Consider the following 57,198-nt stretch of genomic DNA (forward strand, 5'->3'; position numbering starts at 1 on the left):
CCAACTCGGCGACGACCGGGGCGAGTTCTGGGTCACGTACGGGGCCGAGGCGATGGATGTGGCCGCATGTCTCCAGGTGGTCGGCAAGCACGCGGCCGCCCGGGGCCGTGAGCTCACCGTCCCGCCGATCGTGGATCCCGCGTCGCTGGACCCGGCCGAGCTGGAGCGGATGCCGCCGATGACCCGCTCCTACCTCTCCGTGCTGCGCGATGTCAGCGAGGTCACCGTGTGCAGCGGCGGGGTACTGCCCACCTCCATGCCCGAACTCCGCGAGCGCTACGGCGTCCCGCACGTGTCCGACACCACGGCGTACCTCCGCAGCCTGGAGTACGCCACGGCGCACCTGAGCTGAGACGCGCCCCCCAACGGAAGGACTGCAACGGTGAATGACGGCTGGAACCCACCGGACCTCAGCACGGCAGTGGCGGTGGTCACCGGCGCCAGCCGGGGCGTGGGCCGTGGTATCGCCGCCGCGCTCGGCGCGGCGGGGGCGACCGTGTACGTCACGGGCCGCAGTGTGCGTGACGGAAGCCGGACCGAGGATCTGCCGGGCACGGTGCACGAGACGGCCGAGGAGGTCACCCGGCGCGGTGGCACGGGCATCGCCGTACGGTGCGACCACCGCGATCCGACGGACAACGAGGCGCTGTTCGAGCGGATCAGGACCGGCCACGGGCGGCTCGATCTGCTGGTCAACAACGCCTGGGGTGGCTACGAGCGGTCCTCCGAGGTGCGCTTCGACGCCCCGTACTGGGATCAGCCCATGTGGCGCTACGACCTGTTCGAGGGGTCGCTGCGGGCTCAGTACGACGTGACCCGCCGTCTCACCCGGCTGATGCTCCCGGAGAAGCGCGGGCTGATCGTGGGCATCAGCTTCTCCGACGGGGACATCTATCTGGGGCAGGTGGGCTACGACGTGTTCAAGTCGGCCTCGGACCGTATGTGCCGGGGGTTCGCCGCCGATCTGCGCAGGACCGACATCACGGCCGTCTCCCTGCACCCCGGCTTCGTCCGCACCGAACGGGTGGAGGCGGCCTGGGACGCCCTCGGCAGCGGCCCCGCCGCGGTGGTGCACACACCGGAGTACGTCGGCCGCGCGGTGGTCTCGCTGCTGGCGGACCCCGAGGTCAAGGAGTACACCGGACAGGTGCTGGCCACCGGTGACCTGGCCGAGCGGTACGGCTTCGACGACGTGGACGGCAACCGGCCCCCGGCCTTCCGGCTGGAGGGGCGGATGACGCTGGCCACGCGCATGGATCGGCTGAACCGGGTGGTCACGCAGCGCGCGGAACAGCAGCAATCCGGATACGAGGGCTCGAGCCGCTAGGAGGCTCAGCCGGGCACTGCGGATCCGGACCGCCGGTAGTGGAGCAGGGCCACACCATTGCCGAAGGCCCGGGTCCCGGCCAGTTCCAGCGCGGTGGTGGTGTCCGAGGGCCGGAAGAGGGGTCTGCCCTGTCCGAGCAGCACCGGATGGACATAGATCTGGTACTCGTCGATCAGGTCGTGCCGTCGGAATGTCTCGGCCAGGTCGGCTCCGCTGAGCACCAGATCGCCACCCGGCTGTGCCTTCAGCGCCATGATGGTGTCCACCTCGACCTCATTGAGGACAGTGGTGTTCCAGTCGGCGCTGGTGAGGGTCCGGGAGAACACGATCTTGGGCATCTCCCGCCAGATCGCGGCGAACTCGGCCATGGTCTCGGTACACGACGGGTCGGCGTCGGCCGTCGGCCAGAAGTCGGCCATCAGCTCGTGGGTGACACGTCCACTGAGGAAAGCACCCATGGCAGCGAGGTGTTCATTGAAGTAGCGATGCAGCTCGTCGTCGACCTGGTGCCAGTCGATTTCGCGGTTCGGCCCCTCGAAGTAGCCGTCGAGGGACACCGACATCGACAGGATGATCTTTCTCAGTGCGGTCATGTCCGTGACGATACGCCTGCGGGGCGTAGCGGAACCGGCGTGACTCCGTGTCCGGGTCGGCCGGTTCCGCTTCCGATTCGCCTTACGGGAGGATCGGAGGGGCGGAGGGTCAGACCTCCAGATCCGCTTCGATCTTGCGCAGCTGGTGGCGGGCCATGGCGAGATTGGCGCGGTTCTTGTCCAGCGCCAGGTAGAGGAAGAGCCCCTGGCTGTCACGCCCCTTCAGCAGCCGGATCAGGTGGTACTGGGTGCCGAGGGTGATGAGGATGTCCTCGATGCCGTCCTTGAGGCCGAGCTGTTCCATGGTGCGCACCTTGGCGCGCACGACATCGGTATTGCCCGCGGCGGCCACCGTCAGGTCGAGATCCTTCCCGCCGCCCACGGTGCCCAGGGCCATACCGCTGGAGTAGTCGACCAGCGCGGCGCCGAGGCTGCCCTCGATGGTCGTCATCGCCTCTTTGAGCGCGGTTTGGGTGTTCGCCATGACGAAGGTTCCTTTCGATCGGGTGATGTCCGGGTGGGTCCGGATGGTGGTGATGCGGTCGTGGGTTCACGCCGGGGTCGTGGCGTGAACGGGCCGTGGCGGGGCCGTGGGGACGGGGTGGAAAGGAGGCGGGCTAGGTATGGTGCTCGGCCCGTGAGAGGGCGCCGCCGACCAGGTCGGCGATCCGGGCGCCCGACCGACGGGCCTCCATATGGAGCCGCCCGACGTTGGTGCGCTGTCCCGCCAGAACGGTCAACACCGCCGCGGGCCCGGCCGCGTAGGTGGCGACATAGCCGTCCTCGCCGCGTACCAGCAGTTCGCGGAAGGCGCCCCGGCTGGTGGCGTCCGCGAGGGACTGCGAAACTCCGAGGGCCGCGGCGGTCAGCGCGGCGACACCCTCGGGTTCGACGGTGGCCGTGTCATGCGCCAGGACCAGCCCGTCGCTGGTGGCGGCCAGGGCGCCGGTGACATCGACGACCCGGGCCCGTAACCGCCGGAGTTCCTCCAGCACATCGGGTTCGGCGGCCATCAGTTGTTTCCTCTCCGTGCGCTGCCGCAAGGTGCGTCTCATGACGGTGCGCAAGAAGCGGCCGGGGCGGTCGGTGGAATCACAGGGTTGCCTCCAAGGCGTCACGGAGCCGGCGCAGCAGATCGACACAGGGATCGGCGAAGACGGTGCCGGGGACGGTGTCGGGCCAGACCACCGCGCCGGGCCCGGGGGAGCGGGCCGGCGCGGTGGCCTGGGGCCGGGGGGTTTCGACATGACCGGTGGCCGCCAGCCGCCGTATGTCGATCAGGGTGTGGAACGCGGGGCGGCCCAGAGCCCGTGCGATCTCGGCGGGGGTCCGGACGCCGTCGGCCAGCTCCAGCACCGCGCGCTGACGGCGGGTGACGGCCGGGCACCGCGGATCCGGACGCCGGAGCACCACCGGGACGGTGTCGACTTGGGGACAAGGCCACAAGTCGTCAAGGAGTCGGGCGCGGCGTCGGGTCTCCCGCTCGACGGCATCGGCGTCCACCGGGCGGACCGGGCCCAGCCAGTGGGCGGCGCCGCGCTGGAAACCGCGTGGCCCGCTGCCGGTGCCCAGGGCGAAGTAGGCCGCGTCGAACAGCGCTCCCAGATGGCAGATCTCCAGCTCCGCGTCGGACAGCCGACCGCTGTCGACCAGGAACCGGCCGACGCCGCCGGGGCCGTCCGTATGGCCGACCGCCTCCCGCCAGGTGTCGGCGGTCAGCCGCCCGCCGGTGGTGAGCAGCACATCGATGCCGGGGGCCACCGGGCTCTCGGCGTGCACCACCCGGCCTTCCGACAGATAGACGATGCCCGCGTCGCACAGCAGGGCGCCACTGGCCCGTTCCCCGGCGAGTTCGGTGAGGCTGGGGCCGTATCCACGGTCTCCCGTCCGGCTGTTGGGTCTCGAATCAGGGTTCATATGAGGGCCAGCCGCTCGGACAGATCGCGCAGCCGCATCCGGGCGAGCGCCAGATTCCCTTCCCGGCGGTCGAGCCATAAGTAGAAGAACACGCCGCTGTCGAAGGCCGTGTCGACGAAGCGCAGCAGGTGATAGCAGGTGCCCGTGGTGACGATGACGTCCTCCACGGACGACGCCCCGTCCACGCCGCCGCCCTTCTCCGCGTCCTCCGCCCCGACCGCCGCGAACGCCCGCTGCTCGGCGGCCATCCGGGCCAGCTCTGCCGTCTCCGCCGCGGTGGCCTCGGGGTTGTCATCGCGTACCTCCCCGACCATCCCGAGCGCGAGTCCGCTGGTCCACTCGATCACGGCGGCTCCGCGGGCGCCGTTCACGGTCATGGCTTCGAGCAGACATTCGTCGATGCCGGGCATGCGGTCTCCCCTCCCTGCGGTACCCGTTGCGCGCACCGATGGCGCTTCATCAGTAACCGCGAGGTTACGCACCGTTCGATAGGAGGGGTTGAAATCCGGTAATGCTATGAAAAGGCCGATGCGTTGTAGTAGGGTCCGCGACCCCATCCGCCCCACAGGGCCCAGCGACCCCACCGGCCACAGAGGTTCGGCGAATCCCCTGGGCACGGCGCCCCCGCCCCCGTCGACCGCTCCCGCCCCGCGGCCGCACCGGCGAACTCCCCCGCACCGCCGGTCGCTTCGCCCTGTGGTCAACTCATAGCGCGGAGTGGTCCGTGCGGCCAAGGGCCTGGAGGAGCATATTCCGTAGTCCTATGTGCGCGCAGCAGACTAGACCAGCCTCCGGCCACCTCGGCGACATGACCTGAATCAGACATGCGGAATACGCCGCTTCTGCGTCCGGCGGCCGACGCCGTACGACAACGACCGGTGACGCCGTACGTACGTCACCCCGCTGGCCCGCCTCAGCCGCTGGTCAGTCCCTCTTCCGCGCGGGTGAGGGCCTGGGGGTGGCCGAAGAGGCCGGGGAGGCCGCCTGAGTGGAGGAGGACCGCGCGCCGGCCGGGGGTGATGTCGGCGTCCTGGACGGCGGCGGCCAGGCCCGCCAGGGCGCGGCCGGTGTAGATGGGGTCGAGGACGAGGCCCTCGGTGCGGGCGGCGAGGGTGAGGGCGGACATGACGGGTTCGGTGAGGGTGCCGTAGCCCGCGCCGACCTGGTCGAGGCGGATCCTGAGCGCATCGGGCGGGCAGGGGGTGTCGGTGAGGGCGGAGGCCAGTGCCGAGACGGTGGCCGCGGGGGTGGGGACGGCGCCGCAGTGGACGCCGAGCACCCGGTCGGGGCCGAGTCCGGCGACCAGACCGGCCATGGTGCCACCGGAGCCGAGTGCGGTGACCACGGTGGTCAGTTCGGGGGCCTGGGCGAGGAGTTCGCGGGCGCAGTCGACGTAGCCGCGGGCGCCCAGCGGGCTGGAGCCGCCGAAGGGGATGAGCGCCGGAACGGCGCCCTCCTGGCGCAGCCGTTGGGCCACCTGCTCGGCGGTGGTCGCGAGTGTTCCGGCGTCGCCCTCGCCCGCCCACACCACCCGGGCGCCGAAGAGGCCGTCCAGCGCGAGATTGCCGGACGACGAGCACCCGGGGGAGCCCGCGAGGACGAGCACGACCTCCAGGCCGAGGCGGGCGCCGGCGGCGGCGGTGAGCCGCGCGTGGTTGCTCTGCGGGGCGCCGGTGGTCACCAGGACGGTGGCTCCGTCGTCCAGTGCCGCGCCGCAGAGCCACTCCAGTTTGCGCACCTTGTTGCCGCCACCGCCGAGGCCGATGAGGTCGTCGCGTTTGATCCACAGGTCGCCCTCGCCGAGTCCGAGCGCACGGGCCAGCCGTGGCGCGGGTTCGAGGGGAGTGGGCCAGGTGGCGAGGGCTGCCTGCGGGGGAGTGTGGTGGCCGGAGGTCATGGCCACCACCTTGGCATAGCGTCGTGCCCGCGCTCCGTTTCAGTGCTGGGTGGCGGCGGGTGCCGGGTCGGGGAGGCCCGGACCGGCGCAGTGCGTGTCCCGTGCCGGGACGGTTCCGTCGACGAGGTACGCGGCGGCCGTGTTGTCGACACACACATTGCCCCGGCTGGCGAACACCCCGTGCGAGTAGTCCTGATCCAAGGTCACCAGCCGTGCCCCGGGAAGCCGTCGTTGCAGCCCATGGGCGCCCGCGATCGGGGTGACGGGGTCGTGTGCGGAGGCGATCAGCAGTACGGGCGGGACACCGGGGCCGCCCAGCGGGGTCCGGTGCGCCGGGCGGTGGGGCCAGTAGGCGCAGGTGGACGCCTCGATGCCGGTGAGGATCGGGTGCGGGTCCAGCCGCCGCAGCCGGCGGATGTCGGCCACCACTCGGCGCGGTGTGGGGGCGCGGCCGTCGGCGCACTTCACGATGCGGTTGGCGGCCTCGTAGTTGCGGGACTCCGCGCTGTCGAAGGCGGTGGCGGGGCGCAGCCGCGCGGTGTCCCCGTCGCGCAGATACGCGCGGAGGCCGTCGGCGAGCCCCGTCCAGCGTTCGGTGCGGCCGAGCGCGCGGTACACGGCGCGGTCGAACTCGGCCGCCCCGAAGCCGTCCACCGGGTGCGCCGCGAGACCCGCTCTCACCCGCAGATACGCGGTGCGCACCGCGGTGGCGCCGGTGCCGAGGCGGAAGCGGTCCGCGTGCCGCGCGGCCCAGCCGAAGAACACCTCACGCTGGCGCAACAGGGCACGGGCCTGTCGCAGATCGAAGTCGTACCACTCCTCGGGCCCGACGACGCTGTCGAGCACCATCCGGCCCACCCGCTGCGGAAATTGGGCGGCGTACGCGGCGCCGAGCCAACTGCCGTACGACACCCCGAGATAGCTGGTCCGTCGCTCGCCGAGGGCCGCGCGGATGGCGTCCATGTCCCGCGCCGTCTGCTCGGTGGAGAGATACGGCAAGGTGTCCGCCGAGCCCGCCGCGCAGTCGTCCGCCAGCCGCCGCAGCCCGTCGAGATGCGCTGACTCGGCGGCGCGTCCGACCGGTACGGGATCCGGGCCGGGAGTGTGGAACAGACCGCCCATGGCACCGCAGTCGGCGGGCGCGCTGTGGCCGACACCCCGCGGATCGAAGCCGATGACGTCGTACGCGCGGCGTACCCGCTCGGGCAGCTTGGCGCGTTTGGTGACGGCGTAGGACAGCCCGGAGCCACCGGGTCCGCCCGGGTTGACCAGGAGGATGCCACGCCGTTCGGCGGGCGTTCCGGAGGCGCGCACCCGGGAGACGGCGATGCGGAGGTGTGCGCCCCGCGGGTGGTCCCAGTCCAGCGGAACGCTCAGCCGGCCGCAGCTGACCTGGTCGGGCGCGGGCGGGCGGAGGATCGAGTCGGGGCAGGCGGCGAAGTGCGGCGGCTGGGTGGCGGGGCCGGAGGTACGGGGTGCGGAGGCGGTACCGGTGTCCGCGGGGAGCAGCGCGGTGGCGCTCGCCACGAGCGCGCACAGCAGGGAGAGGCGTGGGGCAGCGGGGGTCATGGTCTCGCAATCGGAAGGGCGGTCGTCGAATGTCTGGATGACAATGAAAACGATTATCGATAGCGTATGGGTCGGTCAAGGCGGGGCGCTCCCCGGCGCCAGTGGCCCCGGCCTGCCCTGAAACTCCCAACCCCACCGTCAAGAAGGAGAGTTGTGGCCCATCTGCTGATGGTCGAGAGCTGGGTCGGTTCGATGAGCAGACTGCTGCCGAGGGCGATCCTCGAAGGCGGTCATGAGTTCAGCTTCCTCACCCGTGACCTGCATCACTACCTGCGCTCCGCACCCGAGGGCACCGCCCACCCGCTGCTGGCGGCCCGCCACGTGCTGACCGCCGACACCAATGACACCGACACCCTGCTGCCCGCCGTCGAGCGGCTGCATGGCGCTCTCGGCTTCGACGGTGTCATCACCTCCTGCGACTACTACCTGCCGACGGCCGCACGGATCGCCGCCCGTCTCGGACTCCCCGGACCCGCCCCCGACGCGGTGGAGAACGCCTGCCGCAAGGACGCCACCCGGCGGTTGCTGAGCGCCGCGGGACTGCCCGGCCCCCGCTTCGCGGTCTGCGCCGACGGGGTCCGGGCCGCCGAGGCGGCTCGGGAGATCGGCTATCCGCTGGTGGTCAAGCCCGTGGACCTGTGCGCCGGAATGTTCGTCCGGCGTGTCGACGACGAGCGTGAGCTGAAGGACGCCTGCCGGGCGCTCGCCGAGTTCCCGGTCAACGCCCGTGGACAGCGCCGCGATCCCGTCGTCCTGCTCGAGGAGTTGCTCCACGGCCCGGAGGTCAGCGTCGAGACCGTGTCGTACGACGGTGTGACCGAGGTGATCGGGGTGACCGACAAGAGCGTCGGCGGGGCACCCGCCTTCATCGAGACCGGCCATATGTTCCCCGCCGCGCTCACCCCCGCCGACACCGAGGCCGCCGGGCAGACCGCCCTGCTCGCACTGAAGGCCCTCGCCCTCGACGGTGTGGTGGCCCACACCGAGATCAAGCTGACCGCCGACGGCCCCCGGGTGGTGGAGGTCAACCCCCGCCCCGCGGGCAACCGCATCACCGAACTCGTCCGCCACGTCACCGGGATCGACCTCGCCGCTGCCGGTGTGGACCTCGCCCTCGGCCACCGGCCCGATCTGCGCGGATGGGACACCGGGCTGCGCAGCGCCGCCATCGGCTTCCTGGTGCCCGGGACCAACGGCACACTCGCCTCGATCGGCGGCGGCGACGCGGTACGGGGCGCGCCGGACGTGCTCGAGGTGCAGCTCGCCGAGCCCGGTCGCGCCGTCCGGGCCGACGGAAGCAACAACACCTACCTCGGACACATCATGGCGGCCGACACCACCGGCCCCGGCGCCCGCGACCGGGTGGCGGAGCTGCTGTCCGGGCTGCGCCCGCGGGTGGTGAGCCACTGATGCCGACCGGTCTGCCCACCCGCTCCGCTCCGCCCTCGTGTTCCTCCTACGGTGAACTGGTCGGCCAGGTCCTGGACGGTGCCTTCGGGCCCGATCCGCGTACCCAGCACATCGCCCTCGCCTTCACCACCCGCCAGGCCGTTCGCCACTCCGGCCGCACCGGCGGCTACCGCAACGAGGTGTTCAGCCTGCGGCTGGGCGCGGCCGTCGGCTCCTGTGCGGTCGAGCCCGGAGCGCTGCCCGACAGCGCCATCGACGCATGTGTCGGCGCCGATGTGGCACAGCTGCTCCACCACGAGCTGACCGCTGTGCGCGTGGCCGCACTCGACGCGTATCTGCTGCACACGATGGAGCACACCGCCGCGCACGGCGCCCGTCCGCTGACCCTGGCGGCCGGAACCTCCCTGGAGAAGTCCCGCGCCCGCGCCGAGGCCGTCGTCGAACTCCTCGACCTCGCGCCGGGCCGGACCGTCCTCGTGATCGGCGTTGTCAACTCCCTGCTGGAGGCGCTGCGTTCACGCGGACTGCGGTATGTGCCCTGCGACCTCAAGGGCGGCACCACGGAATGGGGCGAACCCGTGGCCACCGACGCCCATGCCCATCTGGACCACTGTGACGCGGTGCTCGCCTCCGGGATGACCCTCGGCAACGGCAGTTTCGAACCGCTGCGGGAACACGCCCTGCGCCACGCCAAACCACTGGTGATGTTCGCCCAGACCGGGAGTGCGATCCTGCCGCGGCTGCTCGGCGCCGGAGTCACCGCGGTGTGCGCCGAACCCTATCCCTTCTTCTGGCTCGACGGCGGCCCCGGGCTGATCCACCGCTACGGCGGCCCCGGGCTCAACCACCGCCACGGGGGCTCCTCATGACCACCACCACCGCCGTCCACCACCCCACCGCCAACCACGAACTGCTCTCCCTGCTCGGCCGCACCCCGCTCGCCCGGGTCACCACCCCCCTGCCCTGCGCCCACCCCGGCTTCTGGGCCAAGCTCGAAGGGCTCGGCGCCGGCGGGATGAAGGCCCGCGCCGCGGTGTCCATGCTGCTCGGCGCACATGAGCGCGGGGAGCTGCGGCCCGGCGCCCCCGTGGTGGAATCCACCTCCGGCACCCTCGGTATCGGGCTCGCCTTCGCGGGCCAGGCGCTCGGCCACCCCGTGATCCTGGTCGGCGACACCGAGCTGGAGCCCTCGATGCGACGGCTGCTGCGCACCCACGGGGTCCATCTGGAGCTTGTCGACCGGCCGGCGGCCGAGGGCGGCTGGCAGGCCGCCCGGCTGGCCCGGCTGCGCGAGATGCTGGCGCTGCTGCCGGACGCGTACTGGCCCGACCAGTACAACAACCCCGACAACACCGCCGGTTACGCCTCGCTCGCCGCCGAGCTGGCCGTTCAGCTCGACCATCTCGACGTTCTGGTGTGCAGCGTCGGCACCGGAGGCCACAGCGCGGGCATCGTCGGACCGCTGCGTGCGCACTGGCCCGCGCTGCGGCTCATCGGTGTCGACGCCACCGGCTCCACCATCTTCGGACAGCCCGCTCGGCCCCGGCTGATGCGCGGTCTGGGCAGCAGCATCCACCCTCGCAACGTCGCCTACGACGCCTTCGACGAGGTTCACTGGGTGGGCCCGGCCGAAGCGGCGGACAGCTGCCGCAGGCTGGCCAGGGGCGCCTTCGTCAGCGGCGGCTGGAGCACCGGCGCGGTCGCGCTCGTCGCCGCCTGGGCTGCCCGGGTCCAGCCCGGCGCCGTCGTGGCCACCGTCTTCCCCGACGGCCCGCACCGCTACCTCGACACCGTCTACGACGACGACTTCGCCGCCGCCCACGGCCTCGCCCCGGACACCGCCGCCACCCGGCCCGTGCAGATCCCGCATCCGGGCGCCGCCGTCGCCACCGGCTGGACCCGCTGCACCACCGTCACCGATCCGCTCACCCGCGGAACCCCGACCCCGGAAGACACCCCGTGAAAACCGCCCAGCGCACCGTACGGCTCGAACTCGCCGAGCCGCTGCGCATCTCCCGTTCCACCATGGCCTCCCGCGAGGCCGTCTGGCTGACCGTCGAACACGACGGACAGCACGGCCACGGCGAGGCCGTCACCAGCGCCTACTACGGCCTGAACACGACCACCCTCGAACGGCTGCTGTCCGGGGCGTCCGATCAGCTGACCCGGTTCGCCAACCCCGAAACCGCCCTGGAAGCCCTGCGCGAGGGCGCCATGGGCCAGTGGCCCGCCGCCGTCACCGCCGCCGTGGAATCCGCGCTGCTCGATCTGTGCGGCATACGCGCCGGGCTGCCCGTCCACCGGCTCCTCGGCGCCACCGCGGCGCCCTTCGCCCCCACCGCACGCACCCTCGGCATCGTTTCCACCGAACGCGCCGTGGCACGGGCCCGGTGTCTGACCCGGAACGGCTTCTCCGTCATCAAGCTCAAGGCGGGTGCCCCCGACCCCGAGGACGACCTCGCGCGGATACGGGCGGTGCGCGCCGCCGCCCCGCACGCCCGGCTGCTGCTCGACCCCAACGGGGCCTGGACACCGGCACAGGCCCGCGAACTCCTGTCGCGCTATGCCGAGTTGGGCGTGGAAGCGGTGGAACAGCCCCTCGCGCCGGGTGACCCCGAGGCACTGGCCCGCCTCGCCGAGCGTTCGCCCCTCCCCGTCATCGCCGACGAGGACGCGGTGGGACTCGAGGACGTCCGCCGGCTCGCGGGGCGGGTGCACGGTGTCAACGTCAAGCTGGCCAAATGCGGCGGTGTCCACGCCGCCCTGCGGATCGCCGCGCTGCTCGACGGCAGCGGCACCGCGCTGATGCTGGGCTGTCTGACCGCCAGCACTCTCGGTATCGCCCCCGCCGTCCATCTCGCCGACCGGGCCCGCTGGACCGACCTCGACGGACATCTGCTGCTCGCCCACGACCCGTGGACCGGTATCGGCGGCACCGACGGGGTGGTCCGTGCCGGCGGCCGCCCCGGGCTCGGCGTCCGCCTACGAAGCGCCCCGGCACGGGACACCGTCACCCCGGAGGGGATCGCCGGAGGGGAGGGAACACCATGACAACCTGGCGTGAGCTCCGTGGTTTTCCGCTCGCCATCCGCCTCCTGCTGATCAATCAGCTCGGTGTGAACACCGGCTTCTATCTGCTGATTCCCTATCTCGCCACCCATCTGGGCGAGGACCTGGGCATGTCCGCCGCCGTCGTCGGCATCGTCCTGGGCGTCCGCAACCTCAGCCAGCAGGGCCTGTTCATCATCGGCGGATCCGCTGCCGACCGGCTGGGCGCCCGCCGGGTCATCATCGCCGGATGCGCTCTGCGCACCGTGGGCTTCGCGCTGTTCTCGCTCGGCGACGGACTGCCCGTGCTGCTGGCCGCGTCCGTGCTCAGCGGTCTGGCCGGGGCACTGTTCAACCCGGCTGTACGGGCCTATCTCGCCCAGGAGGCGGGGGAGCGCAAACCCGAGGCGTTCGCCCTGTTCAATGTGTTCGCCACCACCGGCGCCCTGATCGGCCCGCTGCTGGGCAGCGCCCTGCTGCTGGTGGACTTCCGGGCCTCCGCGCTCACCGCCGCCGCGCTCTTCGCGGTCCTCACCGTCGCCCAGGCGCTGGTGCTGCCCGACCGCGAGGTGGCGCCCGCGACCGGCGGTGTCCTCGCCGACTGGCGGGATGTGCTCGGCAACCGCGCCTTCGTGGCGTTCTCCCTCGCCATGGTCGGTATGTTCACCCTCGAGAACCAGCTGTACCTGCTGCTGCCCGCCGGGGCGCGCGAGGCCACCGGCTGGGACGGAGCGGCCGGACTGGTGTTCCTCGTCGGCACCCTCACCAACCTCGCCCTGCAACTGCGCATCACCCGGGCGCTCAAGGAACGCGGCAGCCGCGGGCGGTGGATCGGCACCGGCCTCGCCCTCATGGCCCTCGCCTTCCTGCCACCCATGGCGGTTGCCGGGGCCACCCCGGACGGACCGGGGGACGCGGTGTTGTACGCGCTGCCCGTGCTGGCCGGGGCGCTGCTGCTGTACCTCGGGGTCATGGTGGCGCAGCCGTTCGTGATGGAGCTGATTCCCCGCTTCGGACGGCCGGAGCTGACCGGTACGTACTTCGGGCTCTTCTACATGGTCTCCGGAGTGGCCGCGGCCGTCGGCAACACCGTCGTCGGCTGGGCCATGGACACGGGGGACCAGGAAGGCCACGCCTGGCTGCCGTGGGTGTGCTGTGTGGTGTTCGGCCTCCTCTCCGCCGCCGGTGTCGGCTGGCTGCACCGCACCCGTGCGCTCCCGGCCCGCTCCGAGCCCGAGCCCGCACCGGCGGTGGCCGTATGAGCGCCACCCACGATCGCAATCTGCTCACCGACAGCCCCGAGCTCTACGAGGCCCGGTTCCCCGACCCTGAACGGATCGCCGGACGCTGGGCCGAGGACTGTCTGCGCCGGTACGGCGCGGGGCCGCGGGTCCTGGACATCGGCTGCGGCACCGGGCGCGACGCCGCGTATCTGCACACCGCCGGACGTGAGGTCACCGGGGCCGACCGGTCCGCCGCGATGCTCGACCACGCCCGACGGCACCACCCCGGACCCGTCTACCGCCACGCCGATCTGCGCTCCTTCGAGCTCGGTGACTTCGACGCCGTCGTGTGTCTGGACAGCTCCCTGCTGTACTGCCACACCAACGACGACCTCGACGGTTTCCTCGCTTCCTGCCGCAGCGCACTGACCCCCGGCGGGCTCCTGGTGGCCGAGATGCGCAATGGCGCCTACTTCCTGGGCCGTACCGATCTGCTGGACACCCCGGCCCATGCCGCCTTCCTATGGCGTGGCACCAGCCATCGCTCCACCACCACCCTCCGGATCGACCGGGCCGCGCAACTGCTCCGCCGTACCCGGGTGTGGACCACCGACGACGGGGCCGCGCCGGTCGAGCAGCGCTCCGCCTGGCGGCTGCTGTTCCCGCAGGAACTGCGCCACTTCCTGGCGGCGCACGGCTTCACCGTTCTCGCCCTGTACGACCTTCCCGGACCGCGCACCGAACCGCGGTGGCGGGCGGGCGACACCGTCGCCACCACGGCCGACGGCGACCGGCTGCATCTCATCGCCCGGCTCGACCCCTGACGGCTCCCCACCCTCCTCGCCACCACTCCGCTCCCACCGCAAAGGACTTCCGTCATGCCCCATGACCCCGCTCCGCACCACCTCCACCGCCGCGGTGTGCTCACCGCGGCCACCGGACTGGCGGCCGGACTCGGCGCCCTCGCCCTCACCGGCTGCTCCTCCGGCCCGGGCGGTGCGAAGGGCGATGGCCCCCCGCGGCGCGGCGGACGGCTGCGCGCCGCGTTCGCCGGTGGCGGCGCCGGTGAAACTCTCGATCCACACCTGGGCAATCTGTTCGCCGATGCCGCTCGCGCCAAGGCGCTCTTCGACAAGCTGGCCGACTACGGCGCCGATCTGACCGCCCGGCCACGGCTGGCCTCGGCATGGGAGTCCAACGCGAGCCTCGACCGCTGGAAGGTCACCCTCAGAGAGGCCACCTTCCACAACGGAAAGCCGGTGACCGCCGATGACGTCCTCTACAGCTACCGCCGTATCGCCGACCCCGAGCGGGCGTTCCGCGCCAAGGCGTCCCTCGAACCCATCGACCTCAAGGCCAGCCGCGCCGTGGGCAAGCGCACTGTCGAGTTCGTACTCAAGCGCCCCACCGCCGAATTCCCCCATGTGCTGGCCGCGTTCGGCGCGTACATCGTCCCCGACGGCGCCGAGGAGTTCGACCGCAAGCCGGTGGGCAGCGGGCCCTTCCGGCTCGTCTCCTTCGCCCCCGGCCGCTCCACCGTACTGCGGCGTTACGAGGACTACTGGGACGGCGCCCCCTACCTCGACGAGCTGGAGTTCACGGTCGCCAACGAGGAGGCGGCACGGGTCAACGCCCTGATCGGCGGCCAGGTCGAGTACGCCCATGAGCTCAATCCGACCACCGCCCGCGCCCACGAGGGCAAGGGCCAGATCGAGATCGTCCGGCTGCGCAACAGCGCCATGCAGGCGTTCGCCATGAAGACGGACCGGCCGCCGTTCGACGACAAGCGGATCCGTGAGGCGTTCTTCCTCATCGCCGACCGCAAGGAGCTGATCAACGGAGCCCTGTCCGGCGCGGGCGATGTCGGCAACGATCTGTTCGGCAAGGGGTACGCCTACTACGCCACCGGTCTGCCGCAGCGCGAACAGGACCTGGACCGGGCGCGCTCCCTGCTGCGGCGGGCGGGTGCCGACGGGCTGAAGGTCACCCTCGACACCTCCACCGTCGCCGCCGGATTCACCGAGGCCGCCGGGATCTTCCGCGACCAGGCCGCCAAGGCCGGGGTGACCGTCAAGGTCCGGACGGGCAGCAAGGACTCCTACTGGAACGACATCCTCGACTCCGGAACGCTGTGTTGCTACCGCTCCGGCGCCATGCCCATCGAATCCCATATCTCCCAGCGGCTGCTCACCGACTCCACCACCAATGCCACCGCCTGGCGGCACAAGGACTTCGACGCCCTGTACCGGCAGGCGCAGTCCACGCGGGACGCCAAGGACCGCGCCGGGGTGTACGCGCGGATGCAGCGCCGCCTCTACGCCGAAGGGGGCTTCCTGGTCTGGGGGTTCGCCGACTGGATCATCGGCACCGCCCGCACCGTTCGGGGGGTCGAGAGCACCGCCCCGGCCAACACCCTCGACTGGGCCCGCTTCGACAAGGTCTGGCTGGCGTGAGCGGACTGCGTTCCTGGCTCGCCCGGCGGCTGCTGGTCGGCGTGGCACAGACGGTGGCCGTGGTGCTGCTGGTGTTCGCGCTCACCGAGGCGCTGCCGGGCGACGCCGCCGTGGCCCTCGCCGGTGACCAGCCGGATCCGGCGCGGATCGCCGCCATCCGCGAAGCCATGGAGCTGGACCGGCCCGCCGGTGCGCGACTGCTGGACTGGGCCACCGGACTGCTCCACGGTGACCTCGGCACCTCGCTGGTCTCCGGACGCCCCGTCAGCACCTATGTGGCCGACGGCTTCGAGCCCACCCTGCTGCTCGCCGCGCTCACCCTGCTCCTCCTGGTCCCGGCCGGGGTCGGGCTCGGTGTGCTCGCCGCCAGCTATGAGGGGCGGTGGCCCGACCGGGTCATCAGCTCCGTGACGCTCGGTGTGTACGCGGTGCCCGAATTCGCCCTGGGCACCTTGCTGGTGACGGTATTCGCGCTGCGGCTGGAATGGTTTCCGCCCACCGCCGTCGGCTACGGCACCGATCTGCTCGGCCACCCCGCCGCGCTGGTGCTGCCCGTCCTCGTCCTGCTGTCCCGGCCGGTGTGTTCGCTGTCCCGGCTGGTGCGCGCGGGCATGATCGACGCGCTGGCCTCGCCGTACACCGCCCAGGCCCGCCGCTACGGTGTCTCCGGTGTCCGGGTCGTCTACGCCCACGCCCTCCCCAATGCGGTGGCTCCGGCCGCCCAGCAACTCGCCCGCACGGTCGACTGGCTGCTGTGCGGTGTGATCGTCGTGGAGGCCCTTTTTGTGATTCCCGGACTCGGCACGGTGCTGATGAACGCGGTCGCCGAACGTGATGTGCCCGTGGTGCAAGGACTCGCCGTGGTCTTCGGACTGCTCACCGTCGTCCTCAACCTCGGTGCCGATCTGGTCGCCCACCGGCTGGCGCCCCGGGCGGAGGTGGCGGCGTGAGCGCATATCTCCATCCGCGCCGGGGGCGGGTGGCTCTCGCCCTCCTGATCGTGGCGGTGCCGCTGGCCTTGGCGCTGCTGGGACCGCTGTTCGCCGGGGAACCCGGCCCCCGGGCCACCTCGTTCACGTTCGGCGACGGCCACTGGCTCGGCACCGACTTCGTCGGCCGGGACGTCTGGCGGCAGACCCTGCTCGGCGGGCGGTCGGTGGTGATCAGCGCGCTCGCCGCCACCGCCCTCGCGTATCTGGTGGCGCTGCCGGTCGGGCTCACCGCCGCCCTCACCCACCGGCGGTGGCTGGAGGAGACGCTGATGCGCCCGTTGGACGTACTGCTCGCCGTGCCGTCGCTGCTGCTGATCCTGCTGGTGGCCACCGTCCTCGAACCGGGTGTGCTCGGCCTGGCGTTGCTGGTCGCGCTCGTCAACGTCCCGGACGCGGCCCGGATCGTCCGCGCCGCCGCGGCCGAGGCCGCCGCGCGCCCGGCCGTGGAGGCGCTACGGATGCAGGGCGAAAGCTGGTGGCGGATCGGGGTGGGCTATGTCGGCCGTTCGATGCTGCGTACCCTCGCCGCCGACGCCGGTGTCCGGCTCACCGGAGTGCTCTATCTCGTGTCCACCGCCGCCTTCCTGGGCATCGGTGTGACGCCGGACGCCGCCGACTGGGCCGTGATGGTGGACCGCAACCGCACCGGTCTGTGGGTGCAGCCATGGGCCGTCGTGGTGCCCGCGCTGCTGATCGTGGCCCTCACCATGGGCGGAAATCTGCTGGTCGACGCCGGCTTGCGGAAACAGAACACACCGAGGAGGAAGCGGATATGAACGCGGTCGCGGCCGTGGCCGAGATCAGGGATCTGCGGGTCGAGGTCGACGGCCGTGTCCTGGTGGACGGGGTCGGACTGCGGGCGCTGCCCGGGAAGGTGACCGCGCTGGTGGGGCCGTCCGGCAGCGGTAAGACCACGACCGGTCTGGTGCTGCTGGGCGAGTATCCGGAAGGGGCCCGTGTCACCGGCCATGTCACAGTGGCCGATGGCCCGGTCGGCTATGTGCCCCAGCACCCGGCCGCGGTACTCAACCCCACTCGGCGGGTCGGCGCCCTGCTGCACGACATCGCGCGGCGCCAGGTGCGTGCACTGCCGCGCGCCGAGCGGCGTACGGAGGCGCGACGGCGGGTCCTCGCCGCTCTCGCCCAGGCCCAACTTCCCTGTGGGCAGGAGGTGTTGCGCCGGTATCCGCATCAGCTGTCGGGCGGTCAGCAGCAGCGGGTGGTACTGGCCCAGGCTCTGCTGCTCGGCGCCCGGGTGGTGGTGGCGGACGAGCCCACCACCGGACAGGACGCGCTCACCAAACGCCGGATCGTGGAGCGGCTGACCGCCGTCGCGGCGCAGGGTATCGCCGTGGTGCTGCTCAGCCATGACCTGGACGTCGTGCGGGCGCTCGCGGACGAGGTGGTGGTGATGCGGGACGGGCGGGTGGTGGAGTCGGGCCCGGCCGGACGGGTCTGGCGCGATCCGGAGCACACCTGGACCCGGCAACTCCTGGCGGCGCACCGCGCGTTCTCCATACGGCCCGCTCCCGAAGCGGCCACTCCCGCGCGGCCCGCCCCCGATGAGCCCGCCCCCGATGAGGCAGCGTCCGATGAGCCCGCCCCCGTTCTCGAAGTGCGCGGGCTGACCGCCCGCTACGGCCGGGTCCCCGTGCTCCGCGCGGACGCCCTCGCCGTCCGGCCCGGCACGGGTCTGGCCGTGGTCGGCCGCTCGGGCAGCGGCAAGACCACCCTCGCGCGCTGTCTGGCCGGACTCCACCGCGACCACGACGGCGAGGTGCTGCTCGACGGCACGCCCCTGCCGCGCGGGCTGCGCTCGCGCAGCCGGGAGCAGACCGCCGCCGTGCAATATGTCTTCCAGGACGCACGGGCCGCCTTCGACGAACACCGGCCGGTGCTGGACCAGGTGGCGCGCACCGCCGTACGGCTGCGAGGGGCGGACCCGGCGGCGGCGCGTACCGAGGCCGAGACCACGCTGAACCGACTCGGACTCGGAGCCGAGACGGTGCGCCGGCGCCCGGCCCGGCTCTCCGGCGGTGAACTCCAGCGTGCCGCACTCGCCCGGGCCCTTCTCGCCCACCCCCGGGTGCTGGTGTGCGACGAGATCACCTCCGGTCTCGACGCACTGACCCGCCGGGGCATCCTCGATCTCCTCACCGGTCTGCTGCGCGACCGCGGCGATCTGGCCCTGGTCCTGGTCACCCACGATCTGGACACCGCGGCCCTGGCGGCCCGGATCGCCGTGCTGGACGACGGTGAGATCGTGGAACGGGGCCCGGCCGAACGGATCCTGAGCGCGCCGCGCCACCCGTTCACAGCCTCGCTGCTGGAGGCGTCGTCGTGGCGGGAGGCCGCCCGGCGTCCGCCCCGCTCGACCTCCAGTGCCCGGCCAGCACGGCCAGCAGCGCGAGGAGCGAGACGGCGAGGAAGCCGATGACCAGTTTCCATGTGATCCGCATGGCGGTCACCGTAGGACCGGGCCCCGGGGACCCGTCCCGGACGGCGGGAGGCTACTCGGGCACCGGAGCGGCCACCGGAGCGGTGAACCCGTCCGCGCGGATGTGGGCCATGGGGTTTCCAGCCACCCGGTACCGTCCGTTCGGCACCTCGCGGGACCAGGTGACATGGACGGTCAGCGGGCCCGCCCATTCGTAGCGGTTCTTCTCCGCGTGGCGCAGCAGGCTGTCGGTGAGCACCTGTCCCACCGTGCAGCCGCGCCGGGTCAGCTCCCCGTACACACGCTCCGCCAGTTCGACGTCATAGGCGTTGGGGACCACCACCCGCTCCGGTCCGCAGACCACGGCGTGGTCGTCGCACTCCCGTCGCAGCGCTTCGACGAGTTCCACGGGCTCGCTCCGGAACATCCTGGTGAGCAGTCCTTCTTGCCAGCGTTCTATCGCTCGTTCCCATCGGCTCAGCGTCTCCATGACGGACCGGGTTCCCGGAAAGGATCACCTCATTCCCGGTGGGTCGGGGACACGGGGTCGGGGACACGGACGCCAGGACACCGGTGTTGGTCCACGGCTGCGGGGGCGCGGGCCGGATGACCTGCGCCCACGCTGTCCCGACCGGCGTCAGCCGCGGAGCGGACCGAAGAAGACCCGCAGGTCCGCGGCGACACTGCCGGGCAGCTCCATGGCCACGAAGTGGTGGCTGCCCGGGTTGCCCTCCGGCCAGTGGGCGATGGTGTTGTGGCGCTCGGCGAGCCGGCGGATTCCGGGCGGGCCGTTGTAGACACCGGTCGGGACGGCCTTCTGGCCCTCCGGCCAGGCGAACTCGGTGGACTCGTACATGGGCCACGAGGAGGAGCCGAAGGTGTCGGTGAGCCAGTAGAGGGTGAGATTGGTCAGCAGCAGATCGCGGTCGAGGATCTCCTCCGGCAGCTTGTCCGCCATGCTGAATTCGTTGAACTTCTGCGCCATCCAGGCCAGCGCTCCGACCGGGGAGTCGTGCCAGGCGTAGGCGAAGGTCTGCGGTGCGGCGCGCAGCAGGGCGTGGTGGTCCACCCCGGACATCCAGTCCTGGTTCTGCATGAAGGCGAAGGCGGCTCGCTCGTCCTCGTTCATGTCCGGGATATCGGCCTCGGTGGGAAAGCCGAGACCGCTGATCACATACACACCGACCACCTGGTCCGGGGCGGCCTTGGCCACCTCGGGAGCGACATACGCCCCGAGGTCACCGCCCTGGACGCCGTAGCGCTCGTAGCCGAGGCGGCGCATCAGATCGGCCCACAGGCCCCCCACCCGGGCGACATTCCAGCCGGTGGTGGGCGGCGGGGCGGAGAAGCCGAAGCCGGGCACCGACGGGACCACCACATGGAACGCCTGGGCGGGGTCGCCGCCGTGGGCGCGCGGGTCGGTGAGATGGCCGATGAGATCGAGGAACTCCACGAAGGAGTTGGGCCAGCCGTGCGTCAGGATGAGCGGCAGGGCGTCCGGCTCGGGGGAGCGGACATGCAGGAAGTGGATATCCAGACCGTCGATCTCGGTCAAGAACTGCGGGAACTCATTCATCCGCGCCTCGGCACGGCGCCAGTCGAAGCCGGTGCGCCAGTAGTCGGCCAGGTTCTTGAGATACGCCGGGGGAACGCCCCGGCTCCAGCCCTCACCGGGCAGCTGCCGGGGCCGGCGGGCACGGGCCAGGCGGTCGTTGAGATCGTCCAGGTCGGCCTGGGGGATGTCGATGCGGAAGGGGCGGATCTCGGCGCTCATCTCGGCGTCCTCTGCTGGGAGTTCCTGGGCGTTCGTCGTGCGATGTGCAGAACGGTAGAGGCCATATAGGCCAGAACATGTCCTCTATCGGCCATCGGCCCACTCCGGTTTCACCAGCTGAGTAGACACTGTCTACTCAGCCCTGGTAGACAGTGTCTATGAGTGAGGACATGGGGCTTCAGGCCCGGTTGGTGGACGTGGGCATCGACTTGGTGACAAGAGAGGGGGTGCAGGCCCTGTCCCTGCGCGAGATCGCGCGCCGGGCCGGGGTCTCGCACGGTGCGCCGCGCCGCTACTTCCCGACCCATCTGGATCTGCTGTCCGCCATCGCGCGCCAGGGCTTCGCCGATCTGGCCGACCGCACCGCCACGGCGATCGCGGACACCGAAGTCGCGCCACGCGCCCAGATCATGGCGCTCGGCCGCGTCTACCTCGACTTCGCGCGCACCGAGCGCGGCATGTTCGAGCTGATGTTCCGCCACGATCTGCTGGAGAGCGGCCGGCTCCGGCTGCGGGACACCAGCCTGCCGCTGTTCGGGGTGCTCGTGGACCTCGTGGCCCGCGCCCAGCCGTCCTCCGGGGCTCAACCGGCGCTCGTGGCCGGGGCGTTGTGGGCGAATCTGCACGGCATCGCCCAGCTGTGGGGATGGGGCAGCCTCCAGCTCGCCAACGGAACCGAGGACATCGAACCGCTGCTGCGCGCCACGGTGGACGCCCACCTCGGACCGGAGGCCCGATGAGCACCGCGCGCCGGACGCGTCTCACCCTCGTCAGCAGTATCACCGGGGCGGTCATCGTCGCCTTGGACGGCACTGTGCTGACGGTTGCCCAGCCCACCCTGGGCCGGGAACTCGACGCCACCTACGCCCAGGTCCAGTGGACCAGCACCGGATATCTCATCGCCGTGGCCGGCCTGTTGGTGTTCGCGGGCCGCCTCGGCGACCGGTACGGCCACCGCCGGATCTTCGCGGTCGGAGTGCTGGGCTTCGCCGCCACCTCGGCCGGGATCGGACTGGCACACGGAATCGGCTGGGTCATCGCGCTGCGCGTCGCCCAAGGAGTGTGCGGCGCGCTCTTGCAGCCCGCCACCCTCGGCATGCTGCGCGCCGCCTATCCGCCCGACCGACTCGGTATGCCCATCGCGCTGCGCACCAGCGCCATCGGGGTGGCGGCCGCGGCCGGGCCGGTCGTCGGGGGCGCGCTCGTCGCCCATCTGGGCTGGCGGGCGGTGTTCTTCCTCAATGTTGTCCCCGCGGTCGCCGTGGGCGTCCTGGCCCTCACCGACCGGACACCGGAGCCGAAACGGAACCCGGACGGTGTCCGGGGGCTCGATCTGCCCGGCGCCTGCCTTCTCGCGGTGGCCCTGATGTCGCTGGTGCACACGCTCGTCGCGCTGCCGGAGGGCGGCTGGACGGCCGCCACCTGGCTGGGACTCGCCGCCGTGCTGGTGGTCGGCGGAGCCTTCGTCCGGCGTGAGCGGCGTACGGCGGACCCGCTGATACCGGCCGGTGTGCTGCGCTCGACCGCCGTCAGCTCGGCCCTCGGTGTCCTGGTGACCGCGTCGGCCGCGCTGTTCGGAGCCCTGTTCGTCGCGACGTACTACCTCCAGGATGTCCTCGGCCTCGACCCCCTCCACAGCGCCCTGAGGTCGCTGCCACTGGCCGTGATGATGGTGGCGAGCGCGCCCGCCTCGGCCGTTCTGCTGCGGCGGCAGGGAGCGCGTCGAACGGTGGTGGCGGGGATGGTGCTTGTCGTGCTGGGTGTCCTGCTGATGTCCGGCCTCGACCGGTCCTCGTCCGCCGTGGCCACGGGCGGCTGCTTTCTGCTGCTGGGGGCCGGGTTCGGCACGGTGATGGTCACCGCGACCCATGTGATCGTGCATCAGGCGTCGGTGGACACCGCCGGGGTGGCCGGTGGACTCCAGCAGACCGCGATGAACATCGGCCCGGCGCTGGGTGTCGCCGCCGCGACCACGCTCATGGCGCTCGCCGCGCCGGACAACACCACCGGTGGCGGGGGCGCGGGGGAGGGGCCACGACTGGCGGCTGACGCCTTCCTCACCGCCATGCGGCCGACGTTCGCCGTCCTCGCGGCGGTGGCCGCCGTCGGCGTGGTCCTGGCCGCCCGACTGCCCGGCCGTACCGCGCTCACACGGCGGTCCCCGGAACCACCGGAACAGGCTGCGCCCGCCCCGGATCCGGCGTCACGCGTCTGATCCCACGGACGGCACGGGGGCGCCCGGCCGTGGCGCCCCCGCACCCGACGGGCTGCTTACGCCCCGGCGTTCAGCTGCGGGGGCGTCTCCGGCTGGGCGGGCGTATCGACCGTGCCGGTCGTGTCATCGGACCCGGCACCGTCTACGGCCTCGTCCTCCGCGGCCGCCCCCAGCTGGGCCGCCACCGCGTCCGTACGGCGTCGCAGGGCGCGGACCCGCTCGGCCGCCTCGACCTTCATCCGCCCCGGCTCCGCCGGGAGGACCGGCACCCCCATGGACTCGGCCGTGACGACCAGACTGTGCGCCACCTCGGGCTGCTGGGCCAGCAGCGCGGTGGTGAACAGATGGGCCCGCAGCGATTTCTCCCGGCCCAGCAGCCCCCCGTAGACGATCTCGCAGGCCACCTCCCGGGTGTCCAGCCGCTGTTCGCCGGACTGCTCCAGGGCGGCGAGGGCCACCGCGCCCAGACCCTCGACCACCTTGGTCACCGCCCATTTACGGCCGGGGAGCGGAGGCAGCAGATCACGGACGCGGTCGATCTCGGCGTCGAACCCGTCCGTGGTCATCGCGCTGAAGGCGTCGTGCAGTTGCAGCCGCACCACCTGCTTCCACGGGATGTCCTCCCCGTCGAAGCCCACCGACTCCGGACCGAAGCGCAGCGCGCCGATCGAGTCGAGGGGCCGCAGGGCCCGCGCGGTGATCGCGGGCACCCGCGGATGGCGGCAGACCAGCGCCCCCAGGGAGAACTCCCACTCCTCGGTGGCCGGAGCGGCCGGGGCGGGCAGCGCGCCGAGCACACCGACCACCCAGTCGCCGGATGCCGCCATCCCTGAACGGCCCGCGGCCGTACCACGGTTCAGCACATTTCTGCCCACCCCGGCCGCGGCGGATGTCACCGTGCCCGCGGCCGACGTCACCGTGCCCGCGGCGGATGTCACCGCGTCACCGATTCCGCGCAGCCTGCTCCGTGCCCCCATGTGATGCCGCTTCCTTCCGTCCGGCTGTCCGTCGGACGAAGTGTCTCAGTCGAGGGCGACCAGCAGATCGCCGCCCTCCACCTGCTGGATCGCGTTGATGGCGATCCGTGACACCGTTCCGCCCTTCGGGGCGGCGATGGTGGCCTCCATCTTCATCGCCTCGATCGTCGCCACTGTGGCACCGGCCTCCACCACGTCGCCCTCGGACACCGTCAGGGTCACCACACCCGCGAACGGCGCCGCGACATGGCCGGGGTTGGACCGGTCGGCCTTCTCGGTGACCGGCACATCGGTGGCCGCCGAGGTGTCCCGCACCTGGATCGGCCGCAGCTGGCCGTTGAGCGTGGACATCACGGTGCGCATGCCGCGCTCGTCGGCGTCGCCCACCGCCTCCAGCTCGATCAGCAGCCGGACCCCGGGGTCGAGGTCGACCGTGTACTCCTGCCGCGGGCGCAGCCCGTAGAAGAAGTCCTTGCTGTCCAGCACGCTGGTGTCGCCGTACGCCTCGCGGTGTGCCTCGAACTCCTTGGTCGGCCCGGGGAACAGCAGCCGGTTGAGCGTGGCGCGCGGCTCCTTCTCCAGCCGCTCCCGGTCCTCCGCCGACAGCTCGCCGTCCGTCGGCTTCGACGCGCCCCGGCCCTCCAGCGCCCGGGTGCGGAACGGCTCCGGCCAGCCGCCGGGCGGATTGCCCAGCTCACCGCGGAGGAATCCGATGACCGAGTCCGGGATGTCGAAGCGGTTCGGCTCGGCCTCGAAGTCCTCCGGCGACACCCCGGCTCCCACCAGGTGCAGCGCCAGATCGCCGACCACCTTCGAGGACGGGGTGACCTTCACCAGATGGCCGAGGATCCGGTCCGCGGCGCTGTACATCGCCTCGATCTCCTCGAAGCGGTCCCCGAGGCCGAGCGCGATGGCCTGGGTGCGCAGATTGGACAGCTGCCCGCCGGGGATCTCGTGGTGGTACACCCGCCCGGTCGGCGAGGCGAGCCCCGCCTCGAAGGGTGCGTAGACCTTGCGTACGGCCTCCCAGTACGGCTCCAGCGCGCCGACCGCCTCCAGGCTGAGCCCGGTGGGCCGCTCGGAGTGGTCGGTGGCGGCCACGATCGCCGACAGCGACGGCTGCGAGGTGGTGCCCGCCATCGACGCCACCGCACCGTCCACCGCGTCCGCACCGGCCTGGATCGCCGCCAGGTACGTGGCCAGCTGGCCGCCCGCGGTGTCATGGGTGTGGATGTGCACCGGCAGGTCGAACTCCCGGCGCAGCGCGGACACCAGCTTCACCGCGGCCGGGGCGCGCAGCAGTCCCGCCATGTCCTTGATGGCCAGCACATGGGCGCCCGCGTCCACGATCTGCTCGGCCAGCCGGAGGTAGTAGTCCAGCGTGTACAGCTGCTCCGAGGGGTCGGACAGGTCCGAGGTGTAGCAGAGGGCCACCTCGGCCACCGCGCTGCCCGTCTCCCGTACGGCCTCGATGGCGGGCCGCATCTGCCCGACGTCGTTGAGCGCGTCGAAGATGCGGAAGATGTCGATACCGGTGGCCGTGGCCTCCTGGACGAAGGCGTTGGTCACCTCGGTGGGGTACGGCGTGTAGCCCACGGTGTTCCGGCCGCGCAGCAGCATCTGGAGACAGATGTTGGGCACCGCCTCGCGCAGCGCGGCCAGCCGCTCCCACGGGTCCTCGGCGAGGAAGCGCAGCGCCACGTCGTAGGTGGCGCCGCCCCAGCACTCCAGGGAGAGCAGCTCGGGCGCGGTGTGCGCCACCACCGGGGCCACGGCCAGCAGGTCCTTGGTGCGCACCCGGGTGGCCAGCAGGGACTGGTGGGCGTCGCGGAAGGTGGTGTCGGTGACCCCGATCGTGGGCGACTCGCGCAGCCACCGCGCGAAGCCGTCCGGCCCCAGCTCGGTGAGGCGCTGCTTGGAACCGGCGGGCGGCTGGGCCGCGGGCACCCGCGGCAGCTTGGCGGCGGCGTCGATGAGATGGGGCCGCTCGCCGTGCGGCTTGTTCACCGTGACATCGGCGAGGTAGGTGAGCAGCTTGGTGCCGCGGTCGGCGGAGTGGCGCGCGGTCAGCAGATGCGGCCGCTGCTCGATGAACGAGGTGGTCACCCGCCCGGCCTGGAAGTCCGGGTCCTCCAACACCGCCTGGAGGAACGGGATGTTGGTGGACACACCGCGGATCCGGAACTCGGCCACGGCACGCCGGGCGCGGCCGATCGCGGTGGTGAGATCCCGGCCCCGGCAGGACAGCTTGACCAGCATCGAGTCGAAGTGGGCGCTGATCTCGGTACCGGCGTGGGCGGTGCCGCCGTCCAGACGGATGCCCGAACCGCCCGGCGAACGGTAGGCGCTGATCATGCCGGTGTCCGGGCGGAAGCCGTTGGCCGGGTCCTCGGTGGTGATCCGGCACTGGAGCGCGGCCCCGCGGGCGTACACCGACTCCTGGGCCAGCCCGAGGTCGGCCAGGGTCTGCCCGGACGCGATCCGCAGCTGCGACTGCACCAGATCGACATCGGTGATCTCCTCGGTCACCGTGTGCTCGACCTGGATGCGCGGGTTCATCTCGATGAACACATGCCGGCCGTCGCGGTCGAGCAGGAACTCCACGGTGCCCGCGTTGCGGTAGCCGATCTGACGGGCGAACTTCACCGCGTCGGCACAGATCCGCTCGCGCAGCTCGGGGTCGAGGTTGGGCGCGGGCGCGAGCTCGATCACCTTCTGATGGCGGCGCTGCACCGAACAGTCGCGCTCGAAGAGGTGGATGACATTGCCCTCGCCGTCGGCGAGGATCTGCACCTCGATATGGCGCGGCTCGACCACGGCCTTCTCCAGGAACACCGTGGCATCGCCGAAGGCGGCATCGGCCTCGCGGGACGCCGCCTCGATGGACTCACGCAGCGTCGAGGCGTCCTCGACCCTGCGCATACCGCGCCCGCCGCCACCGGCCACCGCCTTGACGAACACCGGGAAGCCGAGCTCCTCCGCGGCCCGCACCAGCTCGTCGATATCGGTGGAGGGCTCGGACGAACCGAGCACCGGGACCCCGGCCGCGCGTGCCGCCGCCACCGCGCGCGCCTTGTTCCCGGTCAGCTCGAGGATCTCCGCGCTGGGGCCGACGAAGGTGATCCCCGCCTCCTCGCACGCGCGCGCGAGATCGGGGTTCTCGGACAGGAAGCCGTACCCCGGGTAGACCGCGTCCGCCCCGGCCTTGCGGGCGGCGGAGACGATCTCCTCCACCGACAGATAGGCGCGGACCGGATGCCCGGGCTCACCGATCTCGTAGGCCTCGTCCGCCTTCAGCCGGTGCAGCGAATTGCGATCCTCGTGGGGGAAGACCGCAACCGTCCTCGCCCCCAGCTCATAGCCGGCGCGGAAAGCGCGAATGGCGATTTCTCCACGGTTGGCGACCAGCACCTTGCGGAACATGCCCGATCCCTTTCTACCTGCCCGTACGACCACAAGCCTGCCCGGTACGGGCGTGAGCTCGCGGGCGACACTAGCGCCGAGTTGCGCACAGGCCGCCCGCGTGTGATCCACTTCTCGTGAATGTATGCCGTGCTCCTACCCAGCCGCCCGGAAACATCTCGCCACTATGTGAGACGCCTGGGTGGCGACCGTCACGCTCCCCGGCGCATATACGGTGGTATGCCGCCGCCCGTTCTGTCCACTGTGTACCACCTGGTGGGCACGCTGACCGTCCGTGGTCATCCGGTGCTCATCGGTGACGGCGATGTGCCCGGACCGCCCAGCGCCCCGGGCGGCCCGCGTTCGGATCCCGATGGCGGGGCGGCCGGACGCGCAGCACACTGGTTCGCAGGGGTGCCCGGCTCCGGCGGGGCGCCGCACGGGAAGGTCCGGACGCCGGAAGGACACCGTCATGACCACGGAACCCCACCCGTTGCGTGTCCTCGTCATCGGTGCCGCGCTGCGCAAGGGGTCGACCAATATCCGGCTCGCCTCTCTGGTGGCCCGCCTGATCAACGACACCGGCGCCACCGCCGACCTCGCCCCGCTGTACGACTTCGACATGCCGCTGTACAACGGCGATGTGGAGGAGGCCCACGGACTGCCGCCCGGCGCGCTGGCCCTGTGCGAGCGGCTGAGGTCGAGCGACGCCTTCGTGATCGCGTCCCCCGAGTACAACGCGTCGGTGCCCGGGGTGCTGAAGAACGCCATCGACTGGGTCTCCCGGATCCGGCCACAGCCGTTCAAGACCAAGCACGCGCTGCTGGTGTCCGCCTCCCCGTCGATGGCGGGCGGCAACCGCGGGCTGTGGGTGCTGCGGGTGCCGCTGGAACACCTGGGCACCCGTGTCTACCCGGACATGTTCAGCCTCGCCAAGGCGCACGAGGGGTTCACCGAGAGCGGGGACCTCGCCGACCCCGGACTGCAAAAGCGGCTCACCGATACCGTCCGGGGCTTCCTCAGCCTGGTCGAGGCGGACACCCGCTACGGCTGCCTCCAGCGCCGGTGGTACGAGTTCCTGGGCGACCGCACCGGGGCACCCGTCACCCAGCGGGCCGAGGACTGAGCCCGGTCCGGCCGGACCTCACCACTCGGCGAACGCACCGTCCGCATCGGGATGGCTGTCGCGGTGGACTGCGGAAACGACCATGCGCCCGGTCATGGCCATTTGGGGGTTCGCCGCGCATCATGCCGCTATGGCAGCGAATCTGACGCGTCGTCACATTCTTGGGCTGGCCGCGCTACAGAGCGCCGCCGCCCTCGGGCTCACCCGTATCGGCCTCACCCCGGCGGCAGCCACCACGAGCGCCGACCAGGTCCCCGCCGTTGTGGTCGGTTCCGGCTACGGGGCCGCGGTCGCCGCGCTGCGGCTCGGCGAGGCGGGCATCCGCACCCTGGTCGTCGAGATGGGGCGGCTGTGGGACGCCCCCGCCGGCGACGGCCGGGTGTACTGCTCGATGACCTCCCCCGACCGGCGCTCCATGTGGTTCAAACACCGCACCGAGGCGCCCCTGTCCACCTTCCTGTGGCTGGATGTCATCAACCGGGACATCAGCCCCTACCCCGGTGTGCTGGACCGGGTCCGCTACCCCGGGATGTCCGTCTACGTCGGCCGTGGCGTCGGTGGAGGATCGCTGGTCAACGGCGGTATCGCCGTGACCCCGCCGCGCGCGTACTTCGAGGAGGTGCTGCCGGGCGTCGACGCCGACACGATGTACGGCAGCTACTTCCCGCTGGCCAACCGGATGCTCGGCACGGCCACCGTGCCGTCCGCCTGGTTCGAGTCCACCGAGTGGTACGCCTACGCCCGGGTCGCGCGCTCCCAGGCGCAGCGCGCGGGGCTGAAGACCGTGTTCGTGCCCAATGTGTACGACTTCGACTACATGCAGCGGGAGGCCGCCGGGACCGCCACCAAGTCCGCCCTGGGCCAGGAGGTCATCTACGGCAACAACTTCGGCAAACGCAGCCTCGACAAGACCTATCTCGCGGCGGCGCTCGGCACCGGAAACGTCACCCTCCACACCCTCAGCCACGTCAGGGCCGTGACGCAGGACACCGACGGCTCCTACGTCCTGACCGTCGACCGCATCGACGACACCGGCGCCGTCACCGCCACCGACGAGATCGCCTGCCGTTCGCTCTTCCTCGGCGCGGGCAGCCTCGGCACCACCGAACTGCTGCTGCGCGCCCGCGAGACCGGCGCGCTGCCCCGGCTGAGCGGGGAGGTGGGCCGGGGCTGGGGCGGCAACGGCAATGTGATGCTCGGCCGCGCCAACCACGTCTGGAACCCCACCGGGTCGCATCAGTCCACCATCCCGGTGATGGCGATCGACGCCTGGTCCGACAGCAAGAATCCGGTGTTCGCCGAGATCGCGCCGCTGCCGGCCGGTATCGAGACCTGGGTCAGCCTCTACCTCGCCATCACCAAGAACCCCGAACGCGGCACCTTCACCTACGACGCGGCGCAGGACACCGCCGTGCTGAACTGGAGCTCCGGCCAGAGCGCCCCCTCCGTGGCCGCCGCCAAGGCCCTCTTCGACCGGATGAACTGGGCCAATGCCACGATCTACCGGCACGACCTCTTCGGCGACACCCGGGCCTTCGCGGACGACTTCTGCTACCACCCGCTGGGCGGCTGTGTACTGGGCCGGGCCACCGACACCTACGGCCGCGCGGCCGGGTACGAGCGGCTGTACATCACGGATGGTTCGCTCATCCCGGGCTCCATCGGAGTCAATCCCTTCGTCACCATCACGGCCCTGGCCGAGCGCACCATGGCCCGGGTGCTGGCCGAGGACGACGTGGGGTAGCCACCGTCCGGACACCCCTGGCCGACAGGTATGTTGTCGGAACACGATCAGGTGCCAGGGGCGTCGGAGGAATGATGGGTACGGTGGCGGCCGCGCGGAACCCCGGGGGCACCGGGGACCCACCCACACCGGTGGTGTCCGGCCCCGACCGTACCTGGCCCTCCTCGCTCAAGTGGGCTTTGCTCATACCGGTGTTGAGCACTTTGGCTGGCTGCTTCTCCCAGTACCCGTACGGCATGTGGCTCGGCATCCCGCTGGTGTTCTTCGCCGCCGGTGCCGCCGCGGTCGTCGTGGGTGGCCTGTGGCACCGTGGGGGCGCGGCCGCTATGGCGGGCATCGCGGCGCTCGTGCTCGCGTTCTTCGCCGGGCCCGCGCTCTACGAGCTCTACGCGAAGAAGGCGGGTGACCCGGTCGACGCCGTGGTGACCAAGACCGGGCACCGCAAGTCCCTCAAGGGAAAGCCGCTGGAGAGCTGCACCGTGGTCGACACCACGGGCGGCATCCACCACATCTCCCAGCGGCAGAACTGCTTCGGCCAGTTCAGGACCGGTCAGCAGGTGATCCTGTACAAGGACCCGGCGGGGTTGCTCGAGCCGTTCGCCGACACTCCCGGCAACCGCGCCCCCGACCTCACCGGACTGGGGATATCCGCCGGGCTGTTCGCGCTCACCGGGGGGAGCGTGTTCCTCGCGGGGCAGCGGCGGCGCTGACACCGCCGACCGCCCCGCGTGGCGCTCTCAGGCCGTGTCGTGTGGATCACCTCGGGCCCGCGACGGCCTAGCTGAAGGGGAGGGTGAGCCAGGGGCTGGCCGGGTCGGTGGTCAGGATGCGATGCGCCGTGAGCATGTCCTCGTACCAGCTGCCGAACTCCTCCTCGTCGAAGTGGAGACAGCGCCCGAGGATGTACGCGGCGGAGAACTCCTCCCAGGAGCGGTAGTTGGCCTGGGCCGCGCGGCTCGCCCGCAGCACCGCGTGCTCGGCCTCGGGCAGGGTGCAGAACCGGGCGGCCATCCCCCAGCGGGCCATCCCCGAGGCCCGGCCGTAGTCCCAGGCCTCCACGGTGCGGATGAACTTCCCCTCGGTCAGCAGCCCGTCCGCGCGGAACCGGGCCTCGTACCGGGCGATCCGCCCGATGAGCCGCTGGATGCCCGCGACCTGCGCCTCCAGCTCCGCGTTCTCCCGGGGCTCGGTCTTGGTGACCCCGTCGGGAGTGATCCGGAACTCGGCCTCGGCCGCGTTGCGGCGCAGCACCCGCTCGGCCACCGCCCGCCAGTGGTCCACCCCGACCGGCCCGGCGAAGTCCAGGGCCAGTGAGCGGCGGACACCGAGCGCGAACTCCCAGACGCCGCTGATCATCTCGGCGGCGAGCAACGCCTCCTGGGTGCGCTGCCACTCCTCGCGGCTGGTGACCCCCCACCACTCCTTGAGCCGGTTGCGCTCGCTGGTGTAGCCACCGCCGTGGTAGGCCATGGCGTTCCACAGCTCACCGTTCTTCACGAACAGCAGCGCCGCGCAGGCCAGTCCGTGGGCCACCGGCCCCTCCGTGGCCCCGCCGGAGTCCAGTCCGCGCAGTTCGAGATGGGAGTGGCCGCAGCCGGTGGTGTTCTGGGCATGCTGCTTCCACAGGGCCCGCTGCGCGGGTCCCGCGGGGAAGAACGTCTCACACGGGGTGCCGGGGTTGATCACGATCCACTGCGGATCGTCGTGCCGCCACTCGTCGGCGAACCAGCCCAGGGACTGCGAGAGGAAGACCGTCTCCGGATGGGGAGCGGGGAGCATGCCCTCGGTGAGCACCGGCAGGCACTCCGCCCCGACCTGCGGATAGAAGTACGGAGTGAACCGCACCGTCCTCGGATGCGCCTGGAGCCGGGTGTACGAGTCGGCCACGAACAGATCCGTACGCGCCAGCACATCGAAGTACGCCGGCCAGTCACCGCGGTTCTTCGCCTCGTACAGCTCCCGCTCGACACGGCTGGGCGCCTGCCATGCCGCCGTCGCCCCATGACCGCCGTGTTGTTCCGGCCCGGCGGTGAGCCCCTCCCCGTTCCCCATGACGGTCAACCTTATCTATCCGAACGCGATGACCATGAACACGGTCAGCAGCCACAACACCGGCACGAGCACCACGAACGAGGCAGGGCGCCGGAAAACGGGCTTACCGATGTCCGGGCGTGCCCCGAACGGGTCGTGGCCGGGGTCCGGCAGCTTGTTGATCTTCGAACGTGCCACCAGGTCGGCGATGATGGTGAACGGATTGAACAGCCCTGCCGAGAACGGGCTCCACCACCCCTGCCACAGCGTCCTGCTCATCATGTCGCGGAACACCGAGGTGCCGCAGATCCGGCAGAACGGGCCCTCCAGCTTGCGGAAGGTCATCATCACCAGCATTCCCTGGTGGGCGCGGATGGTGACATCGGCCGCGGGGAAGCCGCCACAGATCCGGCAGATGTGCTGACCCTGGGCGCCGGGCTGGGGGTACGCCCCGGGCTGACCGTACGGACCCGGCTGCCCGTACGCCCCGGGCTGGGCCGGGGCGCCGGCGAACGGCTGCGCCGGCGCCTGCACCTGCGGGGCCGCCGGGGCCTGGGGCGCGCCGTAGCCGGCTCCGGGAACCGCGCCGTAGGGATTCCCGGGCGGTGGTGGCTGTGACATGAACGTCCTTCGGAAAGACATGTACATGGACAGGTCAAACCTATCGCCCATGCCATCCGGTCAGCCCAGCGCCCGGTCGAGGTTGAACGCCGCACTGATCAGGGCGAGGTGGGTGAACGCCTGCGGGAAGTTGCCGCTCTGCTCACCGGTGCGGCCGATCTCCTCCGCGTACAGCCCGAGGTGGTTGGCGTATGTCAGCATCTTCTCGAAGGCCAGCCGGGCTTCGTCCACCCGGCCCGCCCGGGCCAGCGCCTCCACGTACCAGAACGAGCAGATCGAGAAGGTGCCCTCCTCGCCCGGCAGCCCGTCGGGGCTGCGCTGCGGGTCGTAGCGGTAGACGAGCGAGTCGGACACCAGCTCTTCGCCCAGGGCGTCCAGCGTGGACAGCCACTTGGGGTCGGTGGGGGAGATGAATTTGGCGAGCGGCATCATCAGTACCGCGGCGTCGAGGACGTCATCGCCCTCGTGCTGGACGAACGCCCGCCGCTCGGGGGACCAGCCGTTGCGCATGATCCGCCGGTAGATGGTGTCGCGGGCGCGTGCCCAGCGGAGGGTGTCCGCGGGCAGCCCGCGACGGCGGGCGATCCGCATGGCCCGCTCGATCGCGACCCAGCACATCAACTGCGAGTACAGGAACCGCTGGTCCCCACTGCGGCTCTCCCAGATGCCGCGGTCGGGCTGGTCCCAGTGGTCGCAGACCCAGCCGACCAGTTCGCCGATGGTGTCCCAGTGCTCGCTGGACAGTGGCTGGCCCCATTTGTCGTAGAGGTAGAGGGAGTCCACCAGGGCGCCGTAGATGTCCAGTTGCAGCTGTTCGACGGCCTTGTTGCCGATGCGGACCGGGGCCGAACCCAGGTAGCCCTCCAGATGGGGCAGTTCCTCCTCGGGGAGGTCGCTGCGGCCGTCGATGCCGTACATGATCTGGAGCGGTCCGCGCGGGCCCTCCTGGAGGCGGATGTTCTCGGACAGGAAGCGGACGAAGTTCTCGGCCTCGTCGGTGAAGCCCAGCCGGAGCATCGCGTAGATGCAGAACGCGGCGTCACGGATCCAGACGTAGCGGTAGTCCCAGTTGCGGGTGCCGCCGATCAGCTCCGGCAGACCGGCGGTGGGCGCGGCCACGATGGCACCGGTCGGAGCGTAGGTGAGGAGCTTGAGGGTGAGCGCCGAGCGGTGCACCATCTCGCGCCAGCGTCCCCGGTAGCGCGACCGGGACAGCCAGCGGCGCCAGTACCGCACGGTGGCGCCGAACTGCTCCTCGGCCTCGGCCAGCGGGCAGGCCCGGGGCCGTACCGAGTCACCGATCCGGTCCAGCGCGAAGACCGCGGTTTCGCCCTCGACCAGTTTGAAGGTGGACACCGCGTCCTGGCCGTCGGCCTCGAGAGTGACGCTGGCGGTCAGCGCGAGCGACAGATCAGGGGAGGCGAAGATGGTGTGGTCGTGCCCGATGTCCAGGGAGTGGGTCTGCCGGCCGTAGTCGAAGCGGGGTGCCACCCGCGCGGTGAACGGCATCGATCCGCGGACGCACAGCACCCGGCGGATCAGCCGGTGCCGGTCGGCCTCGCGGGAGTCGTCCGTGATCGGCATGAAGTCCTGGACCTCGGCGACCCCGTCGTCCGCGAAGAACCGGGTGATCAGGATGTTGGTGTCGGGGAAGTAGAACTGCTTGTTGCGTACCGGCACGTCCGGGGCGAGCTCGAAGGCCCCGCCGCGGTCGGCGTCCAGGATCGAGGCGAAGACGCTGGGGGCGTCGAACCGGGCGCAGCAGTACCAGTCGATGGTGCCGTTCGTGCCGACGAGCGCGGCCGTCCGCAGATCGCCGATCAGTCCGTGCTCGGCGATGGGGAGGTAGCGGGGCGCGTCCGCCTTGCTGGGGCGGAGAAGTCCTTCGGGCGCGGTCATCCGGACCTCCCGCGCTTACGGGGCAGGAGTTCTTCAGTTATCAGGGTACGACCGGCCGGCCGGGGCGACGAATCAGTCGCCGCCGGGCGGTACGGGTCTGCCTTCGGCGGTGCGGGTCAGCAGCCTTCGGCACTGCGGGGCGCGGCCAGCCAGGACGCGACGGCCGCCGCGATGGGCTGGCCGGTCTCCAGCTCGATAAAGCCGAACTGGCCACCTTGATTGCACTCCAGGAACCACCAGAGGCCCTCTTCGTCCTCGGCGAAGTCGAAGGCTCCGTAGGCGAGATTGGTGAGTGACATGTACTCGTGGACCGCGCGAACGATTCTGTCGGGCACTTCCACCGGCTCCCACAGATGTCCATGGCAGCCGAAGCGGCCATCCACCTGGTCGGCGGCGGAGACCTTACGCGCTGCGAACAACTGATCACCCACACAGATCAGCCGGATGTCGGCTTGCTTAGGAATGAACCGCTGGAGAAGGGTGGCCCCGGCGGCGACGTCCGAGAAATCCGTGTCAGGCCCGATGCGGGTGGTCGGGAGGGTGACCGGGGGATCGACGCTGGGCGGGCCGGAGGTGGATTTCACGACGATGTCGCGGAACTCGGCCGCGAACTCATGGGCCGCCCGGGGATACGTGGTGACGAGAGTGGCCGGAACGGCGAAACCGCTCCGCTGGGCAATCCTTAACTGGAAGGGTTTGCAGCGCGCCAGCACGGCGGCGCCGGGGTGGTTCATCCAGCGGGCCGTCGTGGAGTAGAGCATCCCGTAGAGGGCCTGGCCGCACTCGGCGGTCAGCCACTCCGAGGGCTCGTCGGCGTGCGCCGCGGGCTGTCCCGGTCTGCGCACCCAGATCGAGCGCAGGCCGTGCATGCTCATCAGGCGTCCGCCGGTCGACAGGTAGCCGGTGAAGTCACCGCGGTCGAAATCGGCCGACAGGGCGGCGTCCTTGGGAAGGTCCGCGGGATCGAAGCGGACGAGGGGGACGCCGCGTTCGCGCAGCTCCGCCACCACCAGGTCCGCCGTCACATCCTGGCGGCACGTCAGGATGAGTACCGTCATCGAAGTTCTTCTGGTTCAGTCGGTCAGTCGTCGAAGTGCGTCTTCGAACCAGCTGTTGAGGTGGTCGTACCGGTGGCCAGAAGCACCGCCCGGTCCGCGATGGCCGGACGCCCGTCGGAAAGCACATTCAACTGGAGGGCGACGTTATACGAGTAGGGAACAATCACCGGCGATTGGTCGGCCGGGATTGCGTGGCCCAGTGCAAAAGGCTGCATGAGTGACCTCTGGTGCTCCATGAATTGTTCCAACCGTCACGACAGTACGCACAAAAGTGTAGGAGACTCTCAACGAACTGTTATGTCATTTCTATGGCGGTATGAAATACGTCACAAGAGGCAACCCTGAGCTCATTCGGTTACATCAGGTCATGCCCACTTCATCGCCGGACGGGAAGTCATACGGAGTGCGTACGAAGCGAAGCCGCAACTCAGAGTGAGGAAGGGGAGATGAACCCCGGTCCGGTCGGCGGTTGTTCCTGCTGGGGGAGGAGAAGGGTGCGGGTCGGCAGCGGGATCTCGATGCCCTCCGCACGGAACCTGCTGTGCAGTTCCTTCATGAACTCATGCTTGATCAGGTACTGGTCGCTGAACTCCAGGGCGCGCAGGAACACCGAGAAGTCGATGCCCGACTCGCCGAAGGTGTGGAACCGCACGGTCGTCTCGTGGTCGGCGACCCCGCCGGAGACGTCGGCCATCACCTTCCCGGCGACCTCCAGTGTCACGCCCTCGACATGGGCGAGATCGCTTCCGTAACCGACTCGTCCTTGCACCATGACGGACATCTGCTGTTCCGGCTGGTGATAGTTGGTCATGATGGTATTGCCCAGTTTGGCGTTCGGGATGATGACGAGGTTGTCCGAGAGCTGACGCACCGCGGTGTTGCGCCAGTTGATGTCCACGACATAGCCCTCCTCCCCGCTGCTCAGCCGGATGTAGTGCCCCGGCTGCACCGTCTTGGAGGCGAGGATGTGCACCCCCGCGAACAGATTGGCCAGGGTGTCCTGAAGGGCCAGCGCCACCGCCAGACCGCCCACGCCCAGCGCCGTGAGCAGCGGCGCGATCGAGACGCCCAGCGTTTCCAGCAGCACCAGCACACCCATCGCCAGCACCGCTATCCGCGTGATGTTGACGAAGATGGTGGCGGTTCCGGCCACCCCCGAGCGGGACAGCGCCAACGTCCGCACCAGATCGGCCACCACCCGCGCCGCCGTGACCGTGGTGACCAGGATCAGCACCCCGATCAGCACCTGGTTCACATCGTGGCCGACCGACGAGGTCAGCGGCAGCGCCGCGGCCGCCGCCGACGCGCCCGCGGCCAGTGCGGCCCACGGTGCCAGGCTGCACAGGGTGTCGACGATGATGTCATCGCCGCTCCACCGGGTTCTCCGGGCCCGCACCCCCAGCCAGCGCAGGCCCAACCGCAGCAGCAGACCGACCGCCACGCTGCCGAGCAGCGCCGCGCCGACCACGATGATGTCGTGCAGGGTGAGCGCGCGGTTCATCGGCCACCACCCCCTGTTGCCGCCGGGGCGGAGCGCCGTCCGGAGTGCTGTTCTGTCACGCTGTCACCTGCTCGATCCGGGAACTACGGGTCGTGCCGGGGCACATCCGTTCGGCCCCGGCGCAAGGTGCCTATCCTGCCCCATGCGGTGAGCGGCCCAGGACGGCCCCGGGGCCGACCCCGGTCATCGCCGGTCATCGCCGGTCAGCGGGGTGGCCGGGGCCTGCCCGCCGGAGCGGATCCGGTGACGGGCACGGCCGTACGGGACGGCTGGACTCCTGTCGCTTTGTGGTGAAATGACGCAGCATGGGGACTCAGGAATACGAGGCAGACCGGACCTGGCCGTTCGTCGTGGCGGCCTACGCCTTTGTGGCCACGATGGTCGGCACCACTCTGCCCACCCCGCTCTACGACCTCTACCAGCGATGGTTGGGCTTCTCCCCGTTCACGTCCACCATGATCTACGCGGTCTACGCCCTCGGTGTCATCGTCGCGCTCCTGCTGTTCGGCCATCTGTCCGACGCCGTCGGCCGACGCCCCGTCATGCTGGCAGCCCTGGTGCTGTCCGCCGCCAGCGCGCTGTGCTTCCTCGACGCGGACGGACTGCCGGAGCTGTTCACCGGCCGTACGCTGTCGGGGCTTTCGGCCGGGCTGATCACCGGCACCGCCACCGTGACCGTCATCGAACTGGCGCCTCCGCGGCTGCGAAACGCCTCCACCCTCGTCGCCACCGTGGCCAATCTGGGCGGGCTGGGCCTCGGTTCCCTGCTGGCGGGCGTGCTCGCGGAGTGGGCCCCGGCGCCGCTGCGGCTGGTGTTCGTGGTGGACCTCGTCCTGGTGACGCTGGCGGCGGTCGGGGTGCTGGCCCTCCCCGAGACCGTACGGCGCACCGGCCGTCCACCGGTGCGGCCGGAGCGGCTGCGCGTGCCCCGCGACATGCGTTCCACCTTTGTGCCCGCGGCCATGGCCGGGTTCGCGGGCTTCGCCACCTTGGGGCTGTTCACCTCCGTGACCCCGACCTTCCTGCTCGATGTGGAGGGCGAACGGGATCTCGCCGTCGCCGGTGGTGTGGTGTTCTCGGTGTTCGCCGCCTCCCTCGGCGGTCAGTTGCTGGCACAGCGTCTGGGCATCCGGCGGGCGCTGCCCGGGGGGTGCGCCCTGCTGGTGGCGGGTATGGCCGCCATCGCGGGTTCGCTGGCCGCTGCCTCACTGCCGCTGCTGGTGTTCGGGGCGGTGGTCGCGGGCACCGGCCAGGGGCTGTCGTTCCACGCCGCGGTGCGGGCGGTGACCCGGCGGAGCCCGGCCGCGCGGCGCGCCGAGGTCACCTCCGCCCTGTTCGTGCTGATGTACCTGGCGATCTCGATCCCGGTGATCGGGGTCGGGGCGCTGTCCGTCGCGGTCGGGGTACGGACCGCCGGGCTGATCTTCACCGGCTGTGTGGCTCTGCTGGCCACCGCCACCCTGCTCCGGCTGCCGCGCCACGGCGACCTGGAGGAGCGGCCCGTGGCGCACCGGGGCCGATAGGCGCGTCGCGGGTCGCGCCGGTCACAGCTCCAGCACCACCCGCACCGGCAGATGGTCGCTGGGGAACTGGCCGTCGAGGGAGTAGGTGTCGATGACGGCGTGACGGGTGCGCACCCCCGGCGAGGTCAGGATCCAGTCGATCCGGTCCCCGTCGGGCACCAGCGGACCGTAGCCGTGAAAGGTGGCGTACTGCTTGCCGCGCCGCTCGGCGGTGTCCCAGGTGTCGACCAGCACCCCACCGTCGAGCATCGCGTCGTAGACCGGATTGCCGTGGGCGGCCACGTTGAAGTCCCCGGTGACGATGCGGGGAAGGGCCTTGTCGAGCCCGTGCAGCCGCTCGGTGATCAGTGCCGCGGCCCGCTCCCGGGCGTGCTGACTGCGGTGGTCCAGATGGGTGTTGAGGGCGTAGAACTGCCCGTCGGTGGCGCGGTCGAGGAAGCGGACCCAGGTGACCATGCGGACCACGGCCCCGCCCCAGGTGTTCGACCCGATCACATACGGGGTGTCGGAGAGCCAGAAGTGGTCGTACTCCAGCGGTTCCAGCCGGTCGATGTCGTAGAAGACGGCCATGAACTCGTCCCGGCTGCCGCCCGCCCGGCCGGTGCCGAGCCAGGTGTAGCGCGGTCCGAGGTCATGGGCGATATCGCGCAACTGCCCGTACAGCCCCTCCTGGGTGCCCAGCAGCTGGGGCCGGGCCCGGCGCAGCAGTTCGCGCATGGCGGGGCGGCGCTGGGCCCAGGAGTTGGGTTCGGAGTCGGAGGCGTAGCGGAGGTTGAAGGTCATGGCGGTCAGCCGCGGGTCATCGCCCGAGGGGGCGTCCGCGGCGGCGTCCTGGGCCTGGGTGACGAGCGGGAGCGCGAGGGCGGTGGCGGCCGCGGCACGCATACCGTGACGACGGCTGAACACAGGTGCGGGCATGGCTCCTCCAAGGTCCGGCGGTGACCCTTCAGTCTCGGGTCGCACGGTGTGGGCGGAGTGTCCTGCGGGGTCCGTGTGGGGGAACGTACGACCACATGCCGACGGCCTCAAGAGGCGGAGCCGCTGGGGATCTCGGAAGGCGCGAAGTCGGCTGTGGCGGTGGGCGGTTCAGGGGTTCGGCCGTCGCCGCCGTACGGTCGTCGCGACGCCCGCGCCGAGGACCAGCACCGCGGCCCCGCTCGCCAGCAGCACCGGGGTGGTGGAATCCCCTCCGTCGTCGTCGGCGGCCGCGGTGCGGGCGGCGGGCGTCTGCCGGGACGGTGACGTCTTGGGCGGCTGTTCCGGCTGTTCCGGCTGCTGGGCCTGGGCGGCCTTTCCGTCGGCGGGCGCTGTCAACACCACGTCCGAGCAGGAGTAGTAGGTGTCTGGGGTGCTGGTGTTGCGCCAGATTGTGTAGAGCATCTGACGGCCGGTCCGGTCGGACGGCAGCTTCGCCTTGATCCGGTACGCGTTGTCCACCAACGCCGGGTCGGTGGCCTTCGCGAACGGCTTCGCCTCCAGATCCGACCAGGTGAGCGGCTGCTTCGGGTCATAGCCCCGCTTGGTCAGATACAGCTCGAAGGTCCCGGTGTGGGGGATGGTCGACCGGTAGGTGAGCGTGAGGTCCTCCCCGACGGTCAGCCGGGTGGACGGCCAGTCGCCGCGCGGCAGATCGAGCCCCTTATAGGCGTCGAGCCCCGCGCTGCACAGCTTTCCGTCCGGGATCCTCCGCCGGTCCTCGCCGTTCACGCCCGCGACCCGCAGATTGTCCCAGTGCTCCGCGCCCGGTCCGTTGGCCTTGCCCGCCGCCTGGCATGCGGCCGACCGCGCGTCCTTCCCGCCCTCGGGGGAGCAGGCCACGGTCCGGCTGACGGGGTCCGTGGGAGCGCCGTGCGCCGCGGCGGGCCCGGCGGCCAGCGCCGTCAGCAGACAGGGGACGGCTCCGAGCAGGGCGGCCGCGGCGGCGGTGCGGTACGAGGTCATCCGAGACGGCCCTCCAGGCTCCGGTTCACGGCGGGGCAGCGGCCCGCCTCCCCATCCCATACGGGGTGCAGCGGTGCGGCGTTCATTCCGGAACGGGCCGTCGCACCGCCGGGTCAACGGTCGAACGCACAAGCGCTTCACGGTAGTACAACCTTCTTCGGCCTCAACATGTCACTTATTTCAGACGCAAAAAGTGTCTAGGAGACAAGGGGGATAAATGAAGATTTCTCGAGGTATCGCCGCAACCGCCGTCCTGGCGTCCGCTATCGCCGGCACCGCGGCCCTCGCCCCGCAGGCGTCAGCCGCCGCCAAGGCCGCGTACAACGGGGCCTGCGGAAGCGGCTACAAGGTGGTCAACTCGGCGCCGATCGGGTCGAAAGGCACCGTCTTCCTCACCTACAACTCCTCCAAGGGCAAGAACTGTGTGGTCACCGTGCGCAACGCGGCGGGCTCACCGGTGGAGATGTTCGCCTACCTCTACGCACACGGGGCCTCCGAGTCGGTCGAGGACAGCGGCCTGTACCGCTCGTACGCCGGACCGGTGTACACCAACGGGCGCGGCAAGTGCGTCGACTGGGCCGGTGGCATCGACAACCAGTCCACCTGGACCTACGGCTCGAACTGCGGCTCGCTGAAGGCGCACCGCGTCACCAAGGGCTGGTGATCCCGGTCCCGGTCGTACACCACCGGGACGGCGGCGGGGGCACCGCTCCACGGTGCCCCCGCCGCCGCTCGTCCGCACACTCCGGGAATCAGCCGCGCGGCATATCGGTGGGTGAACCGACGGATGCCGGGTGGCTTCGGTGCAAACAGGGCGGGCTCCCAGGGGTGTCCCGGGCGATATGCGCTGGTGGAAAGGGGAGGGGGCGTTCGGATGGGGCGAGGGCATGATCGATAGTGGGAGTGGGGCAGCGGACCCGTAACGAAATCGCGGAGGACACCGACCAGGCGGTATGCCGATGGTGCAATAGCGGTGAGGCTCTGGCCATGGAGCGGGTCGCTGCCTCATCATGCCGCGCTGAGCGGCACTGCACGTCACAGGTGGAGGAACGTCATGCACCCAGTCACCGTCTCCGGCTCCCGCCCCTCCGTCCCCGCCGTGGGGCGCCCCGCTCCCCGCCTGTCCACCGACCGGGTCCGGGCCATGCCCCGGATGCCCGCCGCCCGGCCGCCGATCCGGTCCCGGGCCGACGCGGACACCATCGCGCTGCTGCACCGCACCGCCCGGGTGCTGGTCGACGAACTGCCGCGGCTGACGGACCGGATCGTCGCGCTGATGAAGGAGCGGGAGCCCGCCTACCGGGCCACCTGCGTGGATCCGCACGAGCTGTGGCGCGAAGTCCACGACTCGCTGAGCAACAACGTCCGTTCCCTGCTGAACCCCAAGGAGGGCCGGGAGGCGGCCCGCTCGGTGTCCTGGCGGATCGGCGCCGACCGCGCCGCCCAGGGCTTTCCGCTGGACGCGCTGCTCCACGCTTACCGCATCGGCTGCACCGTCGTGTGGGAACACCTCCTGGACACCGCCTCGCGCGACGATCCGCACGGCGCCCGGGCGCTGGTCCATGTCGCCGCCGACGTCTGGAACTTCGTCGACGAGCACTGCACCCTCGTCGCCGAGGCGTACCACGAGGTCGGGCGGCAGCTTGCCTGGCACCGTGAGAACCGCTATCGGATCATCGTCGGGGCGCTGCTCGACGGCACCGCCCGGGTGAGCGACTTCCCGGAGGCGGAGGCCGTCCTCGGCCTTCCGGAGCAGGGGCGCTATGTGGTCGTGGCGCTGGAGGACGCCGACTCCTCGCCCCGCGCCCCGCGCCCGCCGGAGGTGCGCGGCGGCGGCCGCACGGTGTGGCACACCCGTGAGGGCGCCGCCCACGCCATCGTGCTGCTGGGCGAGACCAGCCCGGCGGAGCTGGTGCGCGAGCTGGTGGTGCCACCGGGCGGCCGGGCCGGGGTCAGCCCCGAGGTGAACGGTCTGGCCGCGGTCAACACGGCCCGGCGGCTGGCCGATACGGCCTTGCGCGCCTGCCCGGCGCCGGGGCGGGCGGCACTGCTGGAGGACCACTACCCGGAGGCGCTGGTGATCTCCTCCCCGGAGCTGGGGTCCGCCCTCGCCACCCGCATGCTCGGCCCCGTCCTCGCACTGGAACCGGGCGACCGCGATGTGCTGCTGAGCACTCTGGCCGTCTGGCTGGAGGCCGACGGATCCGCCCGCCGCGCCGGTGAGCTGCTGTTCTGCCACCGCAATACGGTGCTCAACCGGCTGCGCCGCTACGAGCAGTTGACCGCGCGCTCACTGGACCACCCGCGCGACGTCGTGGAGTTGTCGCTCGCGCTCTCCGCCCACCAGCTGCTGAACACCTGATCCGCACCCCGCCACCGGCGGCGATGTGGGCGTGCACAATCGCTCGGTGCGGATCATGTGCCCCTGCCACGCAGTTGGCCGCCGGGGTGTACGAGCTCCCTGGTGAGCTGCTGTTGTGGCGGTCCCGCCCCACCGGACCACGGGGCGGACCCCCACGAGGAGCCGCGACATGTCCGATCACGATCAGCCCTGGGCGCCACCCGTGAGGCAGCGCCCGATGCGCATGCCCACGGCTGCGCCCGGACGTCACGCGGCATCGGCAGGTCGTACCGCCTCAGGGCGCCCCGCCATGCCACCGCCGTCCGCGAGGACGGCGATGTCCGCCCGGCAGGCGATGCCCGCCATCTATGCCATGTCGGGAATCACGGCCACACCCCCGGCAGCGGCCGTATTCCCGGCATCTGCCGAGCCCTCGGCCCGTGCCGAGGGCTCGGCACCCTCGGTGCCCCCGATGCCGACCCACCCCCCGACGGTGTCCCGCGGCCTGCGCCGGACGCCCTGGCAGCGGCCGTGGCCCTGGACGGCGCGCGCCGCCTGTGCGGCCCTCGCCTGCCATGTGGCGGCCGTGGTGGTCAACTGCGCCGCGGAGGGCGTGGTCGACATCGGGCAGGGCAGCGGGTTCACCCTGGGCGCCCTGCTGGTCGCCCTGGACGCGACGGTGCTGCTCACCGTCCTGGCCCGGACCCATCGCCAGTCCGCCGCCGAGGGGGAGGCGGAGCGGTGAGTTTCCTCGACCCGAGGACCCTGGCGTTTGTGCTCTTCGCCTGCTTCATCGCCGTGTCCTTCCTGCTGTGCATCCTCGCGGCCACCGGCAATGACGACCCCACCGAGTTCTACCTCGGCACCAGCGGGCTCAGCCCGATGCAGAACGGCCTGGCCATCGCGGGCGACTACATTTCCGCCGCCACCGTCCTCGGCACCACCGGCACCATCGCGCTGGCCGGGTTCGACGGGGTGCTCATCGCCTCCTCCACCGTGCTCTCGATCCTGATGTTCATGCTGGTGATGTCCGGTCCGCTGTGCGGCCACGGCCGGTTCACCCTCGGCGATGTGCTCTCGGAGCGGCTGAGCGAACGCCCCGCGCGCGTGAACACCGCCGTCGTCTGTGTGGTGGTCGTCCTGCCGTTGCTGCTGGTCCAGCTGAACGGGGCGGGGTCGATGTTGGCCGTGATGCTCGGCATCCCCGGAAACGCGGCGGTCACCGGCTGCACCATCTTCATCGGATCGCTCATGGTCTGCTACGCCGCGCTCGGCGGGATGAAGGGCACCGGCTTCATCCAGATCGTGAAGACCTTCGTGTTGTTCGCCGCGTTCATCCTGCTCGCCGTGCTGGTGCTGAAGCGGTTCTCCTGGAACCCGGTCAGCCTGTTCGGAACCGCCGCGGACGCCAGCGGTTTCGGCGGCACCTTCTGGCAGTCCGGCCGCCAGTACGGGGATTCCGCCGCCGGGCGGCTGGACGTCCTCAGTGCGCAGCTGACGGTCGCCCTGGGTGCCTGCTGTATGCCCCACATCACCATGCGGCTGCATCCGATCCGCGGTCTGCAAGCCGCCCGGGCCGCCACCACCTGGGCCGTCGGGGCGGTCACCGCCCTCCTGGTGCTCATCGTGATCGTCGGTGCCGGGGCCGCCGCCATCGTCGGCGGCCCGGGGCTGCGCACCGCCGACCCCACCGGCAACGACACCCTGCTGGTGCTCACCCGCGCACTCGACCCCGGGACCGAGGCGGCCCACCGCAGTCTGCTCTTCTCCATCGTCGCCTGCGCGGTCATCGTCACCACTCTGGCGGCGGTCGCCGGACTCACCCTGGCCGCCGCGGCCGCCCTCGCCCACGACGGACTCGCCAAGGTCGTCTTCCGGGGGCGGCTCTCCCCGGACCGCGAGCTCGCGGCCGCCCGTACGGCGATCGTCGTCGTCGGGGTGCTGGCCGTCATCCTGGCGGTGGCGACCCAGGACTGGAACCGGCAGGTGCTGATCTCCTTCACCTTCGCGGCCGCCGGCTCCGCGCTGCTGCCCGCGCTGTTCTACGGGACGATGTGGTCCGGGTTCACCACCACCGGACTGCGCTGGTCGCTGTACGGCGGACTGATCCTCACCGTCGTCACCATGACCTTCTCCCCGTCGATCTCCGGCGCCCCGCTCGCGGTCTTCCCGAACCACGATTTCCAGTGGTTCCCGCTGAACAACCCCGGCCTGTTCACCATCCCCGCGGGCTTCGCGCTCGGCTGGGCCGGATCCCGCTTCGGGCGGCAGCCGCGTCATATGCGGCGGCCCGAGCCGGACCCGGCGCCCTACGCCATGTACCCGGGCTGACCGTACGGGGGCCGACCGAACTGAGGGCGGCCGGCCCCCGTACGGTCTTTGTGTGCCCTTGTGAGTAAGGGCTACTCCAATTCGATATTCCCAGGCTGAGGCCGATGTCGATGCCGTGCGACGCATCTACATTGGCCGCCATGACCGAAATTCATGGCTCTTGCGACGAGCGTTTCACGGCTGTCAAGAAGGTGTTCCAGGAAAATCTGGAGAATGGTACGGACGTGGGTGCGTCCGTTGCCCTCTACCTGGATGGCGAACCCGTGCTCAACCTTTGGGGCGGTTATTTCGACGCGGATCGCACCCGGCCCTGGGAACGGCGGACCCTCACCAATGTCTTCTCCAGCAGCAAGACGGTCTCCGTGCTGTGCGCGCTGGTCCTCGTCGACTGCGGAGCGCTGGACCTGCAGGCCCCGGTGGCCCGCTACTGGCCGGAGTTCGCCCAGGCCGGGAAGGAAGACGTGCTGGTCGAGCATCTGCTTGCGCACTCCGCCGGGCTCCCCGCCTGGGACGAGAAGGTGTCCTTCGAGGACGTCTACGACTGGGAGAAATCGACCTCACTGCTGGCCGGGCAGACCCCGCGCTGGAAGCCCGGCAGCGCCGGCGGCTATCACGGCTACACCCAGGGCCATCTCATCGGCGAGGTCGTCCGCCGGGTCACCGGAGTGAGCATAGGCCGCTTTCTGGCCGAGGAGATAGCCGGGCCGCTCGGCGCCGACTTCCACTTCGGGCTGGAGCGGGAACAGCACCACCGGATCTCCCCGGTGATTCCGCCGCCGCTCATCGCGGGTGGAATCGACATGGACCACCCCATGGCGCAGGCGCTCAACAATCCACCGATATTCGAAACCGGCCACAAGGTCGCCTGGACCCCCGAATGGCGCGAGGCCGAACTGCCCGCTTTCGGTGGCCAGGGCAATGCCGAGGCCATTGCCGCGATCCAGTCCGTCCTGGCGAACGGCGGCGAGGCGCGCGGAGTGCGGCTGCTGTCCGAAGCCACCTGTGACTCCGTCTTCCGCACCCGCACCGACGGCCTCGACCTCATCCTCCAGTTCCCGGTGCGCTGGGGCCTCGGCTTCGCGCTGCCCACCGAGGCGTTCCCGCTCTCGCCCAATCCGCGCGCGGGTTTCTGGGGTGGCGCGGGCGGCTCCGGCTGTGTGGTCGACCTCGACGCCCGGATGGCCTTCTCCTACGTCCCCAACCGCATGGTGGACGAGGGCGCGGCCACCGACGAGCGCTGTATGACACTGCTGGCCACCGTCTACGCCTGCCTCGCGAGCTGAACCCCCGGTCCGGAAGACGACGGTGGCCGTGCGGAGAACCGCACGGCCACCGTCGTCTTCCGGCGAAGGAATCAGGAGGTGCGCGCCTCCTCGTACATGGCGTCGATCTCCGCCGCGAAGCTGCGCTGCACCTGCGGCCTGCGCACCTTCATACTGGGCGTCACCTCGCCGTGCGCCTGGTCGAAGTCGCGTGGCAGCACCGTGAACTTCTTGATGGTCTGCCAGCGCTGAAGCCCGGTGTTGACCTCGTCCACATAGCCCGCCACCAGCGCCCGCACCTCTTCCGAGCCGCACAGCCCGGCGTAGCTCGGATCGGTCAGCCCCCGCTCCCGCGCCCAGGCCATCAGCGTGGGTTCGTCCAGGGTGATCAGAGCGGTGCAGTAGTGGCGGTGGTCGCCCACGACCACCACATTGCTGACGAAGGGACAGGCACCCTTGAGCCGGCTCTCGATCTCCAGCGGTGCCACATACTTACCGCCGGAGGTCTTGATCAGCTCCTTGATCCGGCCGGTGATCCGCAGATAGCCGTCCTCGGTCAGCTCGCCCAGGTCGCCGGTGTGGAACCAGCCGTCGGGGTCCAGGACTTCGGCGGTCTTCTCCGGGAGGTGGTGATAGCCGCGCATGATGTTCGGACCGCGCATCAGGATCTCCCCGTTGTCCGCGATCCGCACCTCGACTCCGGGCAGCGGACGCCCCGCCACCCCCGTGCGGTACTCCAGCAGGCTCATCGAAGCGCCGCACGAGGACTCGGTGAGCCCGTACCCCTCCAGGATCGGGATGCCCGCGCCGCAGAAGAACAGCCCGATGTCGGGGGCGAGCGGTGCGCTGCCACTGGTGCAGCCGCGGATCCGGCCGCCGAAGACCTCGCGCACCCCGGCATAGACCAGCCGGTCGGCGATCACATGCTGGACCGAGAGCCAGAACGGCACCAGCGTCTTGCCGCTCTCCATGCCCTCCCCGCACGCGGCGCCCTTGATCTGCGCGGCACGGGCGTACTCCCGGGCCACCCGCGCCGCCCAGACGAAGATCCGCTCCTTCGTCCCGCCCATCCGGCGGGCCTCGGCGGCCAGCGAGTTGTAGATCTTCTCGAAGACCCGGGGGACCGCGGCCATCACCGTCGGCCGCAGCAGCCGCAGATTGGCCGGAAGCTGTTCCAGTCGGCCGTCCACCGCGAGCGGATAGCCGACCGCGATCTGCGCGCACAGCAGGTTCTTGCCGAAAGCGTGCGCCATCGGCAGCCAGGCGAACTCCAGATCCTCCTGCGACAGCAGACCGAGCCCGAGCGCGGTCTGCGCCTGGAACGACCAGCAGTCATGGGCCAGCCGCACCCCCTTGGGGCGCCCGGTGGTGCCCGAGGTGTAGATCAGGGTGGCGAGGTCCTCCCGGTCGATCTTCGCCACCGTCTCCTCGACCGCGTCCGGGCGCTTGCGCAGCAGATCCGCGCCCCGCCGTTCCAGCTCCTCCAGCGAGAGCACCTCCGGCCCGTCCCCGCCGGTCTCCTCGGCCGTCGTTCCCGCCACCGGCTCGAAGGTGACCACGGCGGTGAGTTCGGGCAGCTCGGCCCGGTGCCGTACCACCTTGGCCAACTGCCCGGCGTCCTCCGCGAACAGCACCCGGCTTCCGGAGTCCGCGAGGATGTACGCCGTCTCCTCGGCGTCGGTGGTGGGGTACACGGTGGTGGTCGCCGCTCCGGCGCACATCACCCCCAGATCGGCCAGGATCCACTCCACCCGGGTCCCGGCGGCGATCCCCACCCGGTCCTGCGGACGGATGCCCAGGGACATCAGCCCGGCGGCGATCGCCGCCGTGCGCTCTCCGGTGTGTGCCCAGGTCAGCGAGTGCCACCGCTCTTCCCCTCCCGGCGCGGAGTCTCCCGGCGCGGCCTCCTCAGGCGCGGTGCCTCCCGGCGCGGCGGGCGCCGGAAAGCGGTACGCCTCCGCGTCGGGGCTCGCCCGCACCCGGGACAGGAAGAAGTGGGCGAGGGAGACCGGGCGGTTGTCGATGGACGGAGGTTGATTCACGGTCACCTCTCAGAAGGGTGGCGGCGCGGCGCGCCGGTGGTACGCGTACCCGGCGCTCTCATCCCTGAGGGCCGCCCGAGACATACAGGACCTGTCCGGAGACATACCCCGCGTCCTCACCCACCAGGAACGAAACGGCGTGCGCGATGTCCTCCGGCCGTCCGATCCTGGCCACCGGGATCCGCTCGCACATCTGCCGCCGCACCTCCTCGAAGTCCATGCCCACCCGGGCCACGGTCGCCCGGGTCATCTCGGTGTCCACGAAGCCCGGCGCCACCGCGTTGGCGGTGATGCCGAACGTGCCCAGTTCGATGGCGAGGGTCTTGGTGAGGCCCTGGAGACCCGCCTTGGCGGCCGAGTAGTTGGCCTGGCCGCGGTTGCCCAGGGCCGAGGTCGAGGACAGATTGACCACCCGGCCCCAGCGCAGCTCGGTCATGTACCGCTGGGCCGCGCGGGTCACCAGGAAGGCGCCGCGCAGATGGACGCCCATCACCGTCTCCCAGTCCGGTTCGGACATCTTGAACAGCAGGTTGTCGCGCAGCACTCCGGCGTTGTTCACCAGGACCACCGGCGGGCCCAGCTCGGTCGCCACCCGGGTGACGGCGGCCTCCACCTGGGCGCTGTCGGAGACGTCCGCCGTCACCGCCAGGGCCGTGCCACCGGCCTCGGCGATCTCGTCGGCCACGGACGCGCACGCGGTGCCGTCCAGGTCCCAGACCGCGACCGCCATACCGTCGGCGGCCAGGCGTCTGGCGGTGGCGGCACCGATGCCACGGGCGGCACCGGTGACGACGGCGACGCGTCGGGGGGAGTCCGGCATGGTGTTCCTCCTGCGAAGCGGTGTGTCGCTGCGGAGCGACGTGTCGGTAACGTTCGGCCCGGTACGCGGGGTATGCCGTTCCGGCGTACCTGGGGCCCGTCGCCTCGACGGTGGCGCCGTCACCCTGGGCGGCACCGCCTGTGCTTCCGCCATCCAACGTCCGCCGCCGGGGGTGCGAATCCGTAGGACTACTGGTCCGGCCACCGGGCGCCACGGACCGCTGGACATCGTGGCTACCGGCTCGTAACACTGAGGCCAGCGGCGCCCGCCGAGCGGGCGGTCACCCACCGCGGGATCCCTCCGGCCACCACGCCCCACCCCTCCGGTACGCACCGTAGGGGGCGGGCCGCCCCGGGTCCGCGGTCGCTTCCCACCCGTGTCCCCGCCAACCCGGCCGGCACGGCAGATCCACTGTCCTCCGCACCCCGCGGCCCCACCGTTTTCCAGCGGCTGGGGGTGCCCCGGCGGTGCGGCGCAAGGAGGCGAACATGGGGCCGTTGACCGGCCTGAAGGTAGTCGAAATCGGTGCCCAGGGGCCCGGTCCGTTCTGTGCGACGGTGGTGGCCGACCTCGGCGCCCAGGTCGTCCGGATCGACCGCCCGGCCCAGGTGGGCAAACCCTTCGACGATGTGATCCTGGGCCGCAGCCGCCGCTCGGTGGCCGTCGACCTCAAGCATCCGCAAGGGCCGGCGGTGGCGATGCGGCTGATCGGCAGCGCCGATGTGCTCATCGAGGGCTTCCGCCCCGGTGTCATGGAGCGCCTCGGACTCGGCCCCGACGCCTGTCTGGCGCGCAATCCGCGGCTGGTCTACGGCCGGATGACCGGCTGGGGCCAGGTCGGGCCACTCGCCATGACCGCCGGACACGACATCAACTACACCGCACTTTCCGGTGCGTTGGCCGCCATCGGACGGCCCGGCAGCGGGCCGGTGATCCCGCTGAACCTGCTCGCCGACTTCGGCGGCGGAGGCATGCTGCTGGCCGTCGGGATCCTCGCCGCGCTCCAGTCGCGCACCACCACCGGCCGCGGGCAGGTGGTGGACGCGGCGATGGCCGACGGCGTGGCGCAGCTGATGGGCATCTTCTACGCGCTCTCCCAGCGGGGCGCCTGGTCGTCCCGGCCGGGCACCAACTGGCTCGACGGCGGTGCGCACTTCTACGACACCTACGAGACCGCCGACGGCCGCCATGTGTCCTTCGGCGCCGTGGAACCGCAGTTCCAGCGGATGATGCTGCACACCCTCGGTTTCGACCCGGCCGACTTCCCCGAGCCGTACGACCCCACCCGGTGGCCCGAGTACAAGAAGCGGATCGCCGAGGTGATCCGGCAGCGCACCCGCGACGAGTGGTGCGGGGTGTTCGAGGGTGTCGAGGCGTGCTTCGCCCCCGTGCTGACCCTGGACGAAGTCCCGTCCCACCCGCACCACATGGCCCGCGGCAGCTTCGTGTCCCACGAAGGGCTGCTCCAGCACGCGCCCGCGCCCCGGTTCAGCGGTACGCCCTGCGCGCCGCCGACCCGCGCCGCCCGGCCCGGTGAGGCCACTACGACGGTGCTCACCGAATACGGCTACGCCCCCGAGGAGATCGGGGACCTCCTGGCCACCGGCGCGGTCGCCGCCCCGGACGGCCCGCGCTGACCGCCGTACCCGATCGCAGACCACCCACGAGTACATCCGGATCCCAGGCAAAGGACTCGCTGTGACCACCGAAGCATTCATCTACGAGGCGATCCGCACCCCGCGCGGACGCGGCAAGAAGACCGGCTCGCTCCACGGCACCAAGCCGATCACCCTGCTCACCGGGCTCATCGACGAACTGCTCAGCCGCCACTCCGGACTCGACCCGGCCGCGATCGACGACATCGTCCTGGGCTCGGTCATGCCCGTCGGCGACCAGGGCGGCAACATCGCCAAGACCGCGGCGCTGGCCGCCGGACTGCCCGACACCGTCTGCGGTGTGCAGCTCAACCGCTACTGCTCCTCGGGTCTGGAGGCGGTCAACACCGCCGCCGCACGCGTCCGTTCCGGCTGGGACAGCCTGATCGTGGCCGGGGGAGTGGAGTCGATGTCCCGGGTGCCGATGGGCGCCGACGGCGGCGCCTGGGCGTTCGACCCGGAGACCAGCCGCAAGGGCGCGTTCGTCCCCCAGGGCGTCAGCGCCGACCTCATCGCCACCCTGGAGGGCTTCAGCCGGGAGGACGTGGACGCCTACGCGCTCCAGTCCCAGCAGCGGGCCGCGGCGGCCTGGTCCGGCGGCTACTTCGCCACGTCGGTCGTCCCGGTGGTGGACCGCGGTGTGCCGGTGCTGGACCACGACGAGCTGGTCCGCCCGGAGACCACCCTCGACGGGCTGGGCACCCTGAAGCCCTCGTTCGCCGGGCCCGGCACCCTCTACGACCCGATCGCCCTCCAGCGGTACCACTGGGTGGAGCGGATCGACCACGTGCACACCGCCGGAAACTCCTCCGGCATCGTCGACGGCGCCTCCCTGGTCCTGGTCGGCGGTGAACGGGCCGGCACCGAGTTCGGCCTGACCCCGCGCGCCCGGATCGTGGCCGCCGCCCTCACCGGCACCGACCCGCTCATCATGCTCACCGGCCCGGCCCCCGCCACCCGCAAGGCGCTCGACCTGGCCGGGCTCACCGTGGACGACATCGACCTCTTCGAGCTCAACGAGGCATTCGCCTCCGTGGTGCTGAAGTTCGTCAAGGAGCTCGACCTGCCGATGGTGAAGGTCAACGTCAACGGCGGCGCCATCGCCATGGGCCACCCCATGGGGGCGACCGGCGCCATGCTCGTCGGCACCGTCGTGGACGAGCTGGAGCGTCGTGCGGCCCGCCGTGCCCTGGTGACGCTGTGCATCGGCGGCGGCATGGGCATCGCCACCGTCATCGAGCGGCTGTGACCGCCGCCCGCCCCCTTCCGATCTCTCCCTCTGCCCGCGCGACCCGCGAACGAACAGGACTTCTCGTATGACCGACAGCGCCGAAACGACCGACACCATGATCCGCTGGGACCGGGCCGAGGACGGCATCGTCGTCCTCACCATGGACGACCCCGCGAACTCGGTGAACCTGATGAACGACTCCTTCTTCGCGTCGCTGAAGAGCACCGTGGAACGGCTGGAGGCCGACCGGGAGTCGGTGACGGGCGTGATCCTCACCTCCGCCAAGCGGAGCTTCTTCGCCGGTGCCGATCTCACCGTGCTGCGCCGCACCGCGCCCGAGCGGGCCCCCGAACTCACCCGAGCCTCCGATGAGTTGAAAGGTCTGCTGCGGCGGCTGGAAACCCTCGGCAGGCCGGTGGTGGCCGCTGTCAACGGCGCGGCCATCGGCGGTGGCCTGGAGGTCGCCCTGGCCTGCCACCACCGGATTGCCCTGGACACTGAGGGCAGTGTGATCGGCCTGCCCGAGGTGACGCTCGGGCTGCTGCCCGGCGCCGGCGGACTGACCCGTACGGTGCGCATGCTGGGTCTCCAGAAGGCGCTGGCGGACATCGTGCTGACGGGCCGTCTGTTCTCACCACGCGACGCCCAGCGGCACGGTCTGGTCGATGTGGTGGCCGCCTCGCCCGAGGACATGCTCGGCCAGGCCCGCCGCTGGGTCCTGGACCACCCGGAGTCGGCGCAGCCGTGGGACGTGAAGGGCTACCGTGTCCCCGGCGGCGCCGCCACTTCCCACACCTTCCTCTCCCAGGTCGTGGTGCCGTTCTCGGCCACCGTCCGCAACCGCGGCCGGGGCACCCCGATGGACGCCCCGCACCACATCCTGGCCGCGGCGGTCGAGGGCACCCAGGTGGACCTGGACACCGCGCTCGCCATCGAGACCCGCTATCTCGCCGAACTGGCCTGCGGCCAGATCTCGTCGAACATGATCAAGGCGTTCCACTTCGACTCCGAGCACATCGCCAAGGGCGGCAGCCGCCCCGAAGGCCACCCCCGTCACCAGGCCCGGAAGGCGGTGGTCCTGGGTGCCGGGATGATGGGCGCGGGCATCGCCTACTCCTGCGCCAGGGCCGGTATGGAGGTGGTCCTCAAGGATGTGGACCTCGAGGCGGCCGAGCGCGGCAAGGCGTACTCGCGCACGATCCTGGACAAGGCCGTGGAGCGGGGCGGGATCGGCGAGCACGAGCGCACCGCCGTCCTGGAGCTGATCACCCCCACCACGCGGGCCGAGGACGCCGCCGGTGCCGATCTGGTGATCGAGGCGGTCTTCGAGAACACCGAGCTGAAGAAGAAGGTCTTCGCCGAGATCGAACCGCATCTCGCGCCCGGCGCCGTGCTCGGCTCGAACACCTCCACCCTGCCCATCACCGGTCTCGCGCAGGGGGTGAGCCGTCCGGAGGACTTCATCGGGCTGCACTTCTTCTCCCCGGTGGACAAGATGGCCCTGCTGGAGATCATCGTCGGTGAGAAGACCAGCGACGCCACCCTGGCCAAGGCGTACGACATCGCCCGCCAGCTCGGCAAGACCCCGATCGTGGCCGGTGACAGCCGTGGCTTCTTCACCAGCCGGGTGATCGGCACCTTCATCAACGAGTCCCTGAACCTGATCTCCGAGGGGGCCGCTCCGGCCTCCGTGGAGCAGGCCGGACTCCAGGCCGGATACCCCACCGCGCCGCTGGCCCTGTGCGACGAGCTCAACATGAAGCTGTCACAGAAGGTGCGCAAGGAAGCCATCGAGGGCTACGCGGCCGACGGCCGTACCCTGCCCCACCAGCCCGCCTATGACGTCATCGACCGCATGGTGGACGAGTTCGGGCGGCCCGGCCGCCTCGACGGGGCCGGTTTCCACGAGTACGCCGACGGCAAGCGGGTGCGGCTGTGGCCGGGTCTGGCCGATGCCTTCGGGGCCGGTACGGCCGATATCCCGCTGATCGACATGGTGGAGCGGATGCTTTTCGTCGAGGCCCTGGAATCGGTGAAGTGCCTGGACGAGGGCGTGCTGCGCTCGGTGCCCGACGCCAATGTCGGCTCGATCCTGGGCATCGGCTTCCCCGCCTGGACCGGCGGTGTGCTCCAGTACATCAACCAGTACGAGGGCGGTCCGGCCGGATTTGTCGCTCGCGCCCGCGAACTCGCGGAGCGCTACGGCGAGCGGTTCGAACCCCCGGCCTCCCTGGTGGGGCGGGCCGAGCGCGGTGAACTCTACGAGTGGCCGCGTAACCGCACGGGCGTGTGACAGGACCGGGTGCGGTAGGGGCCAATCCGCACCCGGTCTTCTGCGCTCCCCGCGCTGACCAGCCGTTCTACGATGAGAACAGCGTGCTGACCGGAGGATGAGCATCAACCACACGCATGATGGGCTCTACGGCCGCGACACCGAGCTGGCCGTGATCGACCGTGTTCTCGACGGTGTCACGGCGGGCCGCGGTGGCCTGCTTCTGCTGCACGGCGAGCCGGGCAGCGGCAAGAGCGCCCTGCTGGAACACGCCCAACGGCGCGCCACCGGCCTCGGCACGGCCCTCCTCGAGGTGCGCGGTGCCGAGGAGGAGTCCGATTGCGCCTTCGCGGGCCTGCACCAGCTGCTGCGGCCCCTGCTGCCACGGCTGCCCGCCCCCCCGGCCGAGCAGGCCGAGGCGCTGGCGTCCGCGCTGCGGCTGACCGGCGCCCCGCCCGCCGATCCCGCACTGGTCTCGATGGCCGCCCTGTCCCTGCTCACCTCGGCCGCGGCCGAGGGCGGCGCGGTCGGACCACGCGGTCTGGTGTGCCTGCTGGACGACGTCCAGTGGGTGGACCGGCCCACCCTCCGGACCCTGCTGTTCGCCGCCCGCAGACTGCGCTCGGACGGCGTGGCGCTGCTCCTGGCCCAGCGGGACCCCGGACCCGAGACCCTCGAGGACCCCGTACTGCCCCGGCTGGCCCTGCCCGGTCTCGACGAGAACGCCGCCACCGCCCTGCTGACCGCGGTCGCGGGAGTGCGTCCGGCGGCCGCCGTCGCCCGCGAACTGACCCACCGCACCGGCGGGAACACCCTGTCCCTGACCGAGCTCGGCACACTGCTGACCGCACGTCAGATCCAGGGCGAGGAGACCCTGCCCGTGCCGTTGCCGCTCGGCCCGCGGACCCGCCGGGCCTTCCTCGGCCCCGAGCGCGCCCTGCCCGAACCGGTACGGCTGGCGCTCCTGGTGGCCGCCGCCGAGGAGAGTGGTGACCTGGCCACGGTGGCCGCGGCCCTCAGCCGCCTCGGCCTGGAACCGTCGTGCCTGGAAGCCGCCGAGGAGACCGGTCTGATCACCGTCGTCGGACGGCATATCGCCTTCGCCGGCCCCGCCCTGCGGACCGCCGTGCACAGCGGCGCGAACCTTGCCCGCCGCCGGCGCTGCCATCTCGCCCTGGCCGAGGTGGTACGCCCCCATGAGCGGGACGGCCGCTGGGCCGGGCACCGCGCCGCGGCCGCGCTCGGCCCGGACGAGGAGGTGGCCGGCGAACTGCAACGCGCCGCGGCCTACGCACGTTCCCGGGCCCAGTACGCCACCGCCGCGGATCTGCTGGACCGCGCCGCCCGGCTGACGCCCGACCCCGCCCGCCGGACCGAACGGCTGCTGGACGCCGCCCGTACCGCCTGGCAGGCGGGACAGGCGGGGCGCACCGAACACCTGGTGCGCGACGCGCTGGCCATCGCCGACCGGCCGGTGGTCATCGGTCGGCTGCTCCAGCTGCGCGGCGCCGTCCGGATGCGCGGCGGGGTGCTCACCGACGCCTACCGCGCGCTGCGCGCGGCGGCGAAGGCGCTGGCCGCCGATGTCCCCGACGAGGCCGCCCACTGTCTGATCCAGGCGGCGGAGGCCGCCTCCCACGCCGGTGACCCCGGCCGCTTCCGCGAACTGTCCGCGGCGGCCGAACGGCTGGCCGGCGGAACACCGATGACCGACGGCACCCGGCTGCTGCTCACCGGGATCGACCGGGTGGTGGCTCAGGACATCGAGCGCGGTGCCGAACTCATCACCGCGGGCGTCGACGCCGCCCAGCGGTCCGGCGATCCGCTGCTGGTGGGCTGGGCGGGCGTCGGCTCGCTCTACCTCGGCGAAGCCGCCACCGCCTTCGCCCTGTTCGGGCAGGTGGCCGAGGCGGCCCGGGCGTCGGGCCACGTGGGCGTACTGCCGAGCAACCTGGAGTTCACCGCCCAACTCGAGATGTTCAGCGGGCGGATGGCCAACGCGGAGGCTCTCACCGACGAAGGGCTGCGGCTGGCCCGTGAATCCGGTCAGGAGAACCTGGCCGCCATCCACCTGGCCCGGCGCGCCTTCATGTGCGCCCTGCGCGGCGACGAACGGCAGTGCCGCGAGGCCGCCGACGAGGCGCTGGGCACCGCACTGCGCCGTCGGATCGGCCTCGCGGTGGCCACCGCCCGCCATGCGCTGGCCTGTCTGGCGCTGATGCGCGGCGCCTATCCCGAGGCGCTGCGGCTGCTGGAACAGGTCGCGGTCGCCGAACCCGGCTCCGGCCACCCCATCATGGCGTTCTTCTCGCTACCGGACCGGATCGAGGCCGCCGTACGCTCCGGGGAGCGGCAGGCCGCCGAGGAGGCGCTGGAGTCGCTGGAGCGCTGGCAGGCCCGTTCGGCGCGCAGTGAGGCCAGGGCGCTGCTGGCGCGCTCCCGCGCACTGCTGGCCCCCGACGACACCACCGCGATCGCTCACTTCGAGGAGGCGGTGTCCCTGCACAGCGGCAGTGTGCCGATCGAGAAGGCCCGCACCGAGCTGTACTTCGGCGAAACCCTGCGC

Annotated in this window: 48 protein-coding genes (2 of these 48 running past the window's edge); 27 read left to right on the forward strand and 21 right to left on the reverse strand. The window is 71.3% G+C overall.

Annotated elements, in window-relative coordinates; all coding sequences use genetic code 11:
* On the forward strand, positions 1-352 hold the 3' end of the coding sequence (locus JK363_RS12270; protein WP_201874721.1) for an SDR family oxidoreductase. Its footprint begins 677 nt before the window's first position; 352 of the gene's 1,029 nt are visible here — the last part of the coding sequence; its start codon lies beyond the left edge, outside the window; it ends in the stop codon at positions 350-352.
* A 30-nt stretch (positions 353-382) separates the two neighbouring features.
* A complete protein-coding gene (locus JK363_RS12275) occupies positions 383-1,327 on the forward strand; it encodes an SDR family NAD(P)-dependent oxidoreductase (protein ID WP_201874724.1) in 945 nt (314 codons plus the stop codon).
* A 5-nt stretch (positions 1,328-1,332) separates the two neighbouring features.
* On the opposite strand, the gene JK363_RS12280 is transcribed toward JK363_RS12275, so the two are convergent.
* The 7 genes from JK363_RS12280 to JK363_RS12310 form a co-directional block, all read right to left on the reverse strand.
* Entirely contained in the window at positions 1,333-1,911 is a 579-nt protein-coding gene (locus tag JK363_RS12280) for a dihydrofolate reductase family protein (RefSeq protein ID WP_201875060.1), read from the reverse strand.
* A gap of 118 nt (positions 1,912-2,029) precedes the next feature.
* Positions 2,030-2,404 carry a hypothetical protein gene (locus JK363_RS12285; protein ID WP_201874725.1) on the reverse strand — a complete coding sequence of 125 codons (375 nt, stop codon included), beginning with the start codon at positions 2,402-2,404 and terminating at the stop codon, positions 2,030-2,032.
* A 133-nt stretch (positions 2,405-2,537) separates the two neighbouring features.
* Positions 2,538-2,933: a roadblock/LC7 domain-containing protein gene (locus JK363_RS12290; RefSeq protein ID WP_236075709.1), complete on the reverse strand. Its 396-nt coding sequence runs from the start codon at positions 2,931-2,933 to the stop codon at positions 2,538-2,540.
* Positions 2,934-3,012: 79 nt separating this feature from the next.
* On the reverse strand, positions 3,013-3,837 hold the full coding sequence (locus tag JK363_RS12295) for a transcriptional regulator (RefSeq protein ID WP_236075710.1): 825 nt from the start codon (positions 3,835-3,837) through the stop codon (positions 3,013-3,015).
* A complete protein-coding gene (locus tag JK363_RS12300) occupies positions 3,834-4,247 on the reverse strand; it encodes a hypothetical protein (RefSeq protein ID WP_201874729.1) in 414 nt (137 codons plus the stop codon). The genes JK363_RS12295 and JK363_RS12300 overlap by 4 nt, the downstream gene beginning before the upstream one ends.
* Before the next feature lie 503 nt (positions 4,248-4,750).
* Entirely contained in the window at positions 4,751-5,734 is a 984-nt protein-coding gene (locus tag JK363_RS12305) for a pyridoxal-phosphate dependent enzyme (protein WP_201874731.1), read from the reverse strand.
* 39 nt (positions 5,735-5,773) lie between these two features.
* Positions 5,774-7,303: an alpha/beta hydrolase gene (locus JK363_RS12310; RefSeq protein WP_201874733.1), complete on the reverse strand. Its 1,530-nt coding sequence runs from the start codon at positions 7,301-7,303 to the stop codon at positions 5,774-5,776.
* 153 nt (positions 7,304-7,456) lie between these two features.
* Between JK363_RS12310 and JK363_RS12315 the strand changes: the two genes are divergently transcribed.
* From JK363_RS12315 to JK363_RS12360, 10 genes are read left to right on the forward strand one after another with little or no spacing between them, the layout of a single operon-like run.
* Complete coding sequence (locus JK363_RS12315) at positions 7,457-8,713, forward strand: ATP-grasp domain-containing protein (protein WP_201874735.1); 1,257 nt, start codon at positions 7,457-7,459, stop codon at positions 8,711-8,713.
* The gene (locus JK363_RS12320; RefSeq protein ID WP_201874737.1) at positions 8,713-9,582 is read left to right on the forward strand and encodes a Rossmann-like domain-containing protein; all 870 of its coding nucleotides are present in this window, start codon (positions 8,713-8,715) and stop codon (positions 9,580-9,582) included. The genes JK363_RS12315 and JK363_RS12320 overlap by 1 nt, the downstream gene beginning before the upstream one ends.
* Positions 9,579-10,676, forward strand: a complete 1,098-nt coding sequence (locus JK363_RS12325) for a PLP-dependent cysteine synthase family protein (protein ID WP_201874739.1) — start codon at positions 9,579-9,581, stop codon at positions 10,674-10,676. The genes JK363_RS12320 and JK363_RS12325 overlap by 4 nt, the downstream gene beginning before the upstream one ends.
* A complete protein-coding gene (locus JK363_RS12330) occupies positions 10,673-11,764 on the forward strand; it encodes a mandelate racemase/muconate lactonizing enzyme family protein (protein ID WP_201874741.1) in 1,092 nt (363 codons plus the stop codon). The genes JK363_RS12325 and JK363_RS12330 overlap by 4 nt, the downstream gene beginning before the upstream one ends.
* A complete protein-coding gene (locus JK363_RS12335) occupies positions 11,761-13,023 on the forward strand; it encodes an MFS transporter (RefSeq protein ID WP_201874743.1) in 1,263 nt (420 codons plus the stop codon). Before JK363_RS12330 ends, JK363_RS12335 begins: the two co-directional genes overlap by 4 nt.
* On the forward strand, positions 13,020-13,808 hold the full coding sequence (locus JK363_RS12340; RefSeq protein ID WP_201874745.1) for a class I SAM-dependent methyltransferase: 789 nt from the start codon (positions 13,020-13,022) through the stop codon (positions 13,806-13,808). Before JK363_RS12335 ends, JK363_RS12340 begins: the two co-directional genes overlap by 4 nt.
* A 54-nt stretch (positions 13,809-13,862) precedes the next feature.
* A complete protein-coding gene (locus tag JK363_RS12345; protein ID WP_201874747.1) occupies positions 13,863-15,437 on the forward strand; it encodes an ABC transporter substrate-binding protein in 1,575 nt (524 codons plus the stop codon).
* Positions 15,434-16,387 (forward strand): ABC transporter permease, encoded by a 954-nt coding sequence (locus JK363_RS12350; protein WP_201874749.1) that lies wholly within the window; start codon positions 15,434-15,436, stop codon positions 16,385-16,387. Before JK363_RS12345 ends, JK363_RS12350 begins: the two co-directional genes overlap by 4 nt.
* Entirely contained in the window at positions 16,384-17,205 is an 822-nt protein-coding gene (locus tag JK363_RS12355) for an ABC transporter permease subunit (protein ID WP_201874751.1), read from the forward strand. Before JK363_RS12350 ends, JK363_RS12355 begins: the two co-directional genes overlap by 4 nt.
* Positions 17,202-18,866: an ABC transporter ATP-binding protein gene (locus tag JK363_RS12360; RefSeq protein ID WP_201874753.1), complete on the forward strand. Its 1,665-nt coding sequence runs from the start codon at positions 17,202-17,204 to the stop codon at positions 18,864-18,866. The genes JK363_RS12355 and JK363_RS12360 overlap by 4 nt, the downstream gene beginning before the upstream one ends.
* Before the next feature lie 73 nt (positions 18,867-18,939).
* Here JK363_RS12360 and JK363_RS12365 read toward each other — a convergent pair whose 3' ends face one another.
* Entirely contained in the window at positions 18,940-19,356 is a 417-nt protein-coding gene (locus JK363_RS12365; protein ID WP_201874755.1) for a DUF3662 domain-containing protein, read from the reverse strand.
* Positions 19,357-19,503: 147 nt separating this feature from the next.
* Positions 19,504-20,640: an epoxide hydrolase family protein gene (locus JK363_RS12370; RefSeq protein WP_201874757.1), complete on the reverse strand. Its 1,137-nt coding sequence runs from the start codon at positions 20,638-20,640 to the stop codon at positions 19,504-19,506.
* Between the two features lie 158 nt (positions 20,641-20,798).
* On the opposite strand from JK363_RS12370, the gene JK363_RS12375 reads away from it, so the two are divergent.
* Entirely contained in the window at positions 20,799-21,380 is a 582-nt protein-coding gene (locus JK363_RS12375) for a TetR/AcrR family transcriptional regulator (RefSeq protein ID WP_201874759.1), read from the forward strand.
* On the forward strand, positions 21,377-22,855 hold the full coding sequence (locus JK363_RS12380; RefSeq protein ID WP_201874761.1) for an MFS transporter: 1,479 nt from the start codon (positions 21,377-21,379) through the stop codon (positions 22,853-22,855). The genes JK363_RS12375 and JK363_RS12380 overlap by 4 nt, the downstream gene beginning before the upstream one ends.
* A 56-nt stretch (positions 22,856-22,911) precedes the next feature.
* Here JK363_RS12380 and JK363_RS12385 read toward each other — a convergent pair whose 3' ends face one another.
* Positions 22,912-23,832 carry a hypothetical protein gene (locus JK363_RS12385; RefSeq protein ID WP_201874763.1) on the reverse strand — a complete coding sequence of 307 codons (921 nt, stop codon included), beginning with the start codon at positions 23,830-23,832 and terminating at the stop codon, positions 22,912-22,914.
* A 45-nt stretch (positions 23,833-23,877) separates the two neighbouring features.
* On the reverse strand, positions 23,878-27,255 hold the full coding sequence (locus JK363_RS12390; RefSeq protein WP_201874765.1) for a pyruvate carboxylase: 3,378 nt from the start codon (positions 27,253-27,255) through the stop codon (positions 23,878-23,880).
* Between the two features lie 451 nt (positions 27,256-27,706).
* Between JK363_RS12390 and JK363_RS12395 the strand changes: the two genes are divergently transcribed.
* The 3 genes from JK363_RS12395 (at position 27,707) to JK363_RS12405 (ending at position 30,814) form a co-directional block, all read left to right on the forward strand.
* On the forward strand, positions 27,707-28,360 hold the full coding sequence (locus tag JK363_RS12395) for an NADPH-dependent FMN reductase (RefSeq protein WP_201874767.1): 654 nt from the start codon (positions 27,707-27,709) through the stop codon (positions 28,358-28,360).
* 130 nt (positions 28,361-28,490) lie between these two features.
* Positions 28,491-30,104, forward strand: a complete 1,614-nt coding sequence (locus JK363_RS12400; RefSeq protein WP_201874769.1) for a GMC oxidoreductase — start codon at positions 28,491-28,493, stop codon at positions 30,102-30,104.
* A 194-nt stretch (positions 30,105-30,298) separates the two neighbouring features.
* Complete coding sequence (locus JK363_RS12405) at positions 30,299-30,814, forward strand: hypothetical protein (protein WP_201874771.1); 516 nt, start codon at positions 30,299-30,301, stop codon at positions 30,812-30,814.
* Between the two features lie 67 nt (positions 30,815-30,881).
* Here JK363_RS12405 and JK363_RS12410 read toward each other — a convergent pair whose 3' ends face one another.
* The 6 genes from JK363_RS12410 to JK363_RS12435 all read right to left on the reverse strand — a co-directional run bounded on the left by JK363_RS12410 (position 30,882) and on the right by JK363_RS12435 (position 37,214).
* A complete protein-coding gene (locus JK363_RS12410; RefSeq protein ID WP_201874773.1) occupies positions 30,882-32,156 on the reverse strand; it encodes a DUF1266 domain-containing protein in 1,275 nt (424 codons plus the stop codon).
* A gap of 15 nt (positions 32,157-32,171) precedes the next feature.
* On the reverse strand, positions 32,172-32,756 hold the full coding sequence (locus JK363_RS42295) for a hypothetical protein (protein WP_236075711.1): 585 nt from the start codon (positions 32,754-32,756) through the stop codon (positions 32,172-32,174).
* 60 nt (positions 32,757-32,816) lie between these two features.
* Positions 32,817-34,655: a glycoside hydrolase family 15 protein gene (locus JK363_RS12420; protein WP_201874775.1), complete on the reverse strand. Its 1,839-nt coding sequence runs from the start codon at positions 34,653-34,655 to the stop codon at positions 32,817-32,819.
* Between the two features lie 116 nt (positions 34,656-34,771).
* Entirely contained in the window at positions 34,772-35,713 is a 942-nt protein-coding gene (gene tgmB, locus JK363_RS12425; protein ID WP_201874777.1) for an ATP-grasp ribosomal peptide maturase, read from the reverse strand.
* Between the two features lie 23 nt (positions 35,714-35,736).
* Positions 35,737-35,928: a putative ATP-grasp-modified RiPP gene (tgmA, locus tag JK363_RS12430; protein WP_201875063.1), complete on the reverse strand. Its 192-nt coding sequence runs from the start codon at positions 35,926-35,928 to the stop codon at positions 35,737-35,739.
* A gap of 212 nt (positions 35,929-36,140) precedes the next feature.
* The gene (locus tag JK363_RS12435) at positions 36,141-37,214 is read right to left on the reverse strand and encodes a mechanosensitive ion channel family protein (protein WP_201874779.1); all 1,074 of its coding nucleotides are present in this window, start codon (positions 37,212-37,214) and stop codon (positions 36,141-36,143) included.
* Between the two features lie 305 nt (positions 37,215-37,519).
* Between JK363_RS12435 and JK363_RS12440 the strand changes: the two genes are divergently transcribed.
* Entirely contained in the window at positions 37,520-38,737 is a 1,218-nt protein-coding gene (locus JK363_RS12440; RefSeq protein ID WP_201874781.1) for an MFS transporter, read from the forward strand.
* A gap of 21 nt (positions 38,738-38,758) precedes the next feature.
* Here JK363_RS12440 and JK363_RS12445 read toward each other — a convergent pair whose 3' ends face one another.
* Both JK363_RS12445 and JK363_RS12450 read right to left on the reverse strand, forming a co-directional pair.
* Entirely contained in the window at positions 38,759-39,655 is an 897-nt protein-coding gene (locus tag JK363_RS12445) for an endonuclease/exonuclease/phosphatase family protein (RefSeq protein WP_201874783.1), read from the reverse strand.
* 168 nt (positions 39,656-39,823) lie between these two features.
* Entirely contained in the window at positions 39,824-40,678 is an 855-nt protein-coding gene (locus JK363_RS12450) for a lytic polysaccharide monooxygenase (protein WP_201874785.1), read from the reverse strand.
* A 217-nt stretch (positions 40,679-40,895) separates the two neighbouring features.
* Between JK363_RS12450 and JK363_RS12455 the strand changes: the two genes are divergently transcribed.
* The 5 genes from JK363_RS12455 (at position 40,896) to JK363_RS12475 (ending at position 46,633) form a co-directional block, all read left to right on the forward strand.
* Positions 40,896-41,342 carry a spore-associated protein A gene (locus tag JK363_RS12455; RefSeq protein ID WP_201874787.1) on the forward strand — a complete coding sequence of 149 codons (447 nt, stop codon included), beginning with the start codon at positions 40,896-40,898 and terminating at the stop codon, positions 41,340-41,342.
* 390 nt (positions 41,343-41,732) lie between these two features.
* Complete coding sequence (locus JK363_RS12460; RefSeq protein ID WP_201874789.1) at positions 41,733-43,040, forward strand: PucR family transcriptional regulator; 1,308 nt, start codon at positions 41,733-41,735, stop codon at positions 43,038-43,040.
* Positions 43,041-43,356: 316 nt separating this feature from the next.
* Positions 43,357-43,764: a hypothetical protein gene (locus tag JK363_RS12465; RefSeq protein ID WP_201874791.1), complete on the forward strand. Its 408-nt coding sequence runs from the start codon at positions 43,357-43,359 to the stop codon at positions 43,762-43,764.
* Entirely contained in the window at positions 43,761-45,350 is a 1,590-nt protein-coding gene (locus JK363_RS12470) for a sodium/solute symporter (protein ID WP_201874793.1), read from the forward strand. Before JK363_RS12465 ends, JK363_RS12470 begins: the two co-directional genes overlap by 4 nt.
* 140 nt (positions 45,351-45,490) lie before the next feature.
* Positions 45,491-46,633, forward strand: a complete 1,143-nt coding sequence (locus JK363_RS12475) for a serine hydrolase domain-containing protein (protein ID WP_201874795.1) — start codon at positions 45,491-45,493, stop codon at positions 46,631-46,633.
* Between the two features lie 71 nt (positions 46,634-46,704).
* Here JK363_RS12475 and JK363_RS12480 read toward each other — a convergent pair whose 3' ends face one another.
* The gene (locus JK363_RS12480) at positions 46,705-48,654 is read right to left on the reverse strand and encodes an AMP-dependent synthetase/ligase (RefSeq protein WP_201874797.1); all 1,950 of its coding nucleotides are present in this window, start codon (positions 48,652-48,654) and stop codon (positions 46,705-46,707) included.
* Positions 48,655-48,712: 58 nt separating this feature from the next.
* Positions 48,713-49,474 (reverse strand): 3-oxoacyl-ACP reductase FabG, encoded by a 762-nt coding sequence (gene fabG, locus JK363_RS12485; RefSeq protein ID WP_201874799.1) that lies wholly within the window; start codon positions 49,472-49,474, stop codon positions 48,713-48,715.
* A gap of 488 nt (positions 49,475-49,962) precedes the next feature.
* On the opposite strand from fabG, the gene JK363_RS12490 reads away from it, so the two are divergent.
* From JK363_RS12490 to JK363_RS12505, 4 genes are all read left to right on the forward strand, one after another.
* The gene (locus JK363_RS12490) at positions 49,963-51,111 is read left to right on the forward strand and encodes a CaiB/BaiF CoA transferase family protein (protein ID WP_201874801.1); all 1,149 of its coding nucleotides are present in this window, start codon (positions 49,963-49,965) and stop codon (positions 51,109-51,111) included.
* 61 nt (positions 51,112-51,172) lie between these two features.
* Positions 51,173-52,378, forward strand: a complete 1,206-nt coding sequence (locus tag JK363_RS12495) for an acetyl-CoA C-acetyltransferase (RefSeq protein ID WP_201874802.1) — start codon at positions 51,173-51,175, stop codon at positions 52,376-52,378.
* A gap of 67 nt (positions 52,379-52,445) precedes the next feature.
* Positions 52,446-54,653 (forward strand): 3-hydroxyacyl-CoA dehydrogenase NAD-binding domain-containing protein, encoded by a 2,208-nt coding sequence (locus tag JK363_RS12500; protein WP_201874804.1) that lies wholly within the window; start codon positions 52,446-52,448, stop codon positions 54,651-54,653.
* A gap of 97 nt (positions 54,654-54,750) precedes the next feature.
* Positions 54,751-57,198 carry the 5' portion of an AAA family ATPase gene (locus tag JK363_RS12505; RefSeq protein ID WP_201874806.1) on the forward strand. It continues 354 nt past the right edge of the window, so only the first 2,448 of its 2,802 coding nucleotides appear in the window; the start codon lies at positions 54,751-54,753; the stop codon falls past the right edge of the window.

The sequence above is a fragment of the Streptomyces coffeae genome (genome assembly GCF_016741875.1).
Lineage (GTDB): Bacteria > Actinomycetota > Actinomycetes > Streptomycetales > Streptomycetaceae > Streptomyces > Streptomyces coffeae.

Excerpts from the sequence above, each read along its gene's own strand:
- JK363_RS12285 (WP_201874725.1), bottom strand. The coding sequence starts at position 2,404 with ATGGCGAACACCCAAACCGCGCTCAAAGAGGCGATGACGACCATCGAG.
- JK363_RS12290 (WP_236075709.1), bottom strand. The coding sequence starts at position 2,933 with ATGGCCGCCGAACCCGATGTGCTGGAGGAACTCCGGCGGTTACGGGCC.
- JK363_RS12295 (WP_236075710.1), bottom strand. The coding sequence starts at position 3,837 with ATGAACCCTGATTCGAGACCCAACAGCCGGACGGGAGACCGTGGATAC.
- JK363_RS12300 (WP_201874729.1), bottom strand. The coding sequence starts at position 4,247 with ATGCCCGGCATCGACGAATGTCTGCTCGAAGCCATGACCGTGAACGGC.
- JK363_RS12305 (WP_201874731.1), bottom strand. The coding sequence starts at position 5,734 with ATGACCTCCGGCCACCACACTCCCCCGCAGGCAGCCCTCGCCACCTGG.
- JK363_RS12310 (WP_201874733.1), bottom strand. The coding sequence starts at position 7,303 with ATGACCCCCGCTGCCCCACGCCTCTCCCTGCTGTGCGCGCTCGTGGCG.
- JK363_RS12320 (WP_201874737.1), top strand. The coding sequence starts at position 8,713 with ATGCCGACCGGTCTGCCCACCCGCTCCGCTCCGCCCTCGTGTTCCTCC.
- JK363_RS12325 (WP_201874739.1), top strand. The coding sequence starts at position 9,579 with ATGACCACCACCACCGCCGTCCACCACCCCACCGCCAACCACGAACTG.
- JK363_RS12335 (WP_201874743.1), top strand. The coding sequence starts at position 11,761 with ATGACAACCTGGCGTGAGCTCCGTGGTTTTCCGCTCGCCATCCGCCTC.
- JK363_RS12340 (WP_201874745.1), top strand. The coding sequence starts at position 13,020 with ATGAGCGCCACCCACGATCGCAATCTGCTCACCGACAGCCCCGAGCTC.
- JK363_RS12345 (WP_201874747.1), top strand. The coding sequence starts at position 13,863 with ATGCCCCATGACCCCGCTCCGCACCACCTCCACCGCCGCGGTGTGCTC.
- JK363_RS12360 (WP_201874753.1), top strand. The coding sequence starts at position 17,202 with ATGAACGCGGTCGCGGCCGTGGCCGAGATCAGGGATCTGCGGGTCGAG.
- JK363_RS12365 (WP_201874755.1), bottom strand. The coding sequence starts at position 19,356 with ATGGAGACGCTGAGCCGATGGGAACGAGCGATAGAACGCTGGCAAGAA.
- JK363_RS12370 (WP_201874757.1), bottom strand. The coding sequence starts at position 20,640 with ATGAGCGCCGAGATCCGCCCCTTCCGCATCGACATCCCCCAGGCCGAC.
- JK363_RS12375 (WP_201874759.1), top strand. The coding sequence starts at position 20,799 with ATGAGTGAGGACATGGGGCTTCAGGCCCGGTTGGTGGACGTGGGCATC.
- JK363_RS12380 (WP_201874761.1), top strand. The coding sequence starts at position 21,377 with ATGAGCACCGCGCGCCGGACGCGTCTCACCCTCGTCAGCAGTATCACC.
- JK363_RS12385 (WP_201874763.1), bottom strand. The coding sequence starts at position 23,832 with ATGGGGGCACGGAGCAGGCTGCGCGGAATCGGTGACGCGGTGACATCC.
- JK363_RS12390 (WP_201874765.1), bottom strand. The coding sequence starts at position 27,255 with ATGTTCCGCAAGGTGCTGGTCGCCAACCGTGGAGAAATCGCCATTCGC.
- JK363_RS12395 (WP_201874767.1), top strand. The coding sequence starts at position 27,707 with ATGACCACGGAACCCCACCCGTTGCGTGTCCTCGTCATCGGTGCCGCG.
- JK363_RS12400 (WP_201874769.1), top strand. The coding sequence starts at position 28,491 with ATGGCAGCGAATCTGACGCGTCGTCACATTCTTGGGCTGGCCGCGCTA.
- JK363_RS12410 (WP_201874773.1), bottom strand. The coding sequence starts at position 32,156 with ATGGGGAACGGGGAGGGGCTCACCGCCGGGCCGGAACAACACGGCGGT.
- JK363_RS42295 (WP_236075711.1), bottom strand. The coding sequence starts at position 32,756 with ATGTCACAGCCACCACCGCCCGGGAATCCCTACGGCGCGGTTCCCGGA.
- JK363_RS12420 (WP_201874775.1), bottom strand. The coding sequence starts at position 34,655 with ATGACCGCGCCCGAAGGACTTCTCCGCCCCAGCAAGGCGGACGCGCCC.
- tgmB (WP_201874777.1), bottom strand. The coding sequence starts at position 35,713 with ATGACGGTACTCATCCTGACGTGCCGCCAGGATGTGACGGCGGACCTG.
- tgmA (WP_201875063.1), bottom strand. The coding sequence starts at position 35,928 with ATGCAGCCTTTTGCACTGGGCCACGCAATCCCGGCCGACCAATCGCCG.
- JK363_RS12435 (WP_201874779.1), bottom strand. The coding sequence starts at position 37,214 with ATGAACCGCGCGCTCACCCTGCACGACATCATCGTGGTCGGCGCGGCG.
- JK363_RS12440 (WP_201874781.1), top strand. The coding sequence starts at position 37,520 with ATGGGGACTCAGGAATACGAGGCAGACCGGACCTGGCCGTTCGTCGTG.
- JK363_RS12445 (WP_201874783.1), bottom strand. The coding sequence starts at position 39,655 with ATGCCCGCACCTGTGTTCAGCCGTCGTCACGGTATGCGTGCCGCGGCC.
- JK363_RS12450 (WP_201874785.1), bottom strand. The coding sequence starts at position 40,678 with ATGACCTCGTACCGCACCGCCGCCGCGGCCGCCCTGCTCGGAGCCGTC.
- JK363_RS12455 (WP_201874787.1), top strand. The coding sequence starts at position 40,896 with ATGAAGATTTCTCGAGGTATCGCCGCAACCGCCGTCCTGGCGTCCGCT.
- JK363_RS12460 (WP_201874789.1), top strand. The coding sequence starts at position 41,733 with ATGCACCCAGTCACCGTCTCCGGCTCCCGCCCCTCCGTCCCCGCCGTG.
- JK363_RS12465 (WP_201874791.1), top strand. The coding sequence starts at position 43,357 with ATGTCCGCCCGGCAGGCGATGCCCGCCATCTATGCCATGTCGGGAATC.
- JK363_RS12475 (WP_201874795.1), top strand. The coding sequence starts at position 45,491 with ATGACCGAAATTCATGGCTCTTGCGACGAGCGTTTCACGGCTGTCAAG.
- fabG (WP_201874799.1), bottom strand. The coding sequence starts at position 49,474 with ATGCCGGACTCCCCCCGACGCGTCGCCGTCGTCACCGGTGCCGCCCGT.
- JK363_RS12490 (WP_201874801.1), top strand. The coding sequence starts at position 49,963 with ATGGGGCCGTTGACCGGCCTGAAGGTAGTCGAAATCGGTGCCCAGGGG.
- JK363_RS12500 (WP_201874804.1), top strand. The coding sequence starts at position 52,446 with ATGACCGACAGCGCCGAAACGACCGACACCATGATCCGCTGGGACCGG.